Raw genomic sequence first — 57671 nt, forward strand, 5'->3', positions numbered from 1 at the left:
CGTTGACGGGTACGATACCGGGAATATAGTGACCGGCGGCAATGCCCAGTGCAACGGACAGGATAGCTATCCAGTTTACGGAAATAAATTGTGCTTTGCTGAAGTCGGCATATCGGCGATGGTTCAGCAGATAGTCGGCGATAATCACTCCACCAATTGGAGGAATCGCTGCCGACAAAAATGTCAGCCAACCGACAAAGTTATTGTAAAGCCACAGCGCGCACAGTGTGCCGATAATACCGTTTGCCACCGACAGCGAACGGCTGGAAAGGCCGGTAATATTGGCAAATCCCAAACCTGAAGCGTAGAGCGCATTGTCGTTGGTGGTCCAGATATTCAGGCCGAGAACCACAATTGCGGGCAGCAGCAGGCCCTGAGCAATCATTACGTCAGAGATGTCCGCCTGTCCAACAGCGGCGGCACCCGCAGCGCCGAAGATAAACATCAACGAGTTGCCAAGGAAAAATGCCACCATGGCAATCAGTACCGCACCTTTGGCGTTGCGGCCAAAGCGGACAAAGTCGGCGGTTAACGTGCCTGCGCTGATAAATGAGCCGACCACCAACGCCAGTGCGGTGGAGAAATTCAGCGGTGTCTGCGGCACTATCGCTTTTAAATGGTCTAAACCGCCGACATCGCTCACCGCCAGCCAGACGGAGTAGCTGCCAAGAACGACGATGGCAGGTACGGCGATGATAGATAAAACGGTCAGCGCCGAGATGCCAAAAAAGATAGTCAGGGTCATCAACAGACCGGAAACCGCAATCAGAATATTGACGTCAATCCCCGTCGCTTTGCCAACCGGGATAGCAAACATGGCCACACCAACGCCAAACCAGCCTACCTGTGTACCGCCTAAGAGCAGTGAGGGAAGCCATGAACCTTTCAAACCAAATGAGTAACGTGCCAGAAGGTGGGTTGAGAGCCCTGTTTTTGCGCCGATAAAACCGAGAAATGCAGTGTAAATACCGAGGAGAAGATTACCGAAGAGAACTGCAAGGAAGAAATCATTATAGGAAAGACCGGTACCGAGTGTGCCACCGGTCCACATACTGGCGGAAAAAAATGTGAGTCCCAACATGACAAACGTTAGTGGAATCACGCCCTTCCGCGCCGCCAGAGGGACGGGGCCCTGGCTATAATTGTTGTCCTGCGACACAACGCCTCCATGAATTTTGCCCAAAAAATCCGCCGCATAATATACAGTTCTCAGAATAAAGCAAACGTTTCCGTATGTTTTTTTAGTTCTCTTTCACGGTGTTGATAGAGGGGAGGGGGCAGGGGTATTGCGAGGAATCTGGCATCTCATCAGCGTTTGAAGATGAGATGCCAGAGGACGCTTACTTACACTTCCAGGTAGTTCAGGATACCGTCTGCCGCTTTACGACCTTCGGCAATCGCGGTGACTACAAGATCCGAACCACGCACGATGTCGCCACCAGCGAAGATTTTTGGGTTGCTGGTCTGGAAGGCGTTATCGCTGCGTTCCGGAGCAATAATACGGCCCTGAGAATCCAGCTCGACGCTGTGCTCTTTCAGCCACTCCATGCTGTGCGGGCGGAAGCCAAACGCCAGTACCACCGCATCAGCCGGAACAACGTGCTCAGAACCGGCGACGATCTCCGCGCGGCGACGCCCCTTCGCATCCGGTTCGCCCATTTCGGTGCGCGCCATTTTCACGCCGCACACTTTACCGTTGGCATTCACTTCCACGCCTAAAGGCTGGACGTTGAACTGGAACTCGACGCCTTCTTCACGCGCGTTTTTCACCTCGCGTTTGGAACCCGGCATGTTCTCTTCGTCGCGGCGATAGGCGCAGATTACGTGTGCCGCGTTCTGGCGAACCGAGGTCCGCACGCAGTCCATCGCGGTATCGCCACCGCCGAGAACAACGACGCGTTTGCCTTCCATGCTGATGTACGGCTCATCACTGCTTTCGCCAAATCCCATCAACTGTTTGGTATTGGCGATCAGGAACGGCAGGGCATCAAATACGCCGGAAGCGTCTTCGTTTTCCAGCCCACCGCGCATCGACTGATAGGTACCTACACCAAGGAACACGGCATCGTAATCCTTCAGCAGATCGTTAAGCTGCACGTCGCGGCCCACTTCCACGTTTAGTTTGAACTCAATGCCCATACCAGTGAAGATTTCACGGCGACGGGTCATGACCTCTTTCTCCAGCTTGAATGCCGGGATCCCGAAGGTCAGCAGACCGCCGATTTCCGGGTGGCGGTCAAATACCACCGCCTTCACGCCGTTGCGGGTCAGCACATCAGCACAGGCCAGGCCCGCCGGACCTGCACCGATGATCGCCACGCGCTTGTCCGTCTGGCGAACGCCAGTCATATCCGGACGCCAGCCCATCTCGAACGCTTTATCGTTGATATAGCGCTCTATGTTGCCGATAGTCACCGCACCGAACTCATCGTTTAGCGTGCAGGATCCTTCACAAAGACGATCCTGCGGGCACACTCGGCCACAGACTTCCGGCAGAGTGTTAGTCTGGTGCGACAGTTCTGCCGCTTCAAAAATACGTCCCTCATTCGCCAGCTTCAGCCAGTTCGGGATGTAGTTATGTACCGGGCACTTCCACTCGCAGTACGGGTTGCCGCAGGAAAGACAGCGATCTGCCTGTGCTTTGGCCTGGCCTTCGGAAAACGGCTCGTAGATCTCGATAAATTCGATCTTACGGATCTTCAGCGGTTTCTTCGGTGGATCAACGCGCTGCAGGTCGATAAATTGGTATACGTTCTGACTCATTGCTGCTACCCCTTACTGCGCCTGCACACGCAGCTCTGCTGCGCTACGACTACGGTGACCCAACAGTGCTTTCACATCACTGGATTTCGGTTTTACCAGCGCGAATTTCGCCGAGAATGCTGGCCAGTTCGCCAGGATCTCTTCGCCGTGTGAAGAACCGGTATGTTGTACGTGCTCGGTAATCAGACCGCGCAGGTGTTCCTCATGAATAGCCAGCGAGTCCACGCTCAGTACTTCTACCAGTTCCGGGTTCACGCGTTTGCGGAATTCACCGTCTTCGTCGAGCACGTAGGCGAATCCGCCGGTCATGCCTGCACCGAAGTTGACGCCGGTTTTGCCGAGAATACACACGATGCCGCCGGTCATATATTCACAGCCGTTGTCGCCAATACCTTCAACCACGGTAATAGCGCCGGAGTTACGCACCGCAAAACGCTCACCCGCACGACCCGCAGCAAACAGGCGGCCACCGGTAGCACCATACAGGCAGGTGTTACCAATGATGCTCGCCTCATGGCTACGGAAAGCAGAGCCAACCGGAGGACGCACTGCCAGCAGGCCGCCCGCCATGCCTTTACCGACATAGTCGTTGGCATCGCCTGTCAGATACAGCTCCACGCCGCCCGCGTTCCACACGCCGAAGCTCTGGCCTGCGGTACCGCTGAAGTGCGCTTTAATCGGGTCAGATGCCAGCCCCTGATCGCCATGCGTCTGAGCGATATAGCCCGACAGCGATGCGCCGACGGAACGGTCGGTGTTGCGGATATCGAACCAGAAGGTTTTGCTCTGGCGCTCGTCGACAAACGGTTTCGCCTGCTGTAACAGCTGGGCGTTCAGCACGCCGTTATCAAACGGCGGATTGTTTTCAGTGCAATGCAGCGCTTTACCTGGATGCGGTTCAGCGGTTTCCAGCAGACGAGACAGCTCCAGTTTCTGCTGCTTGGCGGTAAACCCATCCAGCTCTTTGAGCAGGTCGGTACGACCAATCAGATCCACCAGACGTTTCACGCCCAGTTGCGCCATCAGCTCGCGAGTTTCGCGGGCGATAAATTCAAAGTAGTTAGTCACTTTGAACGGCAGGCCGTGATAGTGGTTCTTACGCAGTTTGTCATCCTGAGTTGCCACGCCGGTTGCGCAGTTGTTCAGATGGCAAATACGCAGGTATTTACAGCCCAGCGCGACCATGGGGCCGGTGCCGAAACCGAAGCTTTCTGCACCCAAAATTGCCGCTTTAATGATATCGACGCCGGTTTTCAGACCGCCATCGACCTGCAGACGGATCTTGTGACGCAGACCGTTAGCCACCAGCGCCTGCTGGGTTTCCACCAGACCGAGTTCCCACGGGCAGCCCGCATATTTCACTGAGGAGAGCGGACTTGCACCGGTACCGCCATCGTAGCCGGCAATGGTAATCAGATCCGCATAGGCTTTCGCCACGCCGGTGGCGATGGTACCGACGCCTGGTTCAGAAACCAGCTTCACCGAGATCATCGCTTTCGGATTGACCTGTTTGAGGTCAAAAATCAGCTGCGCTAAGTCCTCGATAGAGTAGATATCGTGGTGCGGCGGCGGGGAGATCAGCGTCACGCCCGGCACCGAATAACGCAGTTTGGCGATGTACGGGGTGACTTTATCACCCGGTAACTGACCGCCTTCGCCCGGCTTCGCGCCTTGAGCGACTTTAATCTGAATGACATCAGCATTGACCAGGTACGCCGGGGTTACGCCAAAGCGACCGGAAGCCACCTGCTTAATGCGCGACACCTTGTTAGTGCCGTAGCGCGCCGGATCTTCGCCGCCTTCACCGGAGTTCGAGTTACCGCCGATGCTGTTCATGGCTTCGGCCAGCGCCTCGTGTGCTTCCGGGCTTAATGCCCCGATAGACATCGCTGCGGTATCAAAGCGTTTAAACAGTTCGGTTGCGGGTTCTACTTCGCTAATGCTTACGGCTTCATCGCCAGGTGTAATCGCCAGCAGATCGCGCAGCGTGGCCGCCGGACGCTCATTGACCAGCTTTGCATATTCCTGATAGTCGCTGTACTCGCCGCTTTGTACTGCCTGTTGCAGCGTGCGCACCACGTCCGGGTTGTAGGCGTGGTATTCGCCGCCGTGAACGTACTTCAGCAAACCGCCTTGGCTGATAGGCTTACGCGCCAGCCAGGCATGTTTGGAGAGGTTCAGCAGATCCTGCTGGAAGTCGGTAAAACCCGCGCCGCTGATGCGACTGACCACGCCCTGGAAGCATAAAGCCACAACATCATCGTGCAGACCAACGGCTTCAAACAACTTCGAGCAGCGGTAAGAGGCGATGGTCGAGATGCCCATTTTGGACATGATTTTGTACAGACCCTTGTTGATGCCGTTACGGTAGTTCAGCATCACGGTCCGGTAATCTTTGGCAATCGCCTGAGTGTCGATCAGACGCCCCAGCGTTTCATACGCCAGATACGGATAAATGGCCGTCGCGCCAAAACCGAGCAGAACGGCAAAATGGTGCGGGTCACGGGCGCTGGCGGTTTCAACGATGATGTTGGCGTCGCAACGCAGGCTTTGTTCTACCAGACGTGTTTGTACTGCGCCAACGGCCATCGGTGCCGGAACCGGCAAGCGGTTTTTTGCGATATTACGGTCAGAAAGCACCAGCAGCACCGTGCCGTTACGCACCATCTGTTCAGCCTTATCGCACAATGCTTTGACGGTCTCTTCGAGCGTGGTTTCAGTCACGTCGAAGGTGATATCCAGTCGGTCAGCGCGATAATGCTCCTCTTTCATGGTGGTGAGCTGGGTGAAATCGGAGTACAGCAGGATCGGCGACTTAAAGCTCAGACGGTGCGCCTGACCTTCGGCTTCGCAGAAGACGTTCATCTCACGACCGATGCTGGTGGCCAGCGACATGACGTGCGCTTCACGCAGCGGGTCGATCGGCGGGTTGGTGACCTGGGCAAACTGCTGGCGGAAGTAGTCATAAATGATGCGCGGCTGGCTGGAGAGCACGGCAAACGGGGTATCATCACCCATTGAACCGACCGCTTCCTGACCATTTTCACCGAGCACGCGGATAACGGAATCCAGCTCTTCAGCGCTGTAGTTAAACTGTTTCTGGTAGCTGGCGAGGGTGTCATCGTCCAGTTCACGGCTGCCGACCTGATCGTCAGCCAGGTCTTCGAAAGGCACCAGACGGCGGACGTTCTTCTCCATCCACTCTTTGTAGGGGTGGCGGCTTTTCAGATCGTCATCGGTTTCAGCCGAATGCAGAATGCGCCCGCTACGGGTATCGATAACCATCAACTCCCCAGGGCCGACGCGACCTTTCTCAACCACTTCATCCGGCTGATAATCCCAGATCCCGACTTCAGAAGCGCAGGTAATCAGCTTGTCTTTGGTGATGACGTAGCGCGCCGGACGCAGGCCGTTGCGGTCAAGGTTACAGGCGGCAAAGCGACCGTCGGACATAACGATACCCGCCGGACCATCCCACGGCTCCATGTGCATGGAGTTAAAGTCGAAGAACGCGCGCAGCTCCGGGTCCATATCCGGGTTATTCTGCCAGGCCGGCGGCACCAGTAAACGCATGGCGCGGATGATATCCATCCCGCCAGCCAGCAGCAGTTCCAGCATGTTATCCATCGAGCTGGAGTCGGAGCCGGTTTCGTTAACGAACGGCGCGGCGTCGTGCAGATCAGGGATCAGCGGCGTCTGGAATTTATAGGTACGAGCGCGCGCCCACTGGCGGTTGCCGGTGATGGTGTTGATTTCACCATTGTGCGCCAGGTAGCGAAACGGTTGCGCCAGCGGCCAGCGTGGTACGGTGTTGGTGGAGAAGCGCTGGTGGAACAGGCAGATGGCCGATTCCAGACGCAGGTCCGCCAGGTCCAGGTAAAAGCGCGGCAGATCCGCCGGCATACACAGACCTTTATAGATATTGACCAGGTTCGACAAGCTACAGACGTAGAAGTCTTTATCTTCCTGGAGGCGTTTTTCGATACGACGGCGCGCGATGAACAGGCGACGCTCCATATCACGCGGACGCCAGCCCGCAGGGGCATTAACAAAAATTTGCTCGATACGAGGCAGGGAGGAGAGCGCAATTTCACCGAGAACCCCTTCGTTAGTCGGCACGTCGCGCCAGCCGACAATCGACAGGGTCTCCTGCTGTAATTCTTCTTCTACAATGCGACGAGAAGCCGCTGCCAGCTCAGCGTCTTTATTTAAAAAGATCATGCCGACGGCGTAGTTTTTGGCTAAACGCCAGCCGCGCTCTTGCGCTACGATGCGGAAAAAGCGGTCAGGTTTTTGTAACAGCAGGCCGCAACCATCGCCGGTTTTTCCATCGGCAAGAATTGCGCCACGGTGCTGCATGCGGGCCAGTGCGTGTATGGCGGTACGCACTACCTTGTGGCTAGGTTCGCCTTCTATGTGGGCGATCAGGCCGAAACCACAGTTATCCCTCTCAAGGGATTTATCGTACAACATATCAGTGAACCTCCCCAGGCTCTGCGGGATTCCCATCTGGACCGTTGCGCACGGGCACACCAAGAGCATGGCGACGGGGTTTGCGTGTCATACGCTTACCTCGCATTCGCCCTCTTTATCCTTTTCGCACAGGTCAAACAAGTTTGAGGACTTGCTTCAGAGGGAATCTCAATTACTGCATAAATATGATGAGCAGACTGCTCATCCAGAAAGCTTCCAGCGGATTTCCAAGTTATCGGGAATCCACACACAGGTCAAATGGCAATCTTATTTATGCAAAAATGTGCTATTGGGTAATTAACTTTATGAAAATATTGAAATAAAAGGGTTTTATACATTGATATAACCTGAGGAGGATGCCCTGGGAAGTGTGATCTGTCTCACTGTAAGAAAGGCCGGATATCTCTCGTCCTCCCTTTGTTTATCGATATGCTTGGCATTTTATGCTGGTTTTTAGAGTTTTGGCGTCTTAAAGATACTGTTTTTACGCTGAGAGTATAAGAAGATAAAAAAAACAGCTGGATATAAGGAAAAGTAATTATATTTTGAGTGAATGGAATTTCGATTATTTTGATTTGTTATGCAATAAATAAAGGCTCGCCAGGGCGATTGATCCAGGTCATCGCCGACTGGGGCAAAAAATGGCAGGCTTTGGCCTCTTTTCAAGGCGCGGTCTACCAGATTATGCAGTTACAGAAATTAGTCAATATGTTTGGTGGGGATCTTTCTCGCCGTTATGGGCAAAAGGTTCATAAACTCACGCTGCACGGCGGCTTTAGCTGTCCAAACCGTGATGGCACCATCGGACGCGGCGGATGTACTTTCTGTAATGTCGCCTCGTTTGCCGATGAAGCACAGCAGCACCATTCAATTGCCGAGCAGCTTGAGCATCAGGCGCAGTTGGTCAATCGCGCCAGACGCTATCTGGCCTATTTCCAGGCTTATACCAGCACCTTCGCGGAAGTACAGGTGCTGCGTTCGATGTATCAACAGGCGGTCAGCCAGGCCAACATCGTCGGGTTATGCGTTGGGACGCGCCCCGACTGCGTGCCGGATGCGGTACTCGATCTGCTTTGTGAGTATAAAGACCTCGGCTATGAGGTATGGCTGGAGCTCGGTCTGCAAACCGCGCATGACAAAACTCTGCACCGGATTAACCGCGGCCATGATTTTGCCTGCTATCAGAACACCACGCGGCTGGCGCGCGAGCGCGGGCTGAAAGTGTGCTCACACCTGATTGTTGGCCTGCCGGGAGAAGGACAGGCAGACTGTCTGCAAACCATGGAACGAGTGGTGGAGACGGGCGTTGACGGTATTAAGCTGCATCCGCTGCATATTGTGAAAGGCAGTACGATGGCAAAGGCCTGGGAAGCCGGACGGCTGAACGGAATTGAACTGGACGACTACACGGTTACCGCCGGGGAGATGATCCGCCATACGCCGCCAGAGGTGATTTATCATCGAATCTCTGCCAGCGCGCGTCGCCCAATGCTGTTGGCTCCGCTATGGTGTGAAAACCGCTGGACCGGGATGGTCGAACTGGATCGCTATCTCAATGCTCATGGTGTTCAAGGCTCTGCGCTTGGCACTCCGTGGATTCAGCCTGGGAGCTAACCATCCGGCAATCTGCGCCTGCTTGCCTGATGACGCTACGCTTATCAGGCCCACGTTGAATCTCTCCTCGGTCATTTCACCGATAACCTCCGCATTTCTTGCACAATCTTCAACGTCACGCTGAGAATTGAGTATTATTGTGCCAAGTTGTCGTGAAGGAACCCTCTATGAAGCAAATCCGTATGCTGGCGCAATATTACGTCGACCTGATGATGAAATTGGGTCTGGTGCGCTTTTCGCTGTTATTGGCGCTGGCGCTGGTCGTGTTGGCGATTGTGGTGCAGATGGCTGTCACCATGGTGCTGCATGGCCAGGTAGAAAGCATTGATGTTATCCGCTCTATCTTTTTTGGTCTGTTAATTACCCCCTGGGCCGTCTATTTTCTGTCAGTGGTGGTGGAGCAACTGGAAGAGTCCCGGCAACGCTTGTCACGACTGGTACAAAAGCTGGAAGAGATGCGCGAGCGCGATCTCAAGCTCAATGTGCAATTGAAAGATAATATTGCCCAGCTCAACCAGGAAATTGTTGAGCGCGAAAAAGCCGAAGCGGAGCGCCAGGATACGTTCGAGCAGTTGAAGGTTGAAATCAAAGAGCGCGAAGAAGCGCAGATTCAGCTTGAGCAGCAGTCTTCCTTTTTACGCTCTTTCCTTGATGCCTCGCCGGATCTGGTTTTTTATCGTAATGAAGATAAAGAATTTTCCGGCTGTAACCGTGCCATGGAACTGCTGACCGGCAAGAGCGAAAAGCAGTTGGTGAATTTAAAACCGGCTGATGTTTACTCCCCTGAGGCGGCAGAAAAGGTCATTGAAACCGACGAGAAGGTGTTCCGTCATAACGTCTCACTCACCTACGAACAGTGGCTGGACTATCCGGACGGGCGCAAAGCCTGCTTTGAAATTCGCAAAGTGCCTTACTATGACCGCGTAGGTAAGCGACATGGTCTAATGGGCTTTGGGCGCGATATTACCGAGCGTAAGCGTTATCAGGACGCGTTAGAGCGTGCCAGCCGCGATAAGACCACCTTCATTTCTACCATCAGCCACGAACTGCGCACTCCGCTTAACGGCATTGTCGGCTTAAGCCGGATCCTGCTGGATACGGATCTGACCGCTGAGCAGGAAAAATACCTGAAAACAATCCACGTCTCTGCCGTGACGCTGGGGAATATTTTCAACGATATTATCGACATGGATAAAATGGAGCGACGTAAAGTTCAGCTCGATAACCAGCCGATCGATTTCACCAGCTTTATGGCGGATCTGGAAAACCTCTCTGGCCTGCAGGCGCAGCAAAAAGGGCTGCGTTTTGTGCTTGAGCCGACGTTACCACTGCCGCATAAGGTCATTACCGACGGCACGCGTTTGCGCCAGATTCTGTGGAATCTGATCAGCAACGCCGTGAAGTTTACCCAGCAGGGGCAGGTAACCGTGCGGGCGCGCTATGACCAGGGGAATATACTGCATTTCGAAGTTGAAGATTCCGGGATCGGTATTCCGCAGGATGAGCAAGATAAAATCTTCGCCATGTATTATCAGGTGAAGGACAGCAATGGCGGCAAACCGGCAACGGGAACCGGGATTGGACTGGCCGTATCGAAGCGTCTGGCGAAAAACATGGGCGGCGATATTACGGTCTCCAGCCAGGCTGGCAAAGGCTCCATCTTTACGCTGACCGTGCATGCGCCTGCGGTAGCGGAAGAGATTGAAGACGCCTTTGAAGACGACGACATGCCGCTGCCAGCCCTGAATGTACTGCTGGTGGAAGATATCGAACTGAACGTTATTGTCGCGCGTTCAGTGCTGGAAAAACTGGGCAACAGCGTGGATGTCGCCATGACCGGGAAAGCCGCGCTGGAAATGTTCACGCCGGGCGAATATGACCTGGTGCTGCTGGATATTCAGCTACCGGATATGACCGGTCTGGATATCTCGCGCGAGCTGACGCAAAAATACGCCCGTGAGGACCTGCCGCCGCTGGTTGCGCTTACCGCCAACGTTCTGAAAGATAAAAAAGAGTATCTGGACGCGGGAATGGACGACGTGCTGAGTAAGCCGCTGTCGGTTCCGGCGTTAACCGCCATGATCAAAAAATACTGGGATACCCGAAACAAAGAGGAGAGCACTGTGACATCTGAAGAGAGCAGTAAATCGCAAGCGCTGTTAGATATTCCTATGTTGGAACAATACCTCGAGCTGGTGGGACCGAAGTTAATAACCGACGGGCTGGCGGTGTTTGAGAAGATGATGCCGGGATATTTGAGCGTGCTGGAGTCCAATCTGACCGCACGGGATAAAAAAGGCGTTGTTGAGGAAGGCCATAAAATTAAAGGCGCGGCAGGTTCCGTGGGGCTGCGCCACCTGCAACAGTTAGGTCAGCAAATCCAGTCGCCAGACCTTCCAGCCTGGGAAGATAATGTTGCTGAATGGATTGAAGAGATGAAGCAGGAGTGGCAGCACGACGTGGCGGTATTGAAGGCCTGGGTGGCGAGCGTGGAAAAAAAATGACCCCGGCTTGACCGGGGTGCGCGAATACTGCGCCAACACCAGGGAAATCGTGGCTGCGCCGTAAATTATTATCATTGTTTACAAGGGCGCAGCCCTAATTTTCAGGCCGCACGCAGTTAAGATAGCAAATCTTAAATAATTTGTTACATGAATCAGTTAAATGTGTGAAGCGTAGCATTTAAATCATAATAACTAATATGTTTCAGCCAGTTGAGAAAGGAGTATCACGATGAAAAAAGTGGGTGTAGTGCTCAGCGGATGCGGCGTGTATGACGGCGCAGAGATCCATGAAACTGTTCTCACGCTTCTGGCGATTGCCCGCAACGGCGCTCAGGCCGTCTGTTTTGCACCGGATAAACAACAAGCGGATGTGATTAATCATCTGACCGGCGAACCGATGCAGGAAACGCGTAATGTGCTGATTGAAGCCGCCCGTATAACACGCGGTGATATTCGCCCACTTGCTCAGGCAGTCTCAACGGAACTGGATGCGTTGATCGTGCCAGGCGGGTTTGGCGCGGCCAAAAATCTTAGCAATTTTGCCAGCCAGGGCAGTGAGTGCCGGGTTGATAGCGACTTAGCTGCGCTGGCGGTGGCTATGCATCAGGCGGGTAAGCCGCTGGGATTTATGTGCATTGCGCCTGCCATGTTACCTAAAATTTTTGACTTTCCGCTGCGTCTGACCATCGGTACTGATATTGATACGGCAGAGGTGCTGGAAGAGATGGGCGCTGAGCATGTGCCTTGTCCGGTTGATGACATTGTCGTTGATGAAGACAACAAAATCGTCACCACTCCCGCCTATATGCTGGCGCAGGACATCGCTCAGGCCGCGAGTGGTATCGATAAACTGGTATCACGTGTGCTGGTGCTGGCTGAATGAGAAAAGGAGTTACCGCCTTTCTGCGACGTATCTTTCTGCGGGCGGTCGTTGTCCTCGCCGTATTCTGGGGCGGGGGCATCGCACTTTTCAGCGTGATGCCAGTCCCTTTCTCTGCCGTGATGGTCGAGCGGCAACTGAGCGCATGGTTGTCCGGTGATTTCGGTTATGTGGCGCACTCGGACTGGGTGAGCATGGATGAGATCTCACCGTGGATGGGACTGGCGGTGATCGCCGCGGAGGACCAGAAGTTTCCCGAGCACTGGGGATTCGATGTTTCCGCCATAGAGAAAGCGCTGGCGCACAACGAACGTAATGAAAACCGTATTCGCGGGGCGTCGACGTTATCGCAACAGACGGCAAAAAACCTCTTTCTGTGGGATGGACGTAGCTGGGTGCGTAAAGGTCTCGAAGCCGGGCTAACGCTGGGTATGGAAACCGTCTGGAGCAAGAAGCGTATTCTGACCGTTTACCTCAATATTGCTGAGTTTGGTGATGGGGTTTTCGGCGTGGAGGCAGCGGCGCAGCGCTATTTCCATAAGCCAGCCAGTCGGCTGAGTCTGTCTGAAGCGGCCTTGTTGGCGGCGGTATTACCCAACCCTTTGCGTTTTAAAGCGAATGCGCCTTCTGGTTATGTACGTAGCCGTCAGGCGTGGATTATGCGCCAAATGCGCCAGCTAGGCGGTGAGTCGTTTATGCGGGAAAATAAGCTGTATTAATGGGTTTATTGCCGGATACGGATCCGGCCTACGGGAGTGTGACGTTGCCGTGTAGGCCTGATGAGCGCAGCGCTTCAGGTACTCGACTAATCTTCATCAAATCCTGAATTAAACAGGGCAATCACCGCTGCCAGGGCTTCCACTTCCTGTGGACCCGTGGCTTCAACTTCTATCTGACGCCCTTTGGCGGAATCCAGCATCAGCAGAGCGATAACACTGTTTGCCTCGGCTTCCGTTCCTTCATCATTACGCAGCAAAACTTCTGCTTCAAAACCCTGCATCAATTCAAACAGTTTCATGGCTGGGCGAGCATGCATACCCAGCTTATTCGTGATTTCAACGGTTTGCTTCACGGTCATGATTTACGTTTTTCCAGCGTACGATGGCGTGACTGTACGTTTTTACCGCGTGAGCGGAAGTAGTCTGCCAGCTGCTCTGCAATATACACCGAACGGTGTTTCCCGCCGGTACAGCCGATAGCTACGGTGAGGTAGCTGCGGTTGTTGGTCTCCAGCATGGGTAACCATAGCTCAAGATAGCTGCGAGTCTGGTAGATAAAATTGTGTACTTCTGTGTGCCTGTCAAGGAAGGCGGCAACGGGGCGGTCAAGACCGGTCATCGGGCGCAGCTTCGGATCCCAGTGCGGGTTAGGCAGGAAGCGCACGTCAAAGACGTAATCCGCGTCAATTGGGATACCGTGTTTGAAACCAAAGGATTCGAATACCATCGTCAATTCGCGTTCACGCTTGCCCAGCAGGCGGGTACGCAACATTTCCGCCAGTTCGTGCACGGACATTTCGGAGGTATCCACGATCAGGTCAGCACGAGAGCGCAGAGGCTCCAGCAAATCGCTTTCCTTATCGATAGCGCTCTCCAGAGATAAGTTCTTGCTGGAAAGAGGATGCAGGCGACGCGTGTCGCTGTAGCGGCGAATCAGGGTGTTACGATCGGCGTCAAGGAACAGCAACTGTGGTGAGAAGCCTTCAGGCAGATTGTTCATTGCCTGCTCGAAAATCTCTGGGGACTCAGGCATGTTGCGCACATCAATGCTGACGGCCGCAGAAATCTGGCGATCGGCCAGAGTACGAGCCAGATCGGGCAACAGCACTACGGGAAGGTTATCCACGCAGTAAAAACCCATATCTTCCAGCGCTCGCAGGGCGACAGATTTTCCTGACCCCGAACGACCGCTGACGATCATCAGTACCATGTACTGTTTCTCCTCACAACGACAAAAAAGGATGCCATTGGGTTGTTATACTTCATCCAGTCCACCTTCGGTGTCCGTGATGATTTGATACAACTCCTGGTCACTCTGTGCTGCGCGCAGGCGGCGGCAGATGGTTTTATCGGCCAGACGTTTGGCGACCAGCGACAACGTATGCAAATGCGTCTTGGTTTGGTCTGCCGGAACCAGCAGGGCGAAAAGCAGATCGACGGGTTGATTATCAATGGCGTCGAAAGCAATTGGCGTTTCAAGTTGCACAAACACGCCAACTGCGCGCATCGTGTCTTCTTCCAGCTTTCCGTGCGGGATAGCAATTCCATTACCGATGCCGGTACTGCCCATTTTTTCACGCGTCAGAATGGCTTCAAATACCACCTGAGAGGGCAAGCTGAGCTGTTTTGCCGCCAGTTCGCTGATGATTTCCAGCGCGCGTTTCTTGCTTTGGCAGTGAACGCCAGCGCGTGTACATTCCTGGTTAAGAACATTGCTCAGTTGTAGAGTCGTATCGTTATTTGTCATAATTTCACCTAAGCGCTAACTGTACAAATGGCCCGTTGTGCTACACAACAGGCCGTCCTGCACCCGCTAACTGCCCGGACAAGTTAGTGCTGTTTCAGTTTATCTTTATGTTTTGTTAACTGCCGAGCCAGTTTATCAATTAAACCGTCAATGGCGGCGTACATATCCTGACCTTCCGCGCTGGCATGAATTTCACCACCGTTCACATGCAGTGTTGCATCCGAGATATGTGTCACCTTCTCCACTTTCAACACAATATAGACCTGATTAATCCGGTCGAAATATTGTTCTAGCTTGGCGAATTTTGTATTAACAAAATCGCGTAAGGCTTCAGTGATTTCGACGTTGTTTCCAGTGATGTTGAGCTGCATAGTGTCTTCCTTATCGGTTGGGTCAGACCAGCTGTTTGCGCTGGTTCGACGGCGGAATGGATAAAGACTCTCGGTACTTCGCAACAGTGCGGCGTGCCACCATGATACCCTGTTCTGACAGCATAGAGGTTAACTTGCTGTCACTCAGCGGTTTCGCGGGGTTTTCCGCAGCAATTAATTTCTTCACCAGCGCACGTATAGCTGTGGATGAGGCTTCGCCTCCGCCTTCAGTGTTAACGTGACTGGAAAAGAAATACTTCAATTCAAAAATGCCGCGCGGACTGTGCAGATACTTTTGCGTGGTCACTCGGGAAATGGTCGATTCGTGCATCTCGACGGCCTGGGCGATATCCGCCAGCACCATCGGTTTCATAAACTCTTCGCCTTGATCAAAGAAGGCTTGCTGCTGTTCAACGATACAGCGACTGACGCGCAGCAGCGTATCATTGCGACTTTCCAGGCTTTTAATCAGCCACTTCGCATCCTGCAGATTGCTACGAATAAACTGGCTGTCAGCATCGTTGCGCGCGCTGTTGCACATGGCGGCGTAGTGCTGGTTAATCTGCAACCGTGGAATGCTGTCGCCGTTGAGTTCTACCACCCAGCGATCGTTATGCTTACGCACCAGTACATCCGGAATAACGTATTCTGGCTCCCCGGTCTGGATAGACTGCCCAGGTCTGGGGTCCAGGGACTGAATAAGATTGACGGCTTCTTTCAGCACATCTTCTTTCAGCCGGGTTACGCGCATCAGCGTGCGGAAGTCATGGTTGGCTAACAGATCGAGGTGATCGCTGATGATCAGGCGCGCTTCTTCCAGCCACGGCGTGGCTTTATCAAACTGTGAAAGTTGGATCAATAAGCAGTCGCGGAGATCTTTGGCCGCCACGCCCACGGGATCAAAACGCTGAATGCGTTTAAGCACGGCTTCGATTTCGTCCATGCCGACGTCGTCATCGCCCATGCTTTCGAGAATATCGTCCAGGGTTACGGTGAGATAACCGGTTTCGTCTACCGCATCAACAATGGATGTCGCAATTGCGCGATCGGTATCCGAGAACGGGGTCAGCTCCACTTGCCACATCAGGTAATCCTGCAGCGATTGCGTGGTCTCACCCTGATACACAGGCAGTTCGTCGTCGATGTAATCCCCGCTGGTGCCAGAAGGCGTACCGGCGGTGTAAATTTCATCCCAACTGGCGTCAAGCGGCAGCTCCTCTGGCATCTCTTTTTGTTCGAGAGCATCTGCGGTGTCGAGGGATTCGCTGTCCTGTTTTTCCTGGGTATCAATTTCGTCGTGAAGATCGGTTTGCTCGAGCAGTGGGTTACTTTCCAGCGCTTGCTGAAGTTCTTGCTGAAGTTCCAGCGTGGACAGCTGCAACAGACGGATAGCCTGTTGTAGCTGAGGCGTCATCGCCAGTTGTTGGCTAAGCCTGAGTTGCAAACCTTGCTTCATGTTCAGAGTTGTTCTCTCCTGCGGTGACGTGAAGTCTTCTACCCTATCAGAGTCTGAAGTCTTCCCCAAGGTATACGCGTTTAACGTGCTCATCCTGCAGTATTTCTGTTGGCGTGCCATGCGCGATCAGGTGGCCCTGACTCACGATGTAGGCGCGCTCACACACTGCCAGCGTTTCGCGAACGTTATGGTCGGTAATCAGCACCCCAAGCCCGCTGTCGCGCAGGTGTTCGATGATCCGTTTGATATCAATAACGGAAATCGGGTCAACACCGGCAAACGGTTCATCCAGCAGGATAAATTTCGGATTCGCGGCCAGTGCGCGGGCGATCTCCACGCGGCGTCGTTCACCACCGGAGAGCGACTGTCCCATGCTGTCACGCAGGTGTTCGATGTGGAACTCTTCCATCAGCTCGTTGGCGCGATCTTCCCGCTGCTCGCTGGTAAGATCGTCACGAATTTGCAGCACCGCCATCAGGTTATCAAACACGCTCAGGCGACGGAAAATAGACGCTTCCTGCGGCAAGTAGCCGATGCCGCGACGCGCGCGCGCATGCAGAGGCAGCAGGCTGATGTCTTCGTCATCAATGATAATGTTGCCCGCATCACGCGGGACAATGCCGACCACCATGTAAAAGGTCGTTGTCTTGCCCGCACCGTTAGGACCGAGCAGACCGACGATCTCCCCGGAGTTGACGGTCAGACTGACATCTTCCACCACACGGCGGCCCTTATAGGCTTTTGCAAGGTTCTTTGCAGTTAATGTTGCCATAACGAATCAGTTACCTTTTTTCTCTGCCGGAGCCTTGTTTTTGTCCTGCAACTGCGACGGTACCAGAACGGTGGTGACGCGTTTGCCTTTATCGCTGAAGGCCTGCATTTTCTGCTCTTTCACCAGATAGGTGATCTTATCGCCTGTGATGTTGCTATCGAGCTGTTCCAGGTAAGCCTTACCGGTGAGAACGACGAAGTCTTTCGCCAGTTCATAATGCATGTGTGAGGCGTGGCCTTTAACCGGTTTACCGTTGTCCTGCATCTGGTAAAAGGTTGCAGGATTACCGTAGCCATCAATGACTTCTTTACCGTCTTCACCGCCAGGGCGGGTTACGACGACTTTATCGGCGTTAATTTTGATGGTGCCCTGAGTCACAATCACATTGCCAGTAAAGGTCACCACGTTGCCTTGCATATCAAGAGACTGCTGGTCCGACTCAATGTGAATCGGCTGCTCGGTATCGCCGGTGACGGCGAATGCCGGGATGCTGGCGGCCAGAAGTGAGCTGGCAAGCACAAGATTAAGGCTGAGTTTGTTTGTTTTGGATTTCATATGAGGTTCTAACCTTTTCAATCAGCTCGGCGTTCTTGCTGCGTAAGTTGCCGCGCATCTTCAGTCCGCTGGAGTTAAATGTTGTGCCATATAACGTGACGAGATCATCGGAAGTGACGTCTTGTGTCACCAGGTTAATCTGTGCGTTATCGGTCGTCATTCTGCGTAGTTGAGAGTCGGGCACCAGGGCGTTGACCTCAACATGGCCGTACAGATATAGCATCCGATCGTTGGTCAATTTGGCTTTATCAGCCTTGATCGTCCAGGTCGGTACTTTATCCTTATCAAATGTGGTTAATACCGGTTGAGTAAACCACGAAACCGCTTGTTCCGAATAATATTCAACGTTTTGCGCGATCAAGTGATAGCTCAGTGCGCCTTCGGGACTATACACAACGGTATCAGTATGTTCGCTCTTATAGGTTGGCTCGTTGTTATTTACGACGACCTCAGCGGTGTCGTCTTTGTCTGCCAGATTAATACCAATCATCACAAGGACAGCCAGCGACAGTAGAATGATAACCCAACGTCTGGTTTTGCTCATATCGATTGCCCTTTGGCCTCGTCCAGTTTGCCCTGCGCCAGGAGTAATAAATCGCAGACTTCACGTACCGCGCCGCGTCCCCCATCGATGCGGGTGACATAATCGGCCCGCGGGATCAGCAAAGGATGAGCATCCGCCACCGCCACGCTTAATCCCACTTGTGCCATCACCGGCCAGTCGATCAGATCATCGCCAACGTACGCAACATTTTCAGGAGCGATCGCCAGTTTGCTAAGGAGATCGTTAAAGGCGACCAGTTTGTCTGACTGCCCCTGATACAAATGCGTGATCCCCAATGTGGCACAGCGATCTTCTACAAGTTTAGCCTTTCGTCCGGTAATAATGGCAACCTCGATACCGGAAGTGAGCGCACAGCGAATTCCGTAACCATCGCGGACGTTAAAAGCCTTCAGCTCTTCACCGTTGTTGCCCATATAAATCAGACCATCAGACAGTACGCCATCCACATCCAGGATCAGCAAACGGATGTTCTCTGCCCGGGTGATAACGTCTGTGCTGACGGGTCCATAACAGGTCGCAAGCGACGCACCTGCTTTACTCATTTTCTTTATCCTTGAGTTTCTTACACTACACCTGCACGCAGCAGATCATGCATATGTAACACACCAAGTAACCGGTCGCCATCAGCAACCATTACCGAGGTGATATGGCGGGACTGCATTAAGTTCAGGGCATCGACGGCAAGAATGCCCGGACGCACGCGAATGCCGCCAGGGGTCATCACATCGGCAATGCCTAACTGGCGAACATCAACGCCCATATCGAAGACGCGACGTAAATCGCCATCGGTGAAAATACCGTCAATCTTCATGTCATCATCGCAAATGACGGTCATGCCGAGATTTTTACGCGTGATCTCAAGTAAGGCGTCACGCAGGCTGGCGCTTTTAGTCACATGCGGGATCTCATCGCCCGTATGCATAATATCGTTAACGCGCAGTAAAAGCTTACGGCCTAGTGCGCCACCGGGATGAGATAACGCAAAATCTTCCGCGGTAAAGCCACGCGCTTTTAATAATGCCACGGCTAGCGCATCGCCCATCACCAGCGTTGCGGTCGTGCTGCTGGTCGGCGCCAGGCCTAACGGGCAAGCTTCCTTGGGCACTTTAACACACAGATGCACATCTGCCGCACGCGCCATGCTGCTTTCCGGACGACCGGTCATGCAGATAAGCGGTACATGAAGACGTTTTAACACCGGGATTAACGCCGCTATCTCATTGGATTCACCGGAGTTAGAGATGGCGATGACTACATCCTGCGGCGAGACCATGCCCAGATCGCCATGTGCGGCTTCGCCTGGATGCACGAAAAATGAGGGGGTGCCGGTGCTGGCAAATGTGGCCGCCATTTTCCGCCCGATATGTCCAGATTTCCCCATCCCCATCACTACAACTTTGCCCGGGCAACTGAATATTTTCTCGCAGGCGAGAGTAAAATTTTGGTTAATGTACTGATCAAGCTCCGCCAGGCCTTCACGTTCAATTGCCAGGACTTCCTTGCCTGCTTGCTGAAAGTCAAACCCCGGTTGCAACTCTAAGTGCGACATAATGCGTTTCCAGTTATCCAACGAGAAGTGGCGATAACCAATACAGCATCGCCAGCCATATGATAAAACCGCCGGTCAGCAGCGCACCCGCGCCGCGACCAATCTGGCGCGGACGTCGCCAGCAGAGTAGTGCAAAAATTACGCTCACCAGCAGCATGACGCTATAGTCACGGGTGAAGGCCATCGGATTGACTTCACCCGGCGTAATCAGCGCCGGCAGTCCGAGGACGATAACAATATTAAAAATGTTCGCGCCGATGATGTTGCCGACGGCAATATCGTTTTCACCTTTACGCAGACCCGCAATTGCTGTTGCCAGCTCCGGCAGGCTGGTACCAATAGCGACAACCGTCAGCCCGATGGTGAGTTCGCTCATGGCGAAGTAGTTCGCCAGTACGGTTGCGTTATCTACCACCATACGCGTTGCCATTGGCATAATAATTAGCGCAATACCCAACCACAAAAAGGCGACCGGTAACCCACCTTCGCGCGGCAGTTCCGCGATCTGCTCGCGGGTCAGGCTGTCGTTACCTTGTCGCTCAGCCAGACGGGCGATTTTAACAATGAATAACAGCCATAGCACGGCCAGAAGCAGAAGAAAGAAACCATCGCTGCGACTCAATTGCCCGTCATACAGGACCGATGCGGCTAAGATGCTTACCAGCAACATTAGCGGTAATTCACGACGCAGAACATCAGAATGCACGGTAAAAGGATGAATCAGCGCCGACAGGCCTAAAATAAGCAGAATGTTGGTAATGTTAGAGCCGATGGCGGTACCGACGGCTAAATCAAGCTGCCCGTTCATCGATGCGGCAACGGAGACAATTATCTCGGGTAACGATGTACCAATACTGACCACGGTCATCCCGATGATAATGGGGGGAATACCGAAGTTTCGACATAAAATGGATGCGGCAAATACCAGTCGGTCGGCACCGTAGACCACCAGAAGTAAACCAATTATTAACAGCGCCGTCGCTAAAAGCATCTAAAGTCCTTTCTTCAGGTATACTCGCCGGTCCACTTGAAGGATTTCTGGAAGCCGTCACGAATTCTTAATTTTGACTTTATGCGGCTAAAAAGTAAAACAAATGCCAGCTTTCGCTAACCAGGACAGGTAATAATCTGTAAATATGTTGGGTTCAGGGCTAAATTGAGCGCCAAACTCTTCGATCAACGAGGCAATAGTAAAGGATGAATCAATGGGTCAGTCTGTGGCGAATCTAATCGATATGCGCGATGTCAGCTTTTCCCGAGGCGACCGCTGCATCTTTGATAATATTTCCCTGACGGTGCCGCGTGGTAAGGTGACGGCGATCATGGGGCCATCAGGCATCGGCAAAACGACGCTGTTGCGTCTGATCGGCGGACAAATCTCCCCCGATAAGGGCGAGATCCTGTTTGACGGCGAAAATGTCCCGGCCATGTCCCGTTCGCGTTTATTTACCGTGCGTAAGCGCATGAGCATGCTATTCCAGTCTGGTGCGCTGTTTACTGATATGAATGTGTTTGACAACGTTGCATACCCGTTGCGCGAGCATACAACGCTGCCTGCGCCGCTGCTGAAAAGCACGGTAATGATGAAGCTCGAGGCCGTTGGCCTGCGGGGCGCGGCAAAATTAATGCCTTCTGAATTATCCGGTGGGATGGCGCGTCGTGCCGCGTTAGCACGTGCTATCGCGCTGGAGCCAGACCTTATTATGTTTGATGAGCCGTTCGTCGGCCAGGATCCCATCACCATGGGCGTGCTGGTGAAGCTGATTTCTGAACTGAACAGCGCGCTGGGCGTTACCTGCGTGGTGGTTTCCCATGATGTGCCAGAGGTGCTGAGTATTGCGGATTACGCCTATATTATGGCGGACAAAAAAATAGTGGCCTACGGTAGTGCTCAGGCGCTGCAAGAAAATGCCGATCCGCGTGTGCGTCAGTTCCTCGATGGCATTGCCGATGGACCGGTTCCGTTCCGTTACCCGGCGGGCGACTACCACATCGATTTACTCAAAACAGGGAGTTAAGCCACCCATGTTGTTAAATGCGCTGGCATCACTCGGACATCGGGGAATAAAAACCCTCAGGACGTTCGGGCGAGCCGGATTAATGTTGTTCAATGCAGTTGTCGGCAAGCCGGAGTTTCGCAAACATGCGCCGCTGCTGATACGCCAGCTCTATAATGTCGGTGTCTTATCGATGCTGATCATTATTGTTTCTGGCGTGTTCATCGGCATGGTGCTGGGGTTGCAGGGATACCTGGTGCTGACGACCTACAGTGCGGAAACCAGCCTCGGTATGCTGGTGGCGCTGTCATTGCTACGTGAGCTGGGGCCGGTGGTTGCGGCGCTGTTGTTTGCCGGGCGGGCCGGATCGGCCTTAACCGCAGAGATTGGCCTGATGCGGGCGACCGAGCAGCTTTCCAGCCTGGAAATGATGGCCGTCGACCCACTGCGCCGAGTGATCTCCCCACGTTTTTGGGCCGGTGTGATTTCATTGCCGCTGCTGACGATTATATTTGTCGCGGTAGGGATCTGGGGTGGGTCGTTGGTTGGCGTAAGCTGGAAAGGTATTGATGCAGGCTTTTTCTGGTCGGCTATGCAAAATGCCGTCGACTGGCGTCTGGATCTGGTCAACTGTCTGATTAAGAGCGTGGTGTTTGCCATTACGGTCACCTGGATTGCATTGTTCAATGGTTATGATGCTATCCCGACCTCTGCCGGGATTAGCCGGGCAACGACACGCACCGTAGTGCACGCCTCTCTTGCCGTTCTGGGGCTGGATTTTGTGCTGACCGCACTGATGTTTGGGAATTGAGTTCATGCAAACGAAAAAAAATGAAATTTGGGTCGGGTTATTCCTGCTGGTTGCGCTGCTGGCCGCGCTGTTTGTCTGCCTGAAGGCGGCGAACGTCACCTCAATGCGTACTGAACCGACTTATACGATTTATGCGACCTTTGATAATATCGGCGGTCTGAGAGAGCGCTCTCCGGTGCGGATTGGCGGGGTCGTGGTAGGACGCGTATCGGACATCTCGTTAGATCAGAAAACGTACCTGCCGCGCGTGACGCTGGAAATTGAATCGCGTTTTAACCATATTCCTGACACCAGTTCTCTGAGCATCCGTACTTCCGGTCTGTTGGGCGAACAGTATCTGGCATTGAACGTAGGTTTTGAAGATCCTGAGCTGGGAACGTCTATCCTCAAAGATGGCGGTACGATTCAGGACACGAAATCTGCGATGGTGCTGGAAGATATGATTGGTCAGTTCCTTTACAACAGCAACAGTAAAGGTGATGACAATAAGAATTCTGGCGATGCGCCAGCCGCAACTGAAGGCAATAATGAAGCCACTACGCCTGCGGGCGCAACGAAATAATCTCAGGAGAATCGACGTATGTTTAAACGATTGATGATGGTGGCTATGCTGGTGATTGCTCCACTTAGCGCGGCAACCGCAGCGGACCAGACGAACCCGTACAAACTGATGGATGAGGCGGCGCAGAAGACGTTTGACCGTCTGAAGAACGAGCAACCTAAAATCCGTTCCAACCCGGATTACCTGCGTCAGGTGGTCGATCAGGAACTGCTGCCTTACGTGCAGGTTAAGTATGCAGGTGCACTGGTACTGGGCCGCTACTACAAAGATGCGACACCGGCTCAGCGTGACGCCTATTTCGCCGCATTCCGTGAATATCTGAAGCAGGCGTACGGTCAGGCGCTGGCGATGTACCACGGCCAGACCTATCAGATTGCCCCTGAGCAGCCGCTGGGTGATGCGACCATCGTGCCTATCCGCGTAACAATCATCGATCCAAACGGTCGTCCTCCGGTACGTCTGGATTTCCAGTGGCGTAAAAATTCCCAGACGGGTAACTGGCAGGCGTATGACATGATTGCTGAAGGCGTAAGTATGATCACCACCAAACAGAATGAGTGGAGCGACCTGCTGCGTACGAAAGGTATTGATGGCCTGACGGCACAGCTGAAATCTATTTCTCAGCAGAAAATCACGCTGGAAGAGAAAAAATAATGACGCAGTCACTCACCTGGATGCGTGAAGGCGACAAGCTGGTGCTGGTGGGAGAGCTGGATCAGGACGTGTTAAACCCATTATGGGATGCGCGAGTTGAGGCGATGAAAGGGGTATCCTGCATCGACCTGAACCAGATTTCCCGGGTGGATACCGGTGGTCTGGCATTACTGCTGCACCTGATTAATGAGGGCAAGCAGCAGGGGAACAGCGTTTCGCTCGCTGGCGTGAACGATAAAGTGTACACGCTGGCGCAGCTTTACAATTTGCCTGACGACGTTCTTCCGCGTTAATTTTTGTAAGCCGGATAAGGTCTTGTGCCGCCATCCGGCAACTCCTCAGCGGGGGATCTGCCACTAAAGCCTTGTCTGATTTATCAGCGGGGCTTTTTGCTTATTTATGACAGCGCCACTTTGCTCTAAGATGTTGGGCTGTTTTCACTATCTGACGAATGAAGAGCCCATGGAAAATAATGAAATTCAGAGCGTGCTGATGAATGCACTCTCCCTCCAGGAAGTCCACGTTTCTGGCGACGGCAGTCACTTTCAGGTTATTGCCGTGGGTGAGATGTTTGAAGGCATGAGCCGGGTCAAGAAACAGCAATCGGTCTATGGCCCGTTGATGGAGTACATTGCGGACAACCGCATTCATGCCGTGTCGATTAAGGCGTTTACTCCAGCGGAATGGGCGCGCGATCGCAAACTTAACGGTTTTTGAGCTACGGGTGATATGCCGGTAGCGAAGATAAATTCTTAACAGAGAACAGAATAATGGATAAATTTCGTGTTCAGGGGCCAACCAAGCTCCAGGGCGAAGTCACAATTTCAGGCGCTAAAAACGCCGCGCTGCCGATCCTGTTTGCGGCGCTGCTGGCTGAAGAACCTGTAGAGATCCAGAACGTCCCGAAACTGAAGGATGTTGACACCTCAATGAAGCTGCTGAGCCAGTTGGGGGCGAAAGTTGAGCGTAATGGTTCTGTGCACATTGATGCGCGTGACGTGAACGTCTTCTGTGCGCCGTACGATCTGGTCAAAACCATGCGTGCATCCATCTGGGCGCTTGGGCCGCTGGTTGCCCGCTTTGGCCAGGGCCAGGTTTCACTGCCGGGCGGCTGCACCATCGGCGCGCGTCCGGTTGACCTGCACATTACTGGTCTGGAGCAGTTAGGCGCGACTATTAAGCTTGAAGAAGGCTATGTGAAAGCGTCCGTTGATGGCCGCCTGAAAGGCGCGCATATCGTCATGGACAAAGTGAGCGTCGGCGCGACGGTCACTATCATGTGCGCAGCAACGCTTGCCGAAGGCACTACCATCATCGAAAACGCCGCGCGTGAACCGGAGATCGTGGATACCGCGAACTTCCTGATTGCGCTGGGCGCAAAAATCACAGGCCAGGGTACCGATCGTATTACCATCGAAGGCGTTGAGCGCCTCGGCGGCGGTGTGTATCGCGTTCTGCCTGACCGCATCGAAACCGGTACTTTCCTGGTCGCAGCGGCAATTTCTCGCGGCAAAATTATCTGCCGCAATGCACAACCTGACACGCTGGATGCCGTTCTGGCGAAGCTGCGTGATGCGGGAGCGGATATCGAAGTCGGTGACGACTGGATCAGCCTGGACATGCACGGTAAACGTCCGAAAGCGGTCAATGTGCGCACGGCGCCGCACCCGGCGTTCCCTACCGATATGCAGGCCCAGTTCACGTTGCTGAACCTGGTGGCAGAAGGAACGGGTTTCATCACGGAAACCGTGTTTGAGAACCGCTTTATGCACGTGCCTGAACTGAGCCGTATGGGCGCTCACGCAGAAATCGAAAGCAATACCGTGATTTGCCACGGCGTGGAAACGCTCTCCGGCGCACAGGTTATGGCGACCGATCTGCGCGCATCTGCAAGCCTCGTGCTGGCAGGGTGTATTGCTGAAGGTACGACGGTAGTCGATCGTATTTATCACATCGATCGCGGCTATGAGCGCATCGAAGATAAACTGCGCGCGCTGGGCGCAAACATTGAGCGCGTGAAAGGCGAGTAATCGTCTACGTCTCTTGTAACCCCCAGTTCTGTGAACCGGGGGTTACTACTCATCAGTGTTCATTCAGGATTCTGTTTCTCTTTGCGTCCCCTCATCATCCGCGTTCTGTCGATAAACTCATGTGTTTTTGCATCGTGATAGCGTGACGGCCAAATCACCCACGGGTCGGTTCCCAACGATCGGGCGATAATCAACTCACCTTTTGGCCATGGGCGTGTTAACGCATTGGCCAGCGTTGATGAGCTTAATCCATTTTTACGTGATTCAGCGGCCATTGAGGTCCCTTTCTTGCGCAGTCCGGCGATGATATCGGCCGGATGCCAGTCAATCAGCTTGTTTTCCATAAACTCATCTCTCCTTTGGTTATCGACTTATGGTTCCACGATCGGTTGTGGAGATACTATAACGCCCGGAGAACGAATGTTCTAAAATGTTCATGTAAAGTGTGAGTATATTCAGAATATGCCAAATTTATGCGAAGGTTGCTGGAGAGGGGGACGTGTTTATTGGAATTTATAAAAGCATCCCGTGCAGGGCACGGGATGATGAAAGATGCCGCAGGGTATTAACGGTCGCGCTGTACGGCGATATGCGCCAGACCAATCAGCGCTTCTCTCCACGGCGTATCAGGCAGTACCTGCAGCGCAGCGATGGCCTTATCAGCCTCTTCTTCTGCACGTTGGCGAGTCCACTCCAGGGAACCACAGGCGTTCATCGCTTCCAGAACAGGCTCCAGAAGGTGACGGCCATTACCCTGCTCAATAGCCTGGCGGATCATTTGTGCTTGTTCAGGGGTGCCGTGGCGCATGGCATGCAGCAGCGGCAGCGTTGGTTTACCCTCGTTGAGGTCATCACCGACGTTTTTACCCAGTTGCTCACCATCCGCGTTGTAATCCAGCAAATCGTCAATTAACTGGAAAGCGGTACCGAGATAACGGCCATAATCCTGCAACCCTTTCTCTTGTTCTTCGCTGCAACCAGCCAGAATGCCAGAGCATTGGGCAGCCGCTTCAAACAAACGCGCAGTCTTACTGTAGATAACGCGCATATAGTTTTCTTCAGTGATGTCCGGGTCGTTGACGTTCATCAACTGCAAGACTTCACCTTCGGCGATGACGTTGACCGCTTTCGACATGACTTCAAGCACTTTCAGCGAACCGAGGCTGGTCATCATCTGAAAAGCGCGGGTATAGATAAAATCGCCGACCAGCACGCTGGCCGCATTGCCAAACGCCGCATTCGCCGTGGCTTTTCCGCGGCGCATGTCGGACTCATCCACAACATCGTCGTGCAACAGGGTCGCGGTGTGGATAAACTCGATGAGGGCTGCAATCGTAACGTGCGCATTTTCCTGGTAGCCAACTGCACGCGCGGCGAGTACGGCGATCATTGGGCGAATGCGTTTTCCGCCGCCGCTAACGATGTAGTACCCCAGTTGATTGATCAGCTGCACGTCGGAATTGAGCTGTTCAAGGATTGTCGCATTGACCCCCGCCATATCTTGCGCGGTTAACTCATTGATTTTTTCTAAATTCATCGCAAAAGCCGGGCTTCTCGCCCCGATTACCTCACTGTATCGGAAGGTAACGTCGGGTTTAGGGTTATAAATATATGCTGATTGTACTGAAAAAACGCCATAGATAAACGTTACCGTACGTGTTGTGTTTTTTTTCTTCATGTATTGACGTAGCACTTGTCAAAGGCTCGCGTTTTGCGTAATATTCGCGCCCTATTGTGAATATTTATAGCGCACTCTGAATCATCAAAAAGGTGTGCGCGGAAGCGGAGTTTTTTATGTACGCGGTTTTCCAAAGTGGTGGTAAACAACACCGAGTAAGCGAAGGTCAGACCGTTCGCCTGGAAAAGCTGGACATCGCAACTGGCGAATCTGTTGAATTCGCAGAAGTTCTGATGATCGCAAACGGTGAAGAAGTCAAAATCGGCGTTCCTTTCGTTGATGGCGGCGTTATCAAAGCTGAAGTTGTTGCTCACGGTCGTGGCGAGAAAGTTAAAATTGTTAAGTTTCGTCGTCGTAAACACTACCGTAAGCAGCAGGGCCATCGTCAGTGGTTCACTGATGTAAAAATCACTGGCATCAGCGCTTAAGTTAAGGGGAGCAGATTAAATGGCACATAAAAAGGCTGGCGGCTCGACTCGTAACGGTCGCGATTCAGAAGCTAAACGTCTGGGCGTAAAACGCTTCGGCGGTGAAACAGTTCTGGCTGGTAGCATCATCGTTCGTCAACGTGGTACTAAATTCCACGCTGGTTCCAACGTTGGTTGCGGCAAAGACCACACTCTGTTTGCTAAAGCAGACGGTAAAGTGAAATTTGAAGTGAAAGGCCCGAAAAACCGTAAATTCATCAGCATCGTTGCTGAATAAGTTTTTCGCGTCCCGGTAACGGATAAAAGCCCCGCAACACGTTGCGGGGCTTTTTACATTCGACGGCCGGTAAATACGCTCGTCGCGCCGTGATAACCCGGAAACGAGCCCTTGCAGGGAATACGGCATGAAGCAGCAGGCAGGTATTGGTATTCTGTTAGCACTCACAACGGCAGTATGTTGGGGCGCTTTGCCAATAGCGATGAAGCAAGTGCTGGAGGTGATGGAGCCTCCTACCGTGGTGTTCTACCGTTTTTTAATGGCAAGCATTGGCCTTGGCGCTATTCTTGCGGTTAAAAAAAAGCTCCCTCCGTTGCGTATTTTTCGCAAAGCGCGTTGGCTGATCCTGTTGGCTATCGCTACCGGTGGGTTGTTCGGTAACTTCATTCTGTTTAGTTCATCCTTGCAATATTTGAGCCCAACGGCTTCGCAGGTTATCGGTCAGCTGTCACCGGTTGGTATGATGATTGCCAGCGTCTTTATCCTGAAAGAAAAGATGCGCGGTACGCAGGTGATTGGCGCCATTATGCTTCTGAGCGGCCTGGTTCTGTTTTTTAATACCAGTCTGATCGAAATTTTTACCCGTCTCACCGATTACACCTGGGGCGTTATCTTTGGTGTTGGTGCGGCGATGGTCTGGGTGAGCTATGGGGTCGCGCAAAAGGTGTTGTTGCGCCGTCTGGCATCACCGCAGATCCTGTTTTTACTGTACACTTTATGTACGATTGCGTTGTTGCCGTTGGCTAAACCCGGTGTCATCACGCAGCTCAGTGACTGGCAGCTGGCATGCCTTGTATTCTGCGGCCTGAATACGCTGGTAGGATACGGTGCTCTCGCGGAAGCGATGGCGCGTTGGCAGGCGGCACAGGTGAGCGCCATTATTACGCTCACTCCGCTGTTTACGTTGTTATTTTCAGATTTATTATCACTGGCCTGGCCCGATTTCTTCGCCAGACCGATGCTAAACCTATTAGGTTATCTCGGTGCGTTTATCGTGGTTGCGGGCGCGATGTATTCCGCCATTGGTCATCGAATTTGGGGCGGTTTACGTAAGCATGAAACGGTGGTTTCGCAGCCCCGCTCAGGCGAATGATTTACGGAGAGTAAAATGAAGTTTGTTGATGAAGCATCGATTCTGGTCGTTGCAGGTGATGGCGGTAATGGTTGCGTCAGCTTCCGCCGCGAAAAGTACATCCCAAAAGGCGGTCCGGACGGTGGAGACGGTGGTGACGGTGGTGACGTTTGGCTGGAAGCCGACGAAAACCTGAACACGCTGATCGATTACCGTTTTGAAAAATCATTCCGCGCGGAACGTGGACAGAATGGCGCGAGCCGTGATTGCACCGGCAAGCGTGGTAAAGATGTCACGATTAAAGTGCCTGTAGGTACGCGTGTAATCGATCAGGGCACGGGCGAAACCATGGGCGACATGACCAAACACGGTCAGCGTCTGATGGTCGCTAAAGGCGGCTGGCACGGTCTGGGCAACACCCGTTTCAAATCCTCGGTCAACCGTACTCCGCGTCAGAAAACGATGGGTACACCGGGCGATAAACGCGATTTGATGCTGGAGCTGATGCTGCTGGCGGACGTGGGGATGCTGGGCATGCCAAACGCCGGTAAATCGACGTTTATCCGTGCGGTGTCCGCGGCGAAGCCGAAAGTCGCTGACTATCCGTTCACCACCCTGGTTCCGAGCCTGGGTGTGGTGCGTATGGACAACGAAAAGAGCTTCGTGGTTGCCGACATTCCGGGTCTGATTGAAGGCGCGGCTGAGGGCGCAGGCTTGGGTATCCGCTTCCTGAAACACCTGGAACGTTGCCGCGTACTGCTACACCTCATTGATATCGATCCGATTGACGGTTCCGATCCGGTTGAAAATGCCCGTATCATTATTGGCGAGCTTGAAAAATACAGCCAGGATCTGGCGTCTAAACCGCGTTGGTTAGTGTTCAACAAAATTGATTTGCTGGACAAGGCTGAAGCGGAAGAGAAAGCGAAAGCGATCGCCGAAGCGTTGGGCTGGGAAGGTAAATATTACCTGATCTCCGCCGCCAGCCAGTTGGGCGTGAAGGATCTCTGCTGGGATGTGATGACCTTTATCATCGAGAACCCGATTGTTCAGGCTGAAGAAGCGAAACAGCCAGAGAAAGTCGAGTTCATGTGGGATGATTATCACCGCCAGCAACTCGCTGAAGTCGAAGACGAAGCAGAAGATGACTGGGATGACGATTGGGACGAAGACGACGAAGAAGGCGTAGAGTTCATCTACAAGCGTTAATCACATTAAAAACCCCGGCCATGTTGCCGGGGTTTTGTTTCCAGGTTTCAGAAGGTCGGATTAGGTGCGTTAGCGCTGCCATCCGGCAAACATACTCAGTTATTCTGATAAATATCCTTGTATAACCGGCTTTCGAAGCGGACCAGTGGAATACGGCGATTACGCTGATCAGCTGGCTCTACCGCATAACCAGACAGATACTGCACAAATGCCATGCGCTGACCGCTTGCCGTGGTGATGAAGCCTGCCAGGTTATAGACCCCCTGCAGTGAGCCTGTCTTCGCCGATACTTTGCCATCTACGCCAGCCTGATGCAGACCCGCACGGTATTGCAAAGAGCCGTCATGGCCTGCCAGCGGCAGCATGGTGATAAAGTTCAGCTCGTTATCGTGCTGAGCGATATATTGCAGCACCTGCATCATGGTGGCAGGCGCAATCAGATTGTGACGAGAGAGACCCGAACCGTCGGCAATAATGGTGTTGCCAATATTAACGCCCGCCTGCTGACGCAGAATCTGGCGTACGGCATCAGAACCTGCTCGCCAGGTACCTGGCACGTTAAATCGTGCATGGCCAATCATACGGAAAACGGTATCGGCAATCATGTTGTCCGATTTTTTCAGCATAATCTTAAGCAGGTCGTGCAGCGGCGCCGACTGCTTACTGGCTACCACGGTCCCCGGCTCGTTGACCAGCGTCTGGCGCAGCAGAGTCCCGCTGTAAGTGATACCGGCTTGTTTTAGCTCATCTTTGATAATCGCCCCAGCATAGCTGGCACCGTCCTGAATAGCGAATGCCAGCGGCAGCGGATCGGCTCGTTGGGGCAGGCATCCGGTCAACGTAAAGCGGTTGAGATCGCCTGGAACCACGTCCAGTTCACAATATTGCGCTTCGGCAGAGCCACGAGCGAGAGTACGCACCTGACTGAACATGGTGACCGGGTAGTAAGATGCCACGCGGATAAAGGCGAGATCGTTAGGTTTTTGCGCGCTATAGAGTGAAACCGAGAAACAGTTACGATCGACAATAGCCGCCGCGGGCGGTGCGCTAAAACACTGCGTCATGTCGTTCCAGGGCCAGCCAGGCGCTTTATCATGACTGGCGAAAATGGAGGTGTCGATCATGACATTTCCGGCAATTTGCGTCACGCCTGATTTTTTCAGGGTTGCCACCATATTGCGAATATCCTGACGTTTTAGCGTCGGATCGGCACCAAATCGCGCCACTAAGTCACCTTTCAAAACGCCGCCTTCCACGTTGCCTTTAGTCTCAAGCGTGGTGGTAAAACGAAAGTCAGGCCCGAGCTGAATCAATGCCGCCAGCGCGGTGATCACTTTTTGTGTACTGGCCGGCAGCGCCATCTGCTGGCTATGGTAATCAATAGCAGGAGCAGGTGCGCCAACCTTCTGTACCATAAGGGCGAGGTTGGCCCCGGCAGGGAGCTGATTGATATACTCGTCGACGTTCGCAGCCTGAACGCTGAACGCTATACTGGCAGTCAATCCAATGGTAAATCTGGAAAATCGCATAATCTCGCGCTAACAACCTGGAAACAGGCCGTCATACTACGGCGCAACGCCCCAAAAAGTAAACGATGACCCATAGGGAACTCCAGGGTAAAATGATCATCAAATAGAGAATTGTAGCTGACCTGGGACCCTGAGCCCCGGGTCGGTATTTTTTTGCTTCTGACTCTGGCATGGCGTATGCCAGAGTGGGCTTAGCAGCCGGGGTGAGAGCAGCCGCCCCCTACAGGAATGTTCAAGAGGTATAACAAATGCAAGCTATCCCAATGACCTTACGTGGTGCTGAAAAACTGCGCGAAGAGCTGGATTTTCTGAAATCGGTGCGCCGTCCTGAAATCATTGCCGCTATCGCAGATGCGCGCGAGCATGGCGACCTGAAAGAAAATGCAGAGTATCACGCGGCGCGCGAACAGCAGGGTTTCTGCGAAGGGCGCATTAAAGATATCGAAGCTAAACTGTCCAACGCGCAGGTTATCGACGTCACAAAAATGCCGAACAATGGTCGCGTAGTTTTCGGCGCGACGGTTACCGTGCTGAATCTCGATAACGACGAAGAGCAGACCTGGCGTATTGTCGGCGATGATGAAGCCGATTTTAAACAGAACCTGATTTCGGTGAACTCGCCTATTGCTCGTGGCCTGATCGGTAAAGAGCAGGATGACGTGGTGGTTATTAAAACGCCGGGCGGTGAAGTTGAATATGAAGTAACGAAGGTAGAATACCTGTAATTCGCATCTTGGTTAAGATGTTGATACATTGTAAAGAAAGGAAAAAGGCCGCATAGCGGCCTTTTATCAACGAAGAGAGCGTGGCATTTTGCTCTCCTGCTAGCGGAAAATCCCGCGTTTTACACAAACTTCGTGTGCAACTTTGGGATATTCTTAGCGTGGCAGCGAGATTTTACGTTCTTTAGTCGGGCGATACAGTACCAGCGTTTTACCGATGACCTGTACATTACAGGCGCCGGTTTCGCGTACGATAGCTTCCACGATCAAGGTTTTAGTATCGCGATCTTCCGAGGCGATTTTCACCTTGATAAGTTCATGGTGCTCTAACGCTTGTTCAATCTCGGCCAGTACCCCTTCGGTCAAACCATTGTTGCCAAGCATAACTACAGGCTTGAGCGGATGTGCCAGACCTTTCAGGTGCTGTTTTTGTTTAGTACTCAGATTCATCGTATATTTTTGCTTACGTTGGGATTGAAAACGGGTCATTCTACCGCCATCTCCCATATATCGCCAAATAGCTGTGTAGAAATTTACACCATTGGTTACGATGAACTGCCCTTTGGGAATGTGAAATGACAGGTAAAAAGCGTTCTGCCAGCTCGAGTCGCTGGCTTCAGGAACACTTTAGCGATAAATATGTTCAGCAGGCGCAGAAAAAGGGGTTACGTTCCCGTGCCTGGTTTAAACTTGATGAAATACAGCAAAGTGACAAAATTTTTAAACCGGGGATGACGATTGTTGATCTCGGTGCTGCACCCGGTGGCTGGTCGCAATATGCGGTTACGCAGATCGGCAACACTGGCCGCATTATCGCTTGCGATCTTTTACCTATGGATCCAATCGTTGGTGTGGACTTCCTTCAGGGCGACTTTCGTGATGAATTAGTCCTGAAAGCGTTACTTGAGCGCGTAGGTGACAGTAAAGTACAAGTTGTCATGTCTGATATGGCGCCAAATATGTGTGGAACACCGGCGGTGGATATTCCCCGGGCCATGTATCTGGTAGAGCTGGCGCTTGGAATGGCTCGTGATGTATTAGCGCCAGGTGGTAGTTTTGTAGTGAAGGTGTTCCAGGGCGAAGGTTTCGATGAGTATCTAAGAGAGATTCGCTCCCTGTTTACGAAGGTCAAAGTTCGTAAGCCGGACTCTTCTCGCGCCCGTTCGCGTGAAGTGTATATTGTAGCGACCGGGCGTAAACCATAACCGGTAGATTTCAAACGAAAGTTTGAAAGAAACTGGATATAGAGTATCCTGACGCTGTTTTTAACACAGTTGTAATATGAGGTTAATCCCTTGAGTGACATGGCGAAAAACCTAATTCTCTGGCTGGTCATTGCCGTTGTGCTGATGTCAGTATTCCAGAGCTTTGGGCCCAGCGAGTCTAATGGCCGTAAGGTTGATTACTCTACCTTCCTGCAAGAGGTCAATCAGGACCAGGTTCGTGAAGCGAAGATCAACGGACGTGAGATTAACGTTACCAAGAAAGATAGTAACCGTTACACGACCTACATTCCGGTTAACGATCCGAAGCTGCTTGATAACCTGCTGACCAAAAACGTCAAGGTTGTTGGTGAACCGCCTGAAGAGCCGAGCCTGCTGGCTTCTATCTTCATTTCCTGGTTCCCAATGCTGCTGCTGATTGGTGTCTGGATCTTCTTCATGCGTCAAATGCAGGGCGGTGGTGGCAAAGGTGCCATGTCGTTCGGTAAGAGCAAAGCGCGCATGCTGACGGAAGATCAGATCAAAACGACTTTTGCGGACGTTGCTGGTTGCGACGAAGCAAAAGAAGAAGTTGCTGAGCTGGTTGAGTATCTGCGCGAACCGAGCCGTTTCCAGAAGCTGGGCGGTAAAATCCCGAAAGGCGTCCTGATGGTCGGTCCTCCGGGTACGGGTAAAACCCTGCTGGCGAAAGCTATCGCAGGTGAAGCGAAGGTTCCTTTCTTCACCATTTCCGGTTCTGATTTCGTGGAAATGTTCGTGGGTGTCGGTGCATCTCGTGTACGTGACATGTTCGAACAAGCCAAGAAAGCGGCACCGTGCATCATCTTCATCGATGAAATCGACGCCGTAGGCCGCCAGCGTGGTGCAGGTCTGGGCGGTGGTCACGATGAACGTGAGCAGACACTGAACCAGATGCTGGTTGAGATGGACGGCTTCGAAGGTAACGAAGGCATTATCGTTATCGCGGCAACTAACCGTCCGGACGTTCTTGACCCTGCGCTGCTGCGTCCAGGCCGTTTCGACCGTCAGGTTGTGGTTGGTCTGCCGGATGTCCGCGGTCGTGAACAGATCCTGAAAGTGCATATGCGTCGCGTACCGCTGTCTCCGGATATCGATGCGGCAATCATTGCACGTGGTACGCCTGGCTTCTCCGGTGCGGATCTCGCGAACCTGGTCAACGAAGCGGCGCTGTTTGCAGCTCGTGGCAACAAGCGTGTTGTATCGATGGTTGAATTCGAGAAAGCGAAAGACAAAATCATGATGGGTGCGGAACGTCGCTCCATGGTGATGACGGAAGCGCAGAAAGAATCTACCGCGTATCACGAAGCAGGCCACGCGATTATCGGTCGCCTGGTACCGGAACACGATCCGGTGCACAAAGTGACGATTATCCCGCGCGGTCGTGCGCTGGGTGTGACCTTCTTCCTGCCTGAAGGCGACGCTATCAGCGCCAGCCGTCAGAAACTGGAAAGTCAGATCTCCACGCTGTACGGCGGTCGTCTGGCCGAAGAGATCATCTACGGTGTTGAACATGTTTCTACCGGTGCGTCGAACGACATTAAAGTCGCGACTAACCTGGCGCGTAACATGGTTACTCAGTGGGGCTTCTCCGAGAAACTCGGTCCGTTGCTGTACGCTGAAGAAGAAGGCGAAGTGTTCCTGGGACGTTCTGTGGCGAAAGCTAAACATATGTCCGATGAAACGGCTCGTATTATCGATCAGGAAGTTAAACTGCTGATTGAGCGTAACTATGACCGTGCGCGTCGTCTGCTGAACGAAAACATGGACATTCTGCACTCGATGAAAGATGCGCTCATGAAATATGAGACCATCGATGCGCCGCAGATTGATGATCTGATGGCTCGCCGCGAGGTACGTCCGCCAGCGGGTTGGGAAGAACCGGGTTCTTCTAACAACAACTCTGGCAGCACCGGCAAGCCGAGTGCGCCGCGTCCGGTTGATGAACCGCGTGCGCCGGACTCTGGCACCATGTCAGAGCAACTGGGCGACAAATAAGTTATCGTTGATGATGACCGTGTTTTAATTTAAAACCCTGGGGCTTGCCCCGGGGTTTTTCTTATTTGTATATTCAAGATGTTATCAGGGATAAAACTATGAAACTCTTTGCTCAGGGGTCTTCACTGGATCTCAGCCATCCGCACGTCATGGGGATTTTGAACGTCACGCCAGATTCCTTTTCCGATGGTGGTGCGCACAACTCTCTGGTTGAGGCGGTAAAACACGCAAACCTGATGATTAACGCTGGGGCGACTATCATTGATGTGGGTGGTGAATCCACACGTCCAGGCGCGGCCGATGTGAGCGTGGAAGAAGAGTTGCAGCGAGTGATCCCGGTGGTGGAGGCGATTGCTCAACGTTTTGAAGTGTGGATTTCGGTCGATACTTCAAAAGCAGAAGTGATTCGCGAGTGCGCCAGAGTCGGCGCACATATCATTAATGACATTCGCTCACTCTCGGAGCCTGGGGCGCTGGAAGCCGCAGCAGAAACCGGATTACCGGTTTGTCTGATGCATATGCAGGGTCAGCCGAAAACCATGCAGGAAGCACCAAAGTACGAGGATGTTTTTGCTGATGTAAATCGTTACTTTGTTGAACAAATAGCACGCTGCGAGCGGGCTGGAATCACAAAAGATAAATTGTTGCTCGACCCCGGGTTCGGATTCGGTAAAAATCTCACTCACAACTACACATTACTGGCACGTTTGGCTGAGTTTCATCATTTTAATCTGCCATTGCTGGTTGGGATGTCACGAAAATCAATGGTTGGCCAGTTGCTGAATGTGGGGCCATCCGAACGCCTGAGCGGTAGCCTTGCGTGTGCGGTCATTGCCGCAATGCAAGGGGCGCATATCGTTCGTGTCCATGACGTCAAAGAAACCGTAGAAGCGATGCGTGTGGTGGAAGCCACATTGTCTGCAAAGGAAAATAAACGCTATGAGTAATCGTAAATATTTTGGCACCGATGGGATCCGTGGTCGCGTAGGCGACGCCCCAATTACCCCTGACTTTGTGCTCAAACTGGGTTGGGCTGCAGGAAAAGTGCTGGCACGTCATGGTTCACGTAAAATTATTATTGGCAAAGATACGCGTATTTCTGGCTATATGCTGGAGTCCGCACTGGAAGCGGGTCTGGCTGCCGCCGGACTGTCGGCTTCTTTCACAGGCCCAATGCCAACACCTGCTGTTGCATATCTGACGCGCACCTTCCGTGCTGAAGCCGGGATTGTTATCTCTGCTTCGCACAACCCGTACTATGACAACGGAATTAAATTCTTCTCCATCGATGGGACTAAACTGCCGGATGCGGTTGAAGAAGCTATCGAAGCCGAAATGGAAAAAGCGATCACCTGCGTGGACTCGGCTGAACTGGGTAAAGCTACCCGTATCGTTGATGCTGCCGGTCGTTATATCGAGTTTTGCAAAGGCACCTTCCCGAATGAATTGAGCCTGAGTGAGCTTAAAATCGTGGTGGATTGCGCTAATGGTGCGACGTACCATATTGCGCCAAGTGTACTGCGTGAGCTGGGCGCAAACGTGATTGCTATTGGCTGTGAGCCAAACGGTGTGAATATCAATGAAGAAGTCGGCGCTACCGACGTCCGTGCCCTACAGGCGCGTGTGATGGCGGAAAAAGCCGATCTGGGTATTGCGCTGGATGGTGACGGCGACCGCGTCATTATGGTTGACCACGAAGGCAATAAGGTCGATGGCGATCAGATCATGTACATCATTGCCCGTGAAGCCCTGCGTCAGGGGCAACTGCGCGGTGGCGCGGTAGGCACGCTGATGAGCAATATGGGCCTCGAGCTGGCCCTGAAACAGTTGGGTATTCCGTTTGCCCGTGCGAAAGTCGGCGACCGCTATGTACTGGAAAAAATGCAGGAAAAAGGCTGGCGTATCGGTGCTGAAAACTCAGGCCATGTGATCCTGCTGGACAAAACCACCACCGGTGACGGTATCGTTGCAGGTCTGCAGGTACTGGCGGCGATGGTGCGTAACCATATGAGTTTGCACGACCTGTGCAGCGGCATGAAAATGTTCCCGCAACTGCTGGTTAACGTACGTTACACCGCAGGTAGCGGCGATCCGCTGGAACATGAAAACGTGAAAGCGGTGATGGCTGAAGTTGAAGCTGCACTGGGCAATCGCGGACGTGTTCTGCTGCGTAAGTCAGGTACAGAACCGTTAATTCGCGTGATGGTTGAAGGTGAAGATGAAGCGCAGGTGACTGAATTCGCTCACCGTATTGCCGATGCCGTCAAAGCGGTGTAATCACTAAAGACAGTGAAAACCGGAGTCTGGGACTCCGGTTTTTTTTTACTGTACGGGAAGCGACTGTTTATGTCGGCGCTGCCAGAAGTAACCACCGATCATTAATATTACAAGGACTGCCAGCCACGGCAGAACCGCCAGCAAATGCCCTGACCGGGCAAAGGTCAGCGCAATCATCAGTAACCAACCGCCCAGCATCGGAATCGCGGTGCGCTTAACAATGTCCACAGGCGAGACGCCTGCAATTCCCGCGATAGCAATGATGACGCCGGCAATGGGGGATAACGTACGACCAATCCCCGCCGATATCTGGATAGGCAACATCATGACTGCGATGTCGCTACCGATATGACGGCTGATGTCCGGTACCATCGGGGCGAAGGAGAAAAACGCCGCATTTCCTGAGCCCATTAGCGCTGAAATTGCAAAGGTGATAAGGGTCATCAGCAGGATAATAGAGGCGGCGCTGAGGCCAAATTCACCGGAAAGCGACAGCAGCGCATCGACGGCGCCAATGGCTTTCAGTCCGGCTGAAAAGACTTCACCGGCGATAATCAGCGTGACGACGGTAGCAAAAACGCTGCCCATGCTGTCGAAGACTTTTTGTACGCCTGCCATCACCTCGCGCGCCTTACGATGACGGCAATACTCACAAACCAGGGTAATGGCGAGGCTTATCAGTACGGCGGTATCCAGCGTAATTTTGAGCGAACTGAATACTAAATCACTGCACACCAGCATCAACACCAGCGGCAGCATAGGCAGAAAAAGCCAGGCGATCGGTGCTTCAGTTTCATCGGTCGACGTTAATGTCTGCATCTGCTGAGCCACACCGTCACTGCTTTCCCGATGGTCGAAAAAGCGTTGCACAACAATATGTAACAGGGCGATGAACAGAATAACGGGGACGACGATCGGCAACTGATCCTGCACGAAATAGTTCACCACCTCGATGCCTGCGGTTTTGGCGGCGAGAACCGAGTTGCCGGAACCTGGACCAAATTCAACCGCACAGGTACTGGCGATAACGGCGGCAACGGCAGCGCGGCTACAGCCAAGACGGGTCAGCAGCGGGTAGAGCGTCGCCATCAACAGCAGACCCAGCCCGGTGGCGCTGCTGATAAACAGCGACAGGAATTGACCCAGCAACAGCGCCAGCCCCAACAGCAGATACGGTGAGTTCAGGCGTTGCAAAGGGCGAGACGTCACCCGAACCAGCACCTGGCTTGCGCCAATGGCCGACATATATGTAGCGAAACCACCAATCAGCATAATTTGCAGCCCAAGGCCGCCGAGGCGCACGCTCAGGGTATCGCGAATAAACTCGAAGGCATCAAAGGGGCCGAATCCGGTGCTTTTTTTCACCAGGCTACTGAGCGTGGTCATCCCGCTAAAATGCGCGATAAGCAGCAGCACAATCCCGGTCAACAGCAACACTGACTGGGGGTGATATTTTTTGAGGATCAGACGTCCGGCAAAAATGATGGCAATTAGCGCCAGTAATAATGACATTCTTGCCCCCTTACTCGAAGTTGCCAGTAACCAGGCACTCGCCATCCCGCAGCAACGGCTTACCCGCAGCGAACAGATGGGCCAGCGAGAGGTCATCATTGAGTACACAGATATCGGCACGTTCCCCGGCGCAGAGCACGCCGCCGGAAATACCCAGCGAGCGCGCAACGTTTGCCGTCAACATCGCGATCGCTTGTGGCACCGGAATCCCCACATCAATCAAGCGAGGAAGAAGATTAAGGTTACCTGCGACCGGTGCCGCGCTTAAGCCTTCCACAATACCCTGGGCGTTAAAGCGCGGAACGCTGCCATTACCATCAGAGCTGATCGTGATGCGATCGGCTGGAACCTGGGCTTCCAGAGCGTGGAGGATTGCCTGTTCCTGAGGCATAAAGCGACTACCGCCAGACGTAACGTCGATATGGCCGCCACGATGAGCGAACGCAATCGCCTGTTCGAACAAGGGCGCTGTTCTCGCAACATGGGTCGGTGAAATGTGGTGAATCGGAATGCCTGCATCACACAGCTCAATAAGCTGTGACATCCCTTCCGGCAGATTCCCAAGATGTACATGCAGTAACCCTTTTTTGCCTGCCAGCAGGGAAGCCACGCGGATATCGCTTACTATTCTCAGCAATTCCTGGAAAGAGGGGTAAGAACCACGGTGATCGGCGAGGGCGATTTTGACGCCAAGAATCGCCGGAATGAAGGTCATGTCATCGCGGATGGATCGCGTAATGGTTGGGCTGGGTACCGCGTAGGCTCCCGTATGCATAAATGCGCGTAATCCCTCAAGGTTGAGAGACTGCATTTTGGCGTAGAGGTCTTTGGGCGAACGAGAAATGGCATCGGTACCTAACACGCCGACAACCGTGGTAATACCTGCCTGAATCAGATCGCGTAGCTTGACGGCTGGCGTTCGGCTGGCAAATCCAGCCTCGCCACCGCCACCGGTAAGATGGACATGCTGATCGATAATGCCTGGGATAACCCATTTGCCATGACAATCGATGACCTCGTCGACGCCATCAAACAGGGAAAGATCTTTTTCTACCGCCACAATTCGGTCGGCATGAATGAGCAGGGAGCAGAGGCCTAAATCCTCGGGAGAAAAAACACGGGCATTGGTCAATAAAGTAAACATATCGGTCCTGTCAAACGTCGTGGGTGAGAGTCGGCAGGTGAAAAGGAATATTGTTGTTATGATGCCCACCATAAAGCCATTACTATAACTATGACTATTACCGATTTGGTATTGGAGGATGCGGTTATGGCATGGTGGAGAGTTCAACGTGGATTGTAAGTGGCTGGAAGATTTTCTGGCATTGAGTCAGCATGGAAACTACTCTCAGGCCGCGGCGCAGCGGCATATTACTCAACCTGCACTCAGTCGGCGTATAAAGGCGCTGGAAGAGGTGTTAGGGGTGCCGTTGTTTGACCGGACCACGACCCCCGTTACGCTGACACGCTATGGTGAACGCTTTGAACCCTATGCCCGGCACGTCCTCAGTACACTAACAGAGGCGCGCCACGAGCTATCGGCGATGACGCCAGCAACGGACAATACGCTGGTGATGGTTAGCCTGCATACGCTGTCGGTGAATATCCTGCCGGATATGATCAACTATCTGCGACAGAGCGAACCGCAGTTAAATTTTACGGTTAATGCCAGTATTCAGGGGATAGACAACCATTTTAACGCCTTGATAGATCGGCAAATCGATCTGCTGGTGACCTACGATTTACCGTCTTCGCAGCCGGGGCTGGAGATTGCCGGAGGGTTAAAACGTTCACTATGGCGGTATGAGCGATTTATACCGGTTATTTCTGCGCAGTTGGCTAATGCGCTTAACGATCCGCATGCGCCGATCCCATGGCTATGCTATAGCGACTACACCTTTGTCAGACGCATTATTGAGCCAGCTGAACAACGCGTCCGCCCACGTCTGAAAAAAGTGTTTGAGAGTGGTTTAAGCGAAACGATACGAGAAATGGTGCTGCGGCATATGGGAATGGCATGGTTACCCGAATCGATGGTGGCGGAAGAGTTGGTGAACCAGCAAATTATTCACTGCTGGCCAGAAAACGCTGACCTGATTTGTGAAATCCCCGTTGTGGTATGGGCGAATCTTGACGATCAACGCGCCGTCATGCAGAGATGCTGGGAGAAGTTGCTGCGTTTTTGATTGATGTGGCGATTTTTTCCGCAGTTGATACAATGCCAACAAATTGCCCTTGCGAAGGTTATTCGCTTTGGTTAGTATTCACACCCGCTTCAGTGGGAAACAGTAAACATTCCCGCTTTAATGGTCGAAGCATTGTACGCGGCAACTCCGCAAGGAACAGGTTGATTATGCACGAAGCTCTTTTAGTAGTTTTCCTTATTGTGGCAATTGGCCTGGTAGGCTTGATCATGCTGCAGCAAGGCAAAGGCGCTGATATGGGAGCCTCTTTTGGCGCAGGCGCTTCTGGTACTCTGTTTGGTTCAAGTGGTTCTGGTAACTTCATGACCCGCATGACAGCTGTATTAGGAACCTTGTTCTTCATCATCAGTCTGGTGCTGGGTAACATGAACAGCAATAAGACCAATAAAGGAAGTGAGTGGGAAAATCTGAGTGCACCGGCGAAAACCGAGCAAACTCAGCCAGCTGCTCCGGCTCAGCCGACCAGCGATATCCCACGCTAAGTATTCTGTACCGAGGTGGTGGAATTGGTAGACACGCTACCTTGAGGTGGTAGTGCCCTAACGGGCTTGTGGGTTCGAGTCCCATCCTCGGTACCAAATTCCAAAAAAAAGACGCTGCAAAGCGTCTTTTTTTTCGTCTGTCATTTGTGGTAGTTCTGTAGGTCGGATAAGACATTTAGGACGCCATCCGACTATTACAATACCTGATGATGCCAGGCTTATCAGGCCTCAGGGTAACAGAACATCCCTATTTTCTGCACATAAAAAAGGCCGCTTTCGCGGCCTGAAGATGATGAATATTTACTTCGCCTTGTTTTCCAGATTCTCAACCTGCGGCAGGCCGGTTGTGGAAGAGGCGGTCAGCAGGCCAGACTGCGCATAACCGAACAGCTTCTCGCGGGTATCAGTGATATCCAGATTACGCATGGTCAACTGACCGATACGATCATCCGGAGAGAATACCGAGTCGCCTTTTTCCATCGTCAGACGTTCTGGTTTGTAAGTCAGATTGTCCGACACGGTGTTGAGGATTGAGTAGTCATTACCGCGACGCAGTTCCAGCGTCACTTCACCCGTAATCTGGCTGGCAACCCAACGCTGCAGACCGTCACGCAGCATCAGCGCCTGAGAGTCAAACCAGCGGCCCTGATACAACAGACGACCAAGCTGGCGACCGTGCGCGTGATACTGCTCGATGGTGTCTTCGTTGTGAATCCCGGTCAGCAGACGCTCATAGGCGATGTGCAGCAATGCCATCCCCGGAGCTTCGTAGATGCCCCGGCTTTTTGCTTCAATGATACGGTTTTCAATCTGATCGCTCATACCCAGACCGTGACGGCCGCCGATGCGGTTGGCTTCCAGCATCATCTCAACGTCGTCGCTGAAGGTTTTACCGTTCAGCGCAACCGGATGACCCTGCTCAAAACGCACGGTGACTTCTTCTGCCGGGATCTTCACGCTCTCATCCCAGAATTTCACGCCCATAATCGGGTTGACGATTTTGACGCTGGAGTTCAGAAACTCGAGGTCTTTTGCTTCGTGGGTCGCCCCGAGCATATTGGAGTCCGTGGAGTACGCTTTCTCAACGGACATCTTGTAGTCGAAACCACAGGCAATCATAAATTCGGACATCTCATGGCGACCGCCGAGTTCATCGATAAAATCGGTATCCAGCCATGGTTTGTAAATCTGCAGTTCGGCGTTGGTCAGCAGACCGTAACGATAGAAACGTTCAATATCGTTACCTTTATAGGTGCTACCGTCACCCCAGATATTTACGCCATCTTCTTTCATGGCCGCAACCAGCATGGTGCCGGTGACAGCACGGCCCAGCGGAGTGGTATTGAAATAGGTCAGTCCGCCGGTGGTGTTGTGGAATGCACCGCACTGAATCGCTGCGATCCCTTCGGCAACCAGTTGCTTACGGCAATCTACCAGGCGAGCATTCTCAGCACCATATTCCATTGCACGGCGAGGAATGGCGTCATAGTCATCCTCATCCGGCTGGCCCAAATTCGCAGTATATGCATATGGGACAGCCCCTTTTTGTCGCATCCACAGCAGTGCTGCACTGGTGTCCAGGCCGCCGGAAAAAGCGATACCAATACGTTGACCTACCGGGAGATGCTTGAGAATCGTCGTCATAAAATAAAACCCTGCTTGATAGACTGGTGAAGAGGTCGGCTTATTATACTAATTGCATTTTTATGCAAAATAAGTGAGTTTTCATTTAATCATCTTTTCTGGATGACAGGAAGAGTTTAGTGATAATTTCGTTAAATAACGGCGCGGGTGATACATTTATCTGGTCGAATATTCGCTGGGCAGCATTCATTGATTTGCATAGTCGTAACAAGGTTGACATACCGCATAGTGAATCAATATACTGTGCGCAGATTTTACGTCCCGTCCTCGGTACCAAATCCCAGCAGTATTTGCATTTTTTACCCAAAACGAGTAAAATTTGCCACGTTTCAGGCGCGGGGTGGAGCAGCCTGGTAGCTCGTCGGGCTCATAACCCGAAGGTCGTCGGTTCAAATCCGGCCCCCGCAACCACTTTCCCTTAGAGTTCTTTTTCAAATATACTGTGAAGACTTAGGCCTTCGTAGCTGGATTTGAAAAAAATTCTTTCGGAAGGTTTTCCGAACCGCAGGTGCGGTTATAGGGTTCAGTTATATAAAGCCCCGATTTATCGGGGTTTTTTGTTATCTGACTACAGAATAACTGGGCTTTAGGCCCTTTTTTTATGTCTTGGGGGTGGGCTTGTCCACATTAGAGCAAAAATTAACAGAGATGATTACAGCGCCAGTTGAAGCCCTGGGCTACGAGTTGGTCGGCATCGAATTTATTCGTGGTCGCACATCCACACTGCGCATCTATATTGATAGTGAAGATGGCATCAATGTTGATGATTGTGCTGATGTGAGCCATCAGGTAAGCGCCGTGATGGATGTCGAAGACCCAATCACCGTTGCCTACAACCTGGAAGTCTCCTCTCCGGGTCTCGACCGTCCTCTGTTCACAGCTGAACACTACGTGCGTTTCCTGGGTGAAGAAGTGACGCTGGTTCTTCGTATGGCGGTACAAAACCGTCGTAAATGGCAGGGCGTTATCAAAGCGGTGGATGGTGAGATGATCACGGTCACAGTCGAAGGTAAAGATGAAGTGTTCGCGCTGAGTAATATCCAGAAGGCGAACCTGGTTCCCCACTTTTAACAGTCTGGATTGAGGTGAAAAGCCCGCGATGAACAAAGAAATTTTGGCTGTTGTTGAAGCCGTATCCAACGAAAAAGCGCTGCCACGCGAGAAAATTTTTGAAGCGCTGGAAAGTGCGCTGGCTACAGCAACAAAGAAAAAATATGAGCAAGAGATCGACGTTCGCGTAGAAATCGATCGTAAAAGCGGTGATTTCGATACCTTCCGTCGTTGGGTAATCGTAGAAGAAGTTACTCAGCCCACCAAAGAAATTACGCTGGAAGCGGCACGCTTCGAAGACGAAAGCCTGAACGTGGGCGAATATGTTGAAGATCAGATTGAATCTGTCACCTTTGACCGTATCACCACCCAGACCGCGAAACAGGTTATCGTACAGAAAGTACGTGAAGCCGAACGCGCAATGGTTGTCGATCAGTTCCGCGAACACGAAGGCGAAATCGTCACCGGTGTGGTGAAGAAAGTTAACCGCGACAACATTTCTCTGGATCTGGGCAGCAATGCTGAAGCCGTGATCCTGCGTGAAGACATGCTGCCGCGTGAAAACTTCCGCCCAGGTGACCGTATTCGTGGCGTTCTTTACTCTGTACGCCCGGAAGCGCGCGGTGCCCAGCTGTTCGTAACCCGTTCCAAACCGGAAATGCTGATAGAGCTGTTCCGCATTGAAGTGCCGGAAATTGGCGAAGAAGTGATCGAAATTAAAGCGGCTGCTCGCGATCCGGGCTCACGTGCGAAAATCGCCGTTAAGACCAACGACAAGCGTATTGATCCGGTCGGCGCCTGTGTGGGTATGCGCGGTGCGCGCGTTCAGGCGGTTTCTACCGAACTGGGCGGCGAGCGTATCGATATCGTCCTGTGGGATGATAACCCGGCGCAGTTCGTGATTAACGCAATGGCGCCAGCAGACGTCGCTTCTATCGTGGTGGATGAAGACAAACACACCATGGATATCGCGGTTGAAGCCGGTAACCTGGCTCAGGCGATTGGACGTAATGGTCAGAACGTCCGCCTGGCTTCACAACTGAGCGGTTGGGAACTCAACGTGATGACCGTTGATGACCTGCAGGCGAAGCATCAGGCTGAAGCACATGCAGCCATTGATACCTTCACCAAATATCTCGATATCGATGAAGATTTCGCGACAGTTCTGGTGGAAGAAGGTTTTGCGACGCTGGAAGAACTGGCCTACGTGCCAATGAAAGAGCTGTTGGAAATTGACGGCCTGGATGAACAGACCGTTGAAGCGCTGCGCGAGCGTGCTAAAAACGCACTGACCACTCTGGCACTGGCCCAGGAAGAAAGTCTCGGTGATAACAAACCGGCTGACGATCTGCTGAATCTGGAAGGATTGGATCGTGAGATGGCCTTCAAACTGGCTGCCCGTGGTGTTTGTACGCTGGAAGATCTCGCTGAACAGGGCATTGATGATCTGGCTGATATCGAAGGGTTGACCGACGAAAAAGCCGGTGAGCTGATTATGGCTGCCCGTAATATTTGCTGGTTCGGCGACGAAGCGTAATAAACTGTAGCAGGAAGGAACAGTATGACAGATGTAACCGTAAAAACGCTGGCTGCAGAGATACAGACCTCCGTGGATCGCCTGGTACAGCAATTTGCTGATGCAGGTATCCCGAAGTCTGCTGACGACTCTGTGTCCGCACAAGAGAAACAAACCTTACTGGCGCATCTGAACCGTGAAAACGGCTCAGCGCCCGATAAGTTGACATTGCAGCGTAAAACGCGCAGTACTCTCAATATTCCAGGTACCGGTGGAAAAAGCAAATCGGTACAAATCGAAGTCCGCAAGACACGCACCTTTGTGAAACGCGATCCGCAAGAGGCTGAACGCCTTGCCGCGGAAGAGCAGGCGCAGCGTGAAGCGGAAGAGCAAGCCCGTCGTGAGGCAGAAGAAGCTGCCAAACGCGAGGCGCAACAAAAAGCCGAACGTGAGGCCGCAGAACAAGCTAAGCGTGAAGCCGCTGATAAAGCGAAACGTGAAGCTGCGGAAAAAGACAAAGTGAGCAATCAACAGACCGACGATATGACTAAAACCGCCCAGGCCGAAAAAGCCCGCCGTGAAAATGAAGCCGCAGAACTGAAGCGTAAAGCGGAAGAAGAAGCACGTCGCAAGCTTGAAGAAGAAGCGCGCCGCGTAGCGGAAGAAGCTCGCCGTATGGCGGAAGAAAACGAGAAGAATGGTGTGAACAACGCTGAACCTGTTGAAGATACCAGCGATTATCACGTCACCACCTCTCAGCATGCTCGCCAGGCAGAAGACGAGAACGATCGTGAAGTAGAAGGCGGTCGTGGTCGTACTCGCAGCACGAAAGCAGCGCGTCCGGCGAAGAAAGGTAACAAACACGCTGAATCTAAAGCTGACCGTGAAGAAGCGCGTGCAGCGGTTCGCGGCGGTAAAGGCGGTAAGCAGCGTAAAGGTTCCGCTCTGCAGCAGGGCTTCCAGAAGCCGGCTCAGGCCGTTAACCGTGACGTTGTGATCGGCGAAACCATCACCGTTGGCGATCTGGCGAACAAGATGGCAGTCAAAGGTTCCCAGGTCATCAAAGCGATGATGAAGCTGGGCGCAATGGCGACCATTAACCAGGTCATCGACCAGGAAACCGCACAGCTGGTTGCCGAAGAGATGGGCCACAAAGTTATCCTGCGTCGTGAAAACGAGCTGGAAGAAGCAGTAATGAGCGACCGTGACACCGGCGCTGCGGCAGAACCGCGCGCACCGGTAGTGACCATCATGGGTCACGTTGACCACGGTAAAACGTCTCTGCTGGACTACATTCGCTCCACGAAAGTTGCCTCTGGCGAAGCGGGCGGCATTACTCAGCACATCGGTGCGTACCATGTTGAAACTGACAACGGTATGATCACCTTCCTGGATACCCCGGGTCACGCCGCGTTTACCTCCATGCGTGCTCGTGGTGCTCAGGCAACGGATATCGTTGTTCTGGTTGTTGCAGCAGATGACGGCGTGATGCCGCAGACTATCGAAGCTATCCAGCACGCGAAAGCGGCAGGTGTGCCGGTAGTGGTTGCAGTCAACAAAATCGATAAACCAGAAGCGGATCCAGATCGCGTTAAAAACGAACTGTCCCAGTACGGCATCATGCCGGAAGATTGGGGCGGCGAGAGCCAGTTCGTTCACGTTTCTGCGAAAGCGGGTACCGGTATCGACGAACTGCTGGATGCTATCCTGCTGCAGGCCGAAGTACTGGAACTGAAAGCTGTGCGTAAAGGTATGGCGAGCGGTGCGGTTATCGAATCCTTCCTGGATAAAGGTCGTGGTCCGGTCGCTACCGTGCTGGTACGTGAAGGTACGCTGAACAAAGGCGACATCGTACTGTGTGGTTTCGAATACGGCCGCGTTCGCGCGATGCGTAACGAACTGGGTCAGGAAGTACTGGAAGCGGGTCCGTCCATTCCGGTGGAAATCCTGGGTCTGTCCGGTGTTCCGGCTGCGGGTGACGAAGTTACCGTTGTTCGTGACGAGAAGAAAGCCCGTGAAGTTGCACTGTACCGTCAGGGCAAATTCCGTGAAGTTAAACTGGCTCGTCAGCAGAAATCTAAACTGGAGAACATGTTCGCCAACATGACCGAAGGCGAAGTTCACGAAGTGAACATCGTTCTGAAGGCCGATGTTCAGGGTTCTGTAGAAGCGATTTCCGACTCTTTACTGAAACTGTCTACCGACGAAGTAAAAGTGAAGATTATCGGTTCTGGCGTAGGTGGTATCACCGAAACCGACGCGACCCTGGCTGCGGCATCCAACGCGATTCTGGTTGGCTTCAACGTCCGTGCTGATGCCTCTGCACGTAAAGTTATCGAATCAGAAAGCCTGGATCTGCGTTACTACTCCGTCATCTATCATCTGATCGACGAAGTGAAAGCAGCGATGAGCGGCATGCTGTCTCCGGAACTGAAACAGCAGATCATTGGTCTGGCTGAAGTTCGTGATGTGTTCAAATCACCGAAATTCGGCGCTATCGCAGGCTGTATGGTTACCGAAGGCACGATTAAACGTCACAACCCAATCCGCGTACTGCGCGACAACGTGGTTATCTATGAAGGCGAGCTGGAATCCCTGCGCCGCTTCAAAGATGACGTCAACGAAGTCCGTAACGGCATGGAATGTGGTATCGGCGTTAAGAACTACAACGACGTTCGCGTTGGCGATATGATCGAAGTGTTCGAGATTATCGAGATCAAACGTACCATCGCATAATCTTCGTCGTCTTTTGGGCCGCAACTGCGTTGGCTGCGCTCGATCACCCCGGTCACATAGTTATCTATGCTTCCGGGGATTTACGAGTTTGCCGCCTTGCTGCAACCCAAAATCCTTAGAAGATGATTAAGTGTAGGCTGGGGAAGCGAAGCGCCACCCGGCAAGAAATTTAAAAAGGGGCTTATGGCCCCTTTTTTGTCTTTATTCTGGAGAATTTATTATGGCGAAAGAATTTGGTCGCCCACAGCGTGTCGCGCAGGAGATGCAGAAAGAAATCGCACTCATCCTGCAACGCGAAATCAAAGACCCGCGTGTTGGTATGATGACCACCGTATCGGGTGTTGAGATGTCCCGAGACCTGGCATACGCTAAAGTGTTCGTGACTTTCCTTAACGATCAGGACGAAGCTGCCGTGAAAAACGGCATTAAGGCACTGCAGGAAGCCTCTGGTTTTATCCGCTCTCTGCTGGGTAAAGCAATGCGTTTGCGTATCGTGCCTGAGCTGACCTTCTTCTACGACAATTCGTTAGTTGAAGGGATGCGCATGTCCAACCTGGTGACCAGCGTGGTGAAACATGACGATGAGCGTCGTGTGAACCCAGCGGACGACAGCAAGGAGGACTGATGAGTCGTCCTCGTCGTCGTGGTCGCGACATTCACGGTGTTCTACTGCTGGATAAGCCGCAGGGCATGTCCAGCAATGACGTACTGCAAAAAGTAAAGCGCATCTACAATGCCAACCGCGCGGGACATACCGGCGCGCTGGATCCGCTGGCGACAGGCATGCTGCCTATCTGCCTCGGTGAAGCGACTAAGTTTTCCCAGTATTTGCTGGATTCTGACAAACGCTATCGTGTGGTTGCCCGTCTGGGCCAGCGTACCGACACCTCCGATGCCGATGGGCAAATCGTGCAGGAGCGTCCGGTAACCTTCAGCGCAGAGCAGCTTGCCAGCGCGCTGGAGACTTTCCGCGGCGATATCGAGCAGATTCCGTCAATGTATTCGGCGCTGAAGTACCAGGGTAAAAAGCTGTACGAATATGCGCGTCAGGGCATTGAAGTGCCGCGTGAAGCGCGCCCGATTACCGTCTATGAGCTGCTGTTTATTCGCCACGAAGGTAACGAGCTGGAGCTGGAAGTTCACTGCTCCAAAGGCACTTATATTCGCACCATCGTTGACGATCTCGGTGAGAAGCTGGGCTGCGGCGCGCACGTAACGTATCTGCGTCGTCTGACGGTCAGCAAGTATCCGGTGGATCGTATGGTTACGCTGGAACATCTGCATGAGCTGGTTGAACAGGCCGAACAGCAGAACATTCCGGCGGCGCAGCTGCTTGATCCTTTGCTGATGCCAATGGACAGTCCTGCATCGGACTACCCTGTTGTTAATTTGCCTTTAACATCGTCGGTTTACTTTAAAAATGGTAACCCGGTACGGACGTCAGGTGCGCCGCTGGAAGGGCTGGTGCGCGTGACGGAAGGCGATGATGGCAAGTTTATCGGCATGGGGGAGATGGACGATGAAGGTCGTGTCGCCCCACGTCGCCTGGTGGTTGAGTATCCTGCATAGCGCTCTCTGTCTTGCGATAAAAGGGCGCTGCGAGTAGAATACTGCCGCTTAACGTCGCGTAAATTGTTTAACAATCTGCGTGGCGTGTACACAAAATCATTCGAGCTGCATCAAGGCGGCAGGTCTGAGGATCCTCAGGAGCTTACTCAGGTAAGTGACCGAGGTGAGCGGACACAGCCAGCGCAGGGTCAGTTTGAAGAAGGCGTGTATACACTGGGATAGCTGAATTAGAGATCGGCATCCTTTCATTCTTAACACTTTGGAGTTTTAAAATGTCTCTAAGTACTGAAGCTACCGCTAAAATCGTTTCTGAGTTTGGTCGTGATGCAAACGACACCGGTTCTACCGATGTTCAGGTTGCTCTGTTGACTGCACAGATTAACCACCTGCAGGGCCACTTTGCAGAGCACAAAAAAGATCACCACAGCCGTCGTGGTCTGCTGCGCATGGTTTCTCAGCGTCGTAAACTGCTCGACTACCTGAAACGTAAAGATGTTGCACGTTACACCGCGCTGATCGAGCGTCTGGGTCTGCGTCGCTAATTCTTTCGAGTTTCAGAAAGAGGGGGCCTTCATGGCCCCTTTTTTCCAGCAGATGGCAGCAATTCGCTGGAAACTAATGTATTGTTGCTATGAATGATCTTCCGTTGCAGAGGTTCGCGCGGCTAATGAGAGGCTTTACTCATGCTTATGGGTTAGGGTTGTCATTAGTCGCGAGGATGCGCAGAAGATCGGGTATTAACGATGGCGCAAAAATGTGCCGTCAAAAAATAGAGAAAGGATATTAATTTGCTTAATCCGATCGTTCGTAAATTCCAGTACGGTCAGCATACCGTTACGCTGGAAACCGGCATGATGGCGCGTCAGGCGACTGCCGCTGTTATGGTTAGCATGGATGACACTGCGGTATTCGTTACCGTTGTTGGCCAGAAAAAAGCGAAACCAGGCCAGGACTTTTTCCCACTGACCGTTAACTATCAGGAGCGTACCTACGCTGCTGGCCGTATCCCGGGTAGCTTCTTCCGTCGTGAAGGCCGTCCGAGTGAAGGCGAAACTCTGATCGCGCGTCTGATTGACCGCCCGGTTCGCCCGCTGTTCCCGGAAGGCTTCGTTAACGAAGTTCAGGTTATCGCGACCGTTGTTTCCGTTAACCCGCAGGTTAACCCGGATATCGTGGCAATGATTGGTGCATCTGCTGCGCTGACTCTGTCTGGTATCCCGTTCAACGGCCCGATCGGTGCTGCACGTGTTGGTTACATCAATGACCAGTACGTACTGAACCCGACTCAGGACGAACTGAAAGAAAGCAAGCTGGACCTGGTTGTTGCTGGTACTGAAGCTGCCGTACTGATGGTTGAATCCGAAGCTGAACTGCTGAGCGAAGACCAGATGCTGGGCGCTGTAGTATTCGGCCACGAACAGCAGCAGGTTGTTATTCAGGCTATCAACGAGCTGGCGAAAGAAGCTGGCAAACCGCGTTGGGACTGGCAGCCAGAAGCCGTCAACGAAGCGCTGAACGCACGCGTTGCCGCACTGGCAGAAGCTCGTCTGAGCGATGCTTACCGTATCACCGACAAACAAGAGCGTTACGCTCAGGTTGACGTGATCAAATCTGAAACCATCGCAACTCTGGTGGCTGAAGACGAAACCCTGGACGCTAACGAACTGGGTGAAATCCTGCACGCTATCGAGAAAAATGTTGTTCGCAGCCGCGTACTGGCAGGCGAGCCGCGCATCGATGGCCGTGAAAAAGATATGATCCGTGGTCTGGACGTGCGTACTGGCGTTCTGCCGCGTACCCACGGTTCCGCACTGTTCACCCGTGGCGAAACTCAGGCGCTGGTTACTGCGACCCTGGGCACCACTCGTGATGCGCAGAACCTTGACGAGCTGATGGGCGAGCGTACTGACAACTTCCTGTTCCACTACAACTTCCCTCCGTACTGCGTAGGTGAAACCGGTATGGTCGGTTCTCCGAAGCGTCGTGAGATTGGTCACGGTCGTCTGGCGAAGCGTGGCGTACTGGCAGTGATGCCGGAACTGGATAAATTCCCGTACACCGTACGTGTGGTTTCTGAAATCACCGAATCTAACGGTTCTTCTTCCATGGCTTCCGTATGTGGTGCTTCTCTGGCGCTGATGGACGCAGGCGTGCCGATCAAAGCTGCCGTTGCGGGTATCGCGATGGGTCTGGTGAAAGAAGGCGACAACTTTGTTGTTCTGTCTGACATCCTGGGCGACGAAGACCACCTGGGCGATATGGACTTCAAAGTGGCGGGTTCCCGCGACGGTATCTCTGCACTGCAGATGGATATCAAAATTGAAGGTATCACCAAAGAGATCATGCAGGTTGCTCTGAACCAGGCTAAAGGTGCGCGTCTGCACATCCTGGGTGTGATGGAACAAGCGATCAACGCACCGCGTGGTGACATTTCTCAGTTCGCTCCGCGTATCCACACCATCAAGATCAGCCCGGACAAGATCAAAGACGTTATCGGTAAAGGCGGTTCTGTTATCCGTGCTCTGACCGAAGAAACCGGCACCACCATTGAAATCGAAGATGATGGTACTGTGAAGATTGCTGCGACCGACGGCGAGAAAGCGAAATATGCTATCCGTCGTATCGAAGAGATCACCGCAGAGATCGAAGTAGGCCGTATCTACAATGGTAAAGTGACCCGTATCGTTGACTTTGGCGCATTCGTTGCCATTGGTGGCGGTAAAGAAGGTCTGGTACACATCTCTCAGATCGCTGACAAACGCGTTGAGAAAGTGACCGATTACCTGCAGATGGGCCAGGAAGTACCGGTCAAAGTTCTGGAAGTTGATCGCCAGGGCCGTGTACGTCTGAGCATTAAAGAAGCAACTGAGCAGTCTCAGCCTGCAGGCGAACCGGAAGCTCCGGCAAGCCAGGGCGAGTAAGGTTGCCATTGCCCTCCGTGAAAGCGGAGGGCTTTTAACCCGGCAGGACGCCTTGTTAGCAACCGGGGAACCTGGACGTTCATTCAATCGTTGTCTTCGGGAGTGGGAAATGAAGCCTTTTTTGCGCTGGTGTTTCGTTGCGACAGCACTCACGCTGGCTGGATGCAGTAATTCCGCCTGGCGTAAGAGTGAAGTCCTCGCAGTACCATTGCAACCGACTTTGCAGCAGGAAGTGATTCTGGCACGTATGGAACAAATTCTTGCCAGTCGGGCTTTAACCGATGACGAACGCGCACAGCTTTTATATGAGCGCGGAGTGTTGTATGATAGTCTCGGTCTGAGGGCACTGGCGCGAAATGATTTTTCACAAGCGCTGGCAATCCGACCAGATATGCCTGAAGTATTCAATTACTTAGGTATATATTTAACGCAGGCAGGCAATTTTGATGCTGCCTATGAAGCGTTTGATTCTGTACTTGAGCTTGATCCAACTTACAACTACGCGCACTTAAATCGCGGTATCGCATTGTATTACGGCGGTCGCGACAAGTTAGCGCAAGATGATCTGCTAGCGTTTTATCAAGACGATCCCAATGATCCTTTCCGTAGTCTGTGGCTTTATCTCGCCGAGCAGAAGCTCGATGAGAAGCAGGCTAAAGAAGCGTTAAAGCAACGCTTTGAGAAATCGGATAAAGAGCAATGGGGATGGAACATTGTCGAGTTCTACCTGGGCAACATTAGCGAAGCAACGCTGATGGAACGCCTAAAGGCGGACGCAACGGATAACACCTCGCTCGCTGAGCATCTCAGTGAAACCAACTTCTATTTAGGTAAGTACTACCTAAGTCTGGGGGATTTGGACAACGCTACGGCATTGTTCAAACTGGCGGTGGCTAACAACGTTCATAACTTTGTTGAGCACCGATACGCATTGTTGGAATTATCGCTCCTGGGCCAGGACCAAGATGACCTGGCAGAATCGGACCAGCAATAGCTGACGTACACATCAGCCCGTAATCTTTTTTGATTGCCATCACCTTCACGGGTGAGGGCGTTGTTGTTCGTTAATACACCTACTTTGAGCCGGTTCACACTTTTCAATGAAAATTGCAGATCAATTTCATGATGAGTTATGTAGACTGGCCGCCATTAATTTTGAGGCACACGTACTACATGGCTGAATTCGAAACCACTTTTGCAGATCTGGGCCTGAAGGCTCCTATCCTTGAAGCCCTTACCGATCTGGGTTACGAAAAACCATCTCCAATCCAGGCAGAGTGCATTCCGCATCTGCTGGGCGGCCGCGATGTTCTGGGTATGGCCCAGACGGGTAGCGGCAAAACTGCAGCGTTCTCTTTACCGCTGCTCAACAATCTTGATCCTGAGCTGAAGGCACCTCAGATTCTGGTGCTGGCACCGACCCGCGAACTGGCGGTTCAGGTTGCAGAAGCCATGACGGATTTCTCTAAACACATGCGCGGCGTGAACGTGGTTGCCCTGTACGGCGGCCAGCGTTATGACGTGCAATTACGTGCCCTGCGTCAGGGACCACAGATCGTTGTCGGTACGCCGGGCCGTCTGCTGGATCACCTGAAGCGCGGTACTCTGGACCTCTCCAAACTGAGCGGTCTGGTACTGGACGAAGCTGATGAAATGCTGCGTATGGGCTTCATCGAAGACGTTGAAACCATCATGGCGCAGATCCCGGAAGGTCATCAGACCGCTCTGTTCTCCGCGACTATGCCGGAAGCGATTCGTCGTATTACCCGCCGCTTTATGAAAGAGCCGCAGGAAGTACGCATTCAGTCCAGCGTAACTACCCGTCCTGACATCAGCCAGAGCTACTGGACCGTCTGGGGCATGCGTAAAAATGAAGCGCTGGTGCGTTTCCTGGAAGCAGAAGACTTTGATGCGGCGATTATCTTCGTTCGTACCAAAAATGCGACCCTGGAAGTGGCAGAAGCGCTGGAGCGTAGCGGTTATAGCAGCGCTGCACTGAACGGCGACATGAACCAGTCCCTGCGTGAGCAGACTCTGGAGCGTCTGAAAGATGGCCGTCTGGATATTCTGATTGCTACCGACGTTGCGGCACGTGGCCTGGACGTTGAGCGTATCAGCCTGGTTGTTAACTACGACATCCCGATGGATTCCGAATCTTACGTTCACCGTATCGGCCGTACTGGTCGTGCGGGCCGTGCGGGTCGCGCGCTGCTGTTCGTTGAGAACCGTGAGCGTCGTCTGCTGCGTAACATCGAACGCACCATGAAGCTGACTATTCCGGAAGTAGAACTGCCGAACGCAGACCTGCTGGGCAAACGCCGTCTGGAAAAATTCGCCGCTAAAGTACAGCAGCAGCTGGAAAGCAGCGATCTGGATCAGTACCGTGCTCTGCTGGCGAAAATGCAGCCGGAAGAAGAACTGGATATCGAAACGCTGGCAGCCGCACTGCTGAAAATGGCTCAGGGCGAACGCCCGCTGATCCTGCCGCCAGATGCGCCGATGCGTCCGAAACGCGAATTCCGCGACCGTGACGATCGTGGTCCGCGTGACCGCAACGATCGTGGCCCGCGTGGTGACCGTAATGACCGTGGTGGTGAAGACCGTCCGCGTCGTGAACGTCGTGACGTTGGCGATATGCAGCTGTACCGCATTGAAGTGGGCCGTGATGACGGTGTTGAAGTCCGTCATATCGTTGGTGCGATTGCTAACGAAGGCGATATCAGCAGCCGTTACATCGGTAACATCAAGCTGTTTGCTTCCCACTCAACCATCGAGCTGCCGAAAGGTATGCCGGGCGACGTGCTGCAGCACTTTACCCGTACTCGCATCCTGAACAAGCCGATGAACATGCAGCTGGTTGGCGATGCAGTTCCGCACACCGGTGGTGAGCGTCGTGGCGGTGGCCGTTTCAGCGGTGAGCGTCGTGAAGGCGGTCGTGGCGAAGGTCGTGGTTTCAGCGGCGAGCGTCGTGAAGGCGGTCGTAGCGAAGGTCGTCGTTTCAGCGGCGAACGTCGTGAAGGCAACCGCGGTCCGCGTCGTGACGATTCTTCTGCTCCGCGTCGTGATGATTCCGCTGGTCGTCGTCGTTTCGGTGGTGATGCGTAATCCATGCGAAATTACGGTTTAATACCGTAAAGTAAAATATACAGCCCCGATCTCAACAATCGGGGCTTTTTTTATTTCATTTGTACTCGTGTACTGGTACAGTGCAGCACATTGAAATGTAGTCACAATATAAATGACTGGAGAGATGGCTAAATGGCAACACTAACCACCACCCAAACGTCACCTTCGCTGCTTGGCGGCGTGGTGATCATCGGCGGCACCATTATTGGCGCAGGGATGTTTTCTCTGCCAGTGGTCATGTCCGGGGCGTGGTTCTTCTGGTCAATGGCGGCGCTGATCTTCACCTGGTTTTGCATGCTGCACTCCGGGCTGATGATCCTGGAAGCTAACCTCAATTACCGCATTGGTTCCAGCTTTGACACCATCACGAAAGATCTGCTGGGCAAAGGCTGGAACGTTGTGAACGGCATCTCGATTGCTTTCGTTCTCTATATCCTTACCTATGCGTATATCTCGGC

General features: G+C 52.8%; 54 protein-coding genes and 2 tRNA genes (2 of these 56 cut by a window edge). 35 read left to right on the plus strand and 21 right to left on the minus strand.

Annotated elements, in window-relative coordinates:
- From codB to gltB, 3 genes are all read right to left on the minus strand, one after another.
- Positions 1 to 1159: the 5' portion of a cytosine permease gene (gene codB, locus OGV52_RS06765; RefSeq protein WP_047358527.1), read on the minus strand. Its footprint begins 92 nt before the window's first position; only the first 1159 of its 1251 coding nucleotides appear in the window; it begins with the start codon at positions 1157 to 1159; its stop codon lies off the left edge, out of view.
- A 185-nt stretch (positions 1160 to 1344) separates the two neighbouring features.
- A complete protein-coding gene (locus OGV52_RS06770) occupies positions 1345 to 2763 on the minus strand; it encodes a glutamate synthase small subunit (protein ID WP_016154696.1) in 1419 nt (472 codons plus the stop codon).
- A gap of 12 nt (positions 2764 to 2775) precedes the next feature.
- A complete protein-coding gene (gene gltB, locus OGV52_RS06775; protein WP_287108270.1) occupies positions 2776 to 7236 on the minus strand; it encodes a glutamate synthase large subunit in 4461 nt (1486 codons plus the stop codon).
- Between the two features lie 684 nt (positions 7237 to 7920).
- On the opposite strand from gltB, the gene mnmL reads away from it, so the two are divergent.
- The 4 genes from mnmL to mtgA all read left to right on the plus strand — a co-directional run bounded on the left by mnmL (position 7921) and on the right by mtgA (position 12953).
- Positions 7921 to 8850, plus strand: coding sequence for a tRNA modification radical SAM protein MnmL/YtqA (mnmL, locus tag OGV52_RS06780; RefSeq protein ID WP_049040958.1), 930 nt, complete (start codon positions 7921 to 7923; stop codon positions 8848 to 8850).
- Between the two features lie 167 nt (positions 8851 to 9017).
- Positions 9018 to 11354 carry an aerobic respiration two-component sensor histidine kinase ArcB gene (gene arcB, locus OGV52_RS06785; protein ID WP_016154693.1) on the plus strand — a complete coding sequence of 779 codons (2337 nt, stop codon included), beginning with the start codon at positions 9018 to 9020 and terminating at the stop codon, positions 11352 to 11354.
- Between the two features lie 229 nt (positions 11355 to 11583).
- Entirely contained in the window at positions 11584 to 12237 is a 654-nt protein-coding gene (elbB, locus tag OGV52_RS06790) for an isoprenoid biosynthesis glyoxalase ElbB (RefSeq protein WP_016154692.1), read from the plus strand.
- A complete protein-coding gene (mtgA, locus tag OGV52_RS06795; protein ID WP_016157575.1) occupies positions 12234 to 12953 on the plus strand; it encodes a monofunctional biosynthetic peptidoglycan transglycosylase in 720 nt (239 codons plus the stop codon). The genes elbB and mtgA overlap by 4 nt, the downstream gene beginning before the upstream one ends.
- 86 nt (positions 12954 to 13039) lie before the next feature.
- On the opposite strand, the gene npr is transcribed toward mtgA, so the two are convergent.
- The 11 genes from npr to OGV52_RS06850 form a co-directional block, all read right to left on the minus strand.
- On the minus strand, positions 13040 to 13312 hold the full coding sequence (gene npr, locus OGV52_RS06800) for a PTS phosphocarrier protein NPr (protein ID WP_003828770.1): 273 nt from the start codon (positions 13310 to 13312) through the stop codon (positions 13040 to 13042).
- Positions 13309 to 14163 carry an RNase adapter RapZ gene (rapZ, locus tag OGV52_RS06805; RefSeq protein ID WP_003025085.1) on the minus strand — a complete coding sequence of 285 codons (855 nt, stop codon included), beginning with the start codon at positions 14161 to 14163 and terminating at the stop codon, positions 13309 to 13311. Before rapZ ends, npr begins: the two co-directional genes overlap by 4 nt.
- A gap of 45 nt (positions 14164 to 14208) precedes the next feature.
- Positions 14209 to 14700, minus strand: a complete 492-nt coding sequence (gene ptsN, locus OGV52_RS06810) for a PTS IIA-like nitrogen regulatory protein PtsN (protein WP_131346980.1) — start codon at positions 14698 to 14700, stop codon at positions 14209 to 14211.
- Positions 14701 to 14783: 83 nt separating this feature from the next.
- The gene (hpf, locus tag OGV52_RS06815; RefSeq protein WP_003025078.1) at positions 14784 to 15071 is read right to left on the minus strand and encodes a ribosome hibernation promoting factor; all 288 of its coding nucleotides are present in this window, start codon (positions 15069 to 15071) and stop codon (positions 14784 to 14786) included.
- A 22-nt stretch (positions 15072 to 15093) separates the two neighbouring features.
- Positions 15094 to 16527, minus strand: a complete 1434-nt coding sequence (rpoN, locus tag OGV52_RS06820; RefSeq protein WP_016154689.1) for an RNA polymerase factor sigma-54 — start codon at positions 16525 to 16527, stop codon at positions 15094 to 15096.
- A gap of 46 nt (positions 16528 to 16573) precedes the next feature.
- A complete protein-coding gene (gene lptB / locus OGV52_RS06825) occupies positions 16574 to 17299 on the minus strand; it encodes an LPS export ABC transporter ATP-binding protein (protein ID WP_003025073.1) in 726 nt (241 codons plus the stop codon).
- Positions 17300 to 17305: 6 nt separating this feature from the next.
- The gene (gene lptA / locus OGV52_RS06830; RefSeq protein WP_047358523.1) at positions 17306 to 17854 is read right to left on the minus strand and encodes a lipopolysaccharide ABC transporter substrate-binding protein LptA; all 549 of its coding nucleotides are present in this window, start codon (positions 17852 to 17854) and stop codon (positions 17306 to 17308) included.
- A complete protein-coding gene (gene lptC / locus OGV52_RS06835) occupies positions 17823 to 18398 on the minus strand; it encodes an LPS export ABC transporter periplasmic protein LptC (protein WP_047358522.1) in 576 nt (191 codons plus the stop codon). The genes lptA and lptC overlap by 32 nt, the downstream gene beginning before the upstream one ends.
- Entirely contained in the window at positions 18395 to 18961 is a 567-nt protein-coding gene (gene kdsC / locus OGV52_RS06840) for a 3-deoxy-manno-octulosonate-8-phosphatase KdsC (protein ID WP_046276014.1), read from the minus strand. Before kdsC ends, lptC begins: the two co-directional genes overlap by 4 nt.
- Before the next feature lie 20 nt (positions 18962 to 18981).
- Entirely contained in the window at positions 18982 to 19968 is a 987-nt protein-coding gene (kdsD, locus tag OGV52_RS06845) for an arabinose-5-phosphate isomerase KdsD (protein WP_016154685.1), read from the minus strand.
- A gap of 13 nt (positions 19969 to 19981) precedes the next feature.
- On the minus strand, positions 19982 to 20959 hold the full coding sequence (locus OGV52_RS06850) for a calcium/sodium antiporter (RefSeq protein WP_016154684.1): 978 nt from the start codon (positions 20957 to 20959) through the stop codon (positions 19982 to 19984).
- Between the two features lie 214 nt (positions 20960 to 21173).
- Between OGV52_RS06850 and mlaF the strand changes: the two genes are divergently transcribed.
- The 7 genes from mlaF to murA all read left to right on the plus strand — a co-directional run bounded on the left by mlaF (position 21174) and on the right by murA (position 26022).
- Positions 21174 to 21986, plus strand: coding sequence for a phospholipid ABC transporter ATP-binding protein MlaF (gene mlaF, locus OGV52_RS06855; RefSeq protein WP_016154683.1), 813 nt, complete (start codon positions 21174 to 21176; stop codon positions 21984 to 21986).
- A gap of 7 nt (positions 21987 to 21993) precedes the next feature.
- Positions 21994 to 22776 carry a lipid asymmetry maintenance ABC transporter permease subunit MlaE gene (mlaE, locus tag OGV52_RS06860; RefSeq protein ID WP_003025053.1) on the plus strand — a complete coding sequence of 261 codons (783 nt, stop codon included), beginning with the start codon at positions 21994 to 21996 and terminating at the stop codon, positions 22774 to 22776.
- A gap of 4 nt (positions 22777 to 22780) precedes the next feature.
- The gene (gene mlaD, locus OGV52_RS06865; protein WP_016154682.1) at positions 22781 to 23338 is read left to right on the plus strand and encodes an outer membrane lipid asymmetry maintenance protein MlaD; all 558 of its coding nucleotides are present in this window, start codon (positions 22781 to 22783) and stop codon (positions 23336 to 23338) included.
- An 18-nt stretch (positions 23339 to 23356) separates the two neighbouring features.
- A complete protein-coding gene (mlaC, locus tag OGV52_RS06870; RefSeq protein WP_016154681.1) occupies positions 23357 to 23992 on the plus strand; it encodes a phospholipid-binding protein MlaC in 636 nt (211 codons plus the stop codon).
- Complete coding sequence (gene mlaB / locus OGV52_RS06875) at positions 23992 to 24285, plus strand: lipid asymmetry maintenance protein MlaB (RefSeq protein WP_016154680.1); 294 nt, start codon at positions 23992 to 23994, stop codon at positions 24283 to 24285. Before mlaC ends, mlaB begins: the two co-directional genes overlap by 1 nt.
- A gap of 169 nt (positions 24286 to 24454) precedes the next feature.
- The gene (gene ibaG, locus OGV52_RS06880) at positions 24455 to 24709 is read left to right on the plus strand and encodes a BolA family iron metabolism protein IbaG (protein ID WP_003025040.1); all 255 of its coding nucleotides are present in this window, start codon (positions 24455 to 24457) and stop codon (positions 24707 to 24709) included.
- A 53-nt stretch (positions 24710 to 24762) separates the two neighbouring features.
- Positions 24763 to 26022 (plus strand): UDP-N-acetylglucosamine 1-carboxyvinyltransferase, encoded by a 1260-nt coding sequence (gene murA, locus OGV52_RS06885; protein WP_003839949.1) that lies wholly within the window; start codon positions 24763 to 24765, stop codon positions 26020 to 26022.
- Positions 26023 to 26081: 59 nt separating this feature from the next.
- Here the strand turns inward: murA and sfsB are convergent, their stop codons facing one another.
- Together sfsB and ispB are read right to left on the minus strand one after the other, a co-directional pair.
- On the minus strand, positions 26082 to 26366 hold the full coding sequence (sfsB, locus tag OGV52_RS06890; protein WP_016154679.1) for a DNA-binding transcriptional regulator SfsB: 285 nt from the start codon (positions 26364 to 26366) through the stop codon (positions 26082 to 26084).
- A 221-nt stretch (positions 26367 to 26587) separates the two neighbouring features.
- Positions 26588 to 27559 carry an octaprenyl diphosphate synthase gene (ispB, locus tag OGV52_RS06895; RefSeq protein ID WP_019077785.1) on the minus strand — a complete coding sequence of 324 codons (972 nt, stop codon included), beginning with the start codon at positions 27557 to 27559 and terminating at the stop codon, positions 26588 to 26590.
- A gap of 257 nt (positions 27560 to 27816) precedes the next feature.
- Between ispB and rplU the strand changes: the two genes are divergently transcribed.
- The 4 genes from rplU to cgtA all read left to right on the plus strand — a co-directional run bounded on the left by rplU (position 27817) and on the right by cgtA (position 30686).
- Positions 27817 to 28128, plus strand: a complete 312-nt coding sequence (gene rplU / locus OGV52_RS06900; protein WP_003025032.1) for a 50S ribosomal protein L21 — start codon at positions 27817 to 27819, stop codon at positions 28126 to 28128.
- A gap of 19 nt (positions 28129 to 28147) precedes the next feature.
- Entirely contained in the window at positions 28148 to 28405 is a 258-nt protein-coding gene (gene rpmA, locus OGV52_RS06905; RefSeq protein WP_003025030.1) for a 50S ribosomal protein L27, read from the plus strand.
- Positions 28406 to 28532: 127 nt separating this feature from the next.
- On the plus strand, positions 28533 to 29498 hold the full coding sequence (locus OGV52_RS06910; RefSeq protein WP_016154677.1) for a DMT family transporter: 966 nt from the start codon (positions 28533 to 28535) through the stop codon (positions 29496 to 29498).
- A 15-nt stretch (positions 29499 to 29513) separates the two neighbouring features.
- Positions 29514 to 30686, plus strand: a complete 1173-nt coding sequence (cgtA, locus tag OGV52_RS06915; protein WP_016154676.1) for an Obg family GTPase CgtA — start codon at positions 29514 to 29516, stop codon at positions 30684 to 30686.
- Between the two features lie 95 nt (positions 30687 to 30781).
- On the opposite strand, the gene dacB is transcribed toward cgtA, so the two are convergent.
- Positions 30782 to 32215, minus strand: a complete 1434-nt coding sequence (dacB, locus tag OGV52_RS06920) for a serine-type D-Ala-D-Ala carboxypeptidase (protein WP_153689978.1) — start codon at positions 32213 to 32215, stop codon at positions 30782 to 30784.
- Between the two features lie 248 nt (positions 32216 to 32463).
- Between dacB and greA the strand changes: the two genes are divergently transcribed.
- Positions 32464 to 32940, plus strand: a complete 477-nt coding sequence (gene greA, locus OGV52_RS06925; protein WP_016154674.1) for a transcription elongation factor GreA — start codon at positions 32464 to 32466, stop codon at positions 32938 to 32940.
- Positions 32941 to 33093: 153 nt separating this feature from the next.
- Here the strand turns inward: greA and yhbY are convergent, their stop codons facing one another.
- Entirely contained in the window at positions 33094 to 33387 is a 294-nt protein-coding gene (gene yhbY, locus OGV52_RS06930; RefSeq protein WP_003025016.1) for a ribosome assembly RNA-binding protein YhbY, read from the minus strand.
- A gap of 125 nt (positions 33388 to 33512) precedes the next feature.
- On the opposite strand from yhbY, the gene rlmE reads away from it, so the two are divergent.
- From rlmE to glmM, 4 genes are all read left to right on the plus strand, one after another.
- Positions 33513 to 34142 carry a 23S rRNA (uridine(2552)-2'-O)-methyltransferase RlmE gene (rlmE, locus tag OGV52_RS06935; RefSeq protein ID WP_003025015.1) on the plus strand — a complete coding sequence of 210 codons (630 nt, stop codon included), beginning with the start codon at positions 33513 to 33515 and terminating at the stop codon, positions 34140 to 34142.
- A gap of 99 nt (positions 34143 to 34241) precedes the next feature.
- Positions 34242 to 36176, plus strand: a complete 1935-nt coding sequence (gene ftsH, locus OGV52_RS06940; RefSeq protein WP_019077783.1) for an ATP-dependent zinc metalloprotease FtsH — start codon at positions 34242 to 34244, stop codon at positions 36174 to 36176.
- A gap of 98 nt (positions 36177 to 36274) precedes the next feature.
- Entirely contained in the window at positions 36275 to 37123 is an 849-nt protein-coding gene (gene folP / locus OGV52_RS06945) for a dihydropteroate synthase (protein WP_047413952.1), read from the plus strand.
- Positions 37116 to 38453: a phosphoglucosamine mutase gene (glmM, locus tag OGV52_RS06950; protein WP_047499736.1), complete on the plus strand. Its 1338-nt coding sequence runs from the start codon at positions 37116 to 37118 to the stop codon at positions 38451 to 38453. Before folP ends, glmM begins: the two co-directional genes overlap by 8 nt.
- A 45-nt stretch (positions 38454 to 38498) precedes the next feature.
- On the opposite strand, the gene dcuC is transcribed toward glmM, so the two are convergent.
- On the minus strand, positions 38499 to 39965 hold the full coding sequence (dcuC, locus tag OGV52_RS06955; protein ID WP_181547265.1) for a C4-dicarboxylate transporter DcuC: 1467 nt from the start codon (positions 39963 to 39965) through the stop codon (positions 38499 to 38501).
- A 10-nt stretch (positions 39966 to 39975) separates the two neighbouring features.
- Positions 39976 to 41109: a beta-aspartyl-peptidase gene (gene iadA / locus OGV52_RS06960; protein ID WP_046275529.1), complete on the minus strand. Its 1134-nt coding sequence runs from the start codon at positions 41107 to 41109 to the stop codon at positions 39976 to 39978.
- Positions 41110 to 41257: 148 nt separating this feature from the next.
- Here iadA and OGV52_RS06965 point away from each other — a divergent pair, with 148 nt between their 5' ends.
- The 3 genes from OGV52_RS06965 (at position 41258) to OGV52_RS06975 (ending at position 42747) form a co-directional block, all read left to right on the plus strand.
- The gene (locus OGV52_RS06965; protein ID WP_047358519.1) at positions 41258 to 42151 is read left to right on the plus strand and encodes a LysR family transcriptional regulator; all 894 of its coding nucleotides are present in this window, start codon (positions 41258 to 41260) and stop codon (positions 42149 to 42151) included.
- 167 nt (positions 42152 to 42318) lie between these two features.
- On the plus strand, positions 42319 to 42651 hold the full coding sequence (gene secG, locus OGV52_RS06970) for a preprotein translocase subunit SecG (protein ID WP_003025000.1): 333 nt from the start codon (positions 42319 to 42321) through the stop codon (positions 42649 to 42651).
- A 9-nt stretch (positions 42652 to 42660) separates the two neighbouring features.
- Positions 42661 to 42747 (plus strand) — tRNA-Leu (locus OGV52_RS06975).
- 204 nt (positions 42748 to 42951) lie between these two features.
- Here the strand turns inward: OGV52_RS06975 and argG are convergent.
- Positions 42952 to 44295, minus strand: coding sequence for an argininosuccinate synthase (argG, locus tag OGV52_RS06980; RefSeq protein ID WP_003024998.1), 1344 nt, complete (start codon positions 44293 to 44295; stop codon positions 42952 to 42954).
- Positions 44296 to 44629: 334 nt separating this feature from the next.
- Here argG and OGV52_RS06985 point away from each other — a divergent pair.
- The 12 genes from OGV52_RS06985 to mtr form a co-directional block, all read left to right on the plus strand.
- Positions 44630 to 44706 (plus strand) — tRNA-Met (locus OGV52_RS06985).
- 207 nt (positions 44707 to 44913) lie between these two features.
- Positions 44914 to 45366, plus strand: coding sequence for a ribosome maturation factor RimP (gene rimP / locus OGV52_RS06990; protein ID WP_003024996.1), 453 nt, complete (start codon positions 44914 to 44916; stop codon positions 45364 to 45366).
- Between the two features lie 28 nt (positions 45367 to 45394).
- Positions 45395 to 46882 (plus strand): transcription termination factor NusA, encoded by a 1488-nt coding sequence (gene nusA, locus OGV52_RS06995; protein WP_003024992.1) that lies wholly within the window; start codon positions 45395 to 45397, stop codon positions 46880 to 46882.
- A 24-nt stretch (positions 46883 to 46906) separates the two neighbouring features.
- Positions 46907 to 49597: a translation initiation factor IF-2 gene (gene infB / locus OGV52_RS07000; RefSeq protein ID WP_016154667.1), complete on the plus strand. Its 2691-nt coding sequence runs from the start codon at positions 46907 to 46909 to the stop codon at positions 49595 to 49597.
- 220 nt (positions 49598 to 49817) lie between these two features.
- The gene (rbfA, locus tag OGV52_RS07005; RefSeq protein WP_003024988.1) at positions 49818 to 50222 is read left to right on the plus strand and encodes a 30S ribosome-binding factor RbfA; all 405 of its coding nucleotides are present in this window, start codon (positions 49818 to 49820) and stop codon (positions 50220 to 50222) included.
- Positions 50222 to 51166 carry a tRNA pseudouridine(55) synthase TruB gene (gene truB, locus OGV52_RS07010; protein WP_047358518.1) on the plus strand — a complete coding sequence of 315 codons (945 nt, stop codon included), beginning with the start codon at positions 50222 to 50224 and terminating at the stop codon, positions 51164 to 51166. Before rbfA ends, truB begins: the two co-directional genes overlap by 1 nt.
- Positions 51167 to 51438: 272 nt before the next feature.
- Complete coding sequence (rpsO, locus tag OGV52_RS07015) at positions 51439 to 51708, plus strand: 30S ribosomal protein S15 (RefSeq protein WP_000059465.1); 270 nt, start codon at positions 51439 to 51441, stop codon at positions 51706 to 51708.
- Between the two features lie 246 nt (positions 51709 to 51954).
- Positions 51955 to 54087 carry a polyribonucleotide nucleotidyltransferase gene (gene pnp / locus OGV52_RS07020; RefSeq protein WP_008785911.1) on the plus strand — a complete coding sequence of 711 codons (2133 nt, stop codon included), beginning with the start codon at positions 51955 to 51957 and terminating at the stop codon, positions 54085 to 54087.
- 109 nt (positions 54088 to 54196) lie between these two features.
- Positions 54197 to 55081 carry a lipoprotein NlpI gene (gene nlpI / locus OGV52_RS07025; RefSeq protein ID WP_003024982.1) on the plus strand — a complete coding sequence of 295 codons (885 nt, stop codon included), beginning with the start codon at positions 54197 to 54199 and terminating at the stop codon, positions 55079 to 55081.
- Positions 55082 to 55187: 106 nt separating this feature from the next.
- Complete coding sequence (yrbN, locus tag OGV52_RS07030; protein ID WP_010723222.1) at positions 55188 to 55268, plus strand: protein YrbN; 81 nt, start codon at positions 55188 to 55190, stop codon at positions 55266 to 55268.
- Complete coding sequence (locus OGV52_RS07035) at positions 55261 to 57192, plus strand: DEAD/DEAH family ATP-dependent RNA helicase (RefSeq protein WP_016157565.1); 1932 nt, start codon at positions 55261 to 55263, stop codon at positions 57190 to 57192. Before yrbN ends, OGV52_RS07035 begins: the two co-directional genes overlap by 8 nt.
- Before the next feature lie 153 nt (positions 57193 to 57345).
- Positions 57346 to 57671 carry the 5' end (the start) of a tryptophan permease gene (gene mtr / locus OGV52_RS07040; RefSeq protein ID WP_016154664.1) on the plus strand. The gene runs 919 nt beyond the window's last position, so the window shows 326 of its 1245 coding nt (coding positions 1-326); its start codon is at positions 57346 to 57348; the stop codon falls past the right edge of the window.

Source organism: Citrobacter sp. Cb041 (genome assembly GCF_030336655.1).
Lineage (GTDB): Bacteria > Pseudomonadota > Gammaproteobacteria > Enterobacterales > Enterobacteriaceae > Citrobacter > Citrobacter braakii.

Bases quoted from the DNA above. Each gene is read 5' to 3' on its own strand.
- OGV52_RS06770 (WP_016154696.1), bottom strand. From the start codon at position 2,763: ATGAGTCAGAACGTATACCAATTTATCGACCTGCAGCGCGTTGATCCA.
- gltB (WP_287108270.1), bottom strand. From the start codon at position 7,236: ATGTTGTACGATAAATCCCTTGAGAGGGATAACTGTGGTTTCGGCCTG.
- mnmL (WP_049040958.1), top strand. From the start codon at position 7,921: ATGCAGTTACAGAAATTAGTCAATATGTTTGGTGGGGATCTTTCTCGC.
- arcB (WP_016154693.1), top strand. From the start codon at position 9,018: ATGAAGCAAATCCGTATGCTGGCGCAATATTACGTCGACCTGATGATG.
- elbB (WP_016154692.1), top strand. From the start codon at position 11,584: ATGAAAAAAGTGGGTGTAGTGCTCAGCGGATGCGGCGTGTATGACGGC.
- mtgA (WP_016157575.1), top strand. From the start codon at position 12,234: ATGAGAAAAGGAGTTACCGCCTTTCTGCGACGTATCTTTCTGCGGGCG.
- npr (WP_003828770.1), bottom strand. From the start codon at position 13,312: ATGACCGTGAAGCAAACCGTTGAAATCACGAATAAGCTGGGTATGCAT.
- rapZ (WP_003025085.1), bottom strand. From the start codon at position 14,163: ATGGTACTGATGATCGTCAGCGGTCGTTCGGGGTCAGGAAAATCTGTC.
- ptsN (WP_131346980.1), bottom strand. From the start codon at position 14,700: ATGACAAATAACGATACGACTCTACAACTGAGCAATGTTCTTAACCAG.
- hpf (WP_003025078.1), bottom strand. From the start codon at position 15,071: ATGCAGCTCAACATCACTGGAAACAACGTCGAAATCACTGAAGCCTTA.
- rpoN (WP_016154689.1), bottom strand. From the start codon at position 16,527: ATGAAGCAAGGTTTGCAACTCAGGCTTAGCCAACAACTGGCGATGACG.
- lptB (WP_003025073.1), bottom strand. From the start codon at position 17,299: ATGGCAACATTAACTGCAAAGAACCTTGCAAAAGCCTATAAGGGCCGC.
- lptA (WP_047358523.1), bottom strand. From the start codon at position 17,854: ATGAAATCCAAAACAAACAAACTCAGCCTTAATCTTGTGCTTGCCAGC.
- lptC (WP_047358522.1), bottom strand. From the start codon at position 18,398: ATGAGCAAAACCAGACGTTGGGTTATCATTCTACTGTCGCTGGCTGTC.
- kdsC (WP_046276014.1), bottom strand. From the start codon at position 18,961: ATGAGTAAAGCAGGTGCGTCGCTTGCGACCTGTTATGGACCCGTCAGC.
- kdsD (WP_016154685.1), bottom strand. From the start codon at position 19,968: ATGTCGCACTTAGAGTTGCAACCGGGGTTTGACTTTCAGCAAGCAGGC.
- OGV52_RS06850 (WP_016154684.1), bottom strand. From the start codon at position 20,959: ATGCTTTTAGCGACGGCGCTGTTAATAATTGGTTTACTTCTGGTGGTC.
- mlaF (WP_016154683.1), top strand. From the start codon at position 21,174: ATGGGTCAGTCTGTGGCGAATCTAATCGATATGCGCGATGTCAGCTTT.
- mlaE (WP_003025053.1), top strand. From the start codon at position 21,994: ATGTTGTTAAATGCGCTGGCATCACTCGGACATCGGGGAATAAAAACC.
- mlaD (WP_016154682.1), top strand. From the start codon at position 22,781: ATGCAAACGAAAAAAAATGAAATTTGGGTCGGGTTATTCCTGCTGGTT.
- mlaC (WP_016154681.1), top strand. From the start codon at position 23,357: ATGTTTAAACGATTGATGATGGTGGCTATGCTGGTGATTGCTCCACTT.
- mlaB (WP_016154680.1), top strand. From the start codon at position 23,992: ATGACGCAGTCACTCACCTGGATGCGTGAAGGCGACAAGCTGGTGCTG.
- ibaG (WP_003025040.1), top strand. From the start codon at position 24,455: ATGGAAAATAATGAAATTCAGAGCGTGCTGATGAATGCACTCTCCCTC.
- murA (WP_003839949.1), top strand. From the start codon at position 24,763: ATGGATAAATTTCGTGTTCAGGGGCCAACCAAGCTCCAGGGCGAAGTC.
- sfsB (WP_016154679.1), bottom strand. From the start codon at position 26,366: ATGGAAAACAAGCTGATTGACTGGCATCCGGCCGATATCATCGCCGGA.
- ispB (WP_019077785.1), bottom strand. From the start codon at position 27,559: ATGAATTTAGAAAAAATCAATGAGTTAACCGCGCAAGATATGGCGGGG.
- rplU (WP_003025032.1), top strand. From the start codon at position 27,817: ATGTACGCGGTTTTCCAAAGTGGTGGTAAACAACACCGAGTAAGCGAA.
- rpmA (WP_003025030.1), top strand. From the start codon at position 28,148: ATGGCACATAAAAAGGCTGGCGGCTCGACTCGTAACGGTCGCGATTCA.
- OGV52_RS06910 (WP_016154677.1), top strand. From the start codon at position 28,533: ATGAAGCAGCAGGCAGGTATTGGTATTCTGTTAGCACTCACAACGGCA.
- cgtA (WP_016154676.1), top strand. From the start codon at position 29,514: ATGAAGTTTGTTGATGAAGCATCGATTCTGGTCGTTGCAGGTGATGGC.
- dacB (WP_153689978.1), bottom strand. From the start codon at position 32,215: ATGCGATTTTCCAGATTTACCATTGGATTGACTGCCAGTATAGCGTTC.
- greA (WP_016154674.1), top strand. From the start codon at position 32,464: ATGCAAGCTATCCCAATGACCTTACGTGGTGCTGAAAAACTGCGCGAA.
- yhbY (WP_003025016.1), bottom strand. From the start codon at position 33,387: ATGAATCTGAGTACTAAACAAAAACAGCACCTGAAAGGTCTGGCACAT.
- rlmE (WP_003025015.1), top strand. From the start codon at position 33,513: ATGACAGGTAAAAAGCGTTCTGCCAGCTCGAGTCGCTGGCTTCAGGAA.
- ftsH (WP_019077783.1), top strand. From the start codon at position 34,242: ATGGCGAAAAACCTAATTCTCTGGCTGGTCATTGCCGTTGTGCTGATG.
- folP (WP_047413952.1), top strand. From the start codon at position 36,275: ATGAAACTCTTTGCTCAGGGGTCTTCACTGGATCTCAGCCATCCGCAC.
- glmM (WP_047499736.1), top strand. From the start codon at position 37,116: ATGAGTAATCGTAAATATTTTGGCACCGATGGGATCCGTGGTCGCGTA.
- dcuC (WP_181547265.1), bottom strand. From the start codon at position 39,965: ATGTCATTATTACTGGCGCTAATTGCCATCATTTTTGCCGGACGTCTG.
- iadA (WP_046275529.1), bottom strand. From the start codon at position 41,109: ATGTTTACTTTATTGACCAATGCCCGTGTTTTTTCTCCCGAGGATTTA.
- secG (WP_003025000.1), top strand. From the start codon at position 42,319: ATGCACGAAGCTCTTTTAGTAGTTTTCCTTATTGTGGCAATTGGCCTG.
- argG (WP_003024998.1), bottom strand. From the start codon at position 44,295: ATGACGACGATTCTCAAGCATCTCCCGGTAGGTCAACGTATTGGTATC.
- nusA (WP_003024992.1), top strand. From the start codon at position 45,395: ATGAACAAAGAAATTTTGGCTGTTGTTGAAGCCGTATCCAACGAAAAA.
- infB (WP_016154667.1), top strand. From the start codon at position 46,907: ATGACAGATGTAACCGTAAAAACGCTGGCTGCAGAGATACAGACCTCC.
- rbfA (WP_003024988.1), top strand. From the start codon at position 49,818: ATGGCGAAAGAATTTGGTCGCCCACAGCGTGTCGCGCAGGAGATGCAG.
- truB (WP_047358518.1), top strand. From the start codon at position 50,222: ATGAGTCGTCCTCGTCGTCGTGGTCGCGACATTCACGGTGTTCTACTG.
- rpsO (WP_000059465.1), top strand. From the start codon at position 51,439: ATGTCTCTAAGTACTGAAGCTACCGCTAAAATCGTTTCTGAGTTTGGT.
- nlpI (WP_003024982.1), top strand. From the start codon at position 54,197: ATGAAGCCTTTTTTGCGCTGGTGTTTCGTTGCGACAGCACTCACGCTG.
- yrbN (WP_010723222.1), top strand. From the start codon at position 55,188: ATGAAAATTGCAGATCAATTTCATGATGAGTTATGTAGACTGGCCGCC.
- OGV52_RS07035 (WP_016157565.1), top strand. From the start codon at position 55,261: ATGGCTGAATTCGAAACCACTTTTGCAGATCTGGGCCTGAAGGCTCCT.